Annotated in this window: 61 protein-coding genes and 1 pseudogene (2 of these 62 only partly in view); 29 read left to right on the top strand and 33 right to left on the bottom strand. The window is 54.6% G+C overall.

From position 1 onward, the window contains the following. The 6 genes from nqrF to DFT_RS23290 all read right to left on the bottom strand — a co-directional run. A protein-coding gene (nqrF, locus tag DFT_RS23315; RefSeq protein WP_054033839.1) for an NADH:ubiquinone reductase (Na(+)-transporting) subunit F crosses the window boundary here: on the bottom strand, positions 1–542 show its 5' end (the start). 685 nt of this gene lie to the left of the window's left edge; the window shows 542 of its 1227 coding nt (coding positions 1–542); it begins with the start codon at positions 540–542; the stop codon falls past the left edge of the window. A gap of 65 nt (positions 543–607) precedes the next feature. Beyond that, positions 608–1216: an NADH:ubiquinone reductase (Na(+)-transporting) subunit E gene (gene nqrE, locus DFT_RS23310; RefSeq protein WP_054033837.1), complete on the bottom strand. Its 609-nt coding sequence runs from the start codon at positions 1214–1216 to the stop codon at positions 608–610. Further along, the gene (locus DFT_RS23305) at positions 1216–1839 is read right to left on the bottom strand and encodes an NADH:ubiquinone reductase (Na(+)-transporting) subunit D (RefSeq protein WP_054033835.1); all 624 of its coding nucleotides are present in this window, start codon (positions 1837–1839) and stop codon (positions 1216–1218) included. The genes nqrE and DFT_RS23305 overlap by 1 nt, the downstream gene beginning before the upstream one ends. Before the next feature lie 20 nt (positions 1840–1859). Continuing rightward, positions 1860–2573 carry an FMN-binding protein gene (locus DFT_RS23300; RefSeq protein WP_054033833.1) on the bottom strand — a complete coding sequence of 238 codons (714 nt, stop codon included), beginning with the start codon at positions 2571–2573 and terminating at the stop codon, positions 1860–1862. 43 nt (positions 2574–2616) lie between these two features. Next, the gene (locus DFT_RS23295; protein ID WP_054033831.1) at positions 2617–3801 is read right to left on the bottom strand and encodes an NADH:ubiquinone reductase (Na(+)-transporting) subunit B; all 1185 of its coding nucleotides are present in this window, start codon (positions 3799–3801) and stop codon (positions 2617–2619) included. Positions 3802–3864: 63 nt separating this feature from the next. Further along, the gene (locus tag DFT_RS23290) at positions 3865–5223 is read right to left on the bottom strand and encodes a 4Fe-4S dicluster domain-containing protein (RefSeq protein ID WP_054033829.1); all 1359 of its coding nucleotides are present in this window, start codon (positions 5221–5223) and stop codon (positions 3865–3867) included. Positions 5224–5471: 248 nt separating this feature from the next. Here DFT_RS23290 and DFT_RS23285 point away from each other — a divergent pair, with 248 nt between their 5' ends. Beyond that, the gene (locus DFT_RS23285; protein WP_054033827.1) at positions 5472–6653 is read left to right on the top strand and encodes a citrate/2-methylcitrate synthase; all 1182 of its coding nucleotides are present in this window, start codon (positions 5472–5474) and stop codon (positions 6651–6653) included. 48 nt (positions 6654–6701) lie between these two features. Further along, a complete protein-coding gene (locus DFT_RS23280; protein WP_054034139.1) occupies positions 6702–7178 on the top strand; it encodes a Fur family transcriptional regulator in 477 nt (158 codons plus the stop codon). A 54-nt stretch (positions 7179–7232) separates the two neighbouring features. Here the strand turns inward: DFT_RS23280 and DFT_RS23275 are convergent, their stop codons facing one another. After that, positions 7233–7592, bottom strand: coding sequence for a DVU0772 family protein (locus DFT_RS23275; RefSeq protein WP_054033824.1), 360 nt, complete (start codon positions 7590–7592; stop codon positions 7233–7235). Between the two features lie 578 nt (positions 7593–8170). Here DFT_RS23275 and DFT_RS23270 point away from each other — a divergent pair. The 11 genes from DFT_RS23270 to DFT_RS23225 all read left to right on the top strand — a co-directional run bounded on the left by DFT_RS23270 (position 8171) and on the right by DFT_RS23225 (position 14396). Next, positions 8171–8455 carry a hypothetical protein gene (locus DFT_RS23270; RefSeq protein ID WP_054033823.1) on the top strand — a complete coding sequence of 95 codons (285 nt, stop codon included), beginning with the start codon at positions 8171–8173 and terminating at the stop codon, positions 8453–8455. Beyond that, entirely contained in the window at positions 8455–9030 is a 576-nt protein-coding gene (rbr, locus tag DFT_RS23265; protein WP_054033821.1) for a rubrerythrin, read from the top strand. Before DFT_RS23270 ends, rbr begins: the two co-directional genes overlap by 1 nt. A gap of 67 nt (positions 9031–9097) precedes the next feature. Next, positions 9098–9472, top strand: a complete 375-nt coding sequence (locus tag DFT_RS23260; RefSeq protein WP_054033819.1) for a desulfoferrodoxin — start codon at positions 9098–9100, stop codon at positions 9470–9472. Positions 9473–9552: 80 nt separating this feature from the next. Then, on the top strand, positions 9553–9789 hold the full coding sequence (locus tag DFT_RS27420; RefSeq protein ID WP_369688345.1) for a rubredoxin-like domain-containing protein: 237 nt from the start codon (positions 9553–9555) through the stop codon (positions 9787–9789). A 374-nt stretch (positions 9790–10163) separates the two neighbouring features. Next, entirely contained in the window at positions 10164–10565 is a 402-nt protein-coding gene (locus DFT_RS23250; protein ID WP_152972126.1) for a cytochrome c3 family protein, read from the top strand. Between the two features lie 6 nt (positions 10566–10571). Then, entirely contained in the window at positions 10572–11543 is a 972-nt protein-coding gene (locus DFT_RS23245) for an NAD(P)H-dependent oxidoreductase (protein WP_054033813.1), read from the top strand. A gap of 92 nt (positions 11544–11635) precedes the next feature. After that, on the top strand, positions 11636–11797 hold the full coding sequence (gene rd / locus DFT_RS25320; protein ID WP_076750840.1) for a rubredoxin: 162 nt from the start codon (positions 11636–11638) through the stop codon (positions 11795–11797). A 76-nt stretch (positions 11798–11873) separates the two neighbouring features. Then, positions 11874–13067 carry an FprA family A-type flavoprotein gene (locus DFT_RS23240; protein WP_054033811.1) on the top strand — a complete coding sequence of 398 codons (1194 nt, stop codon included), beginning with the start codon at positions 11874–11876 and terminating at the stop codon, positions 13065–13067. Beyond that, positions 13064–13255: a ferredoxin gene (locus DFT_RS23235; RefSeq protein ID WP_054033809.1), complete on the top strand. Its 192-nt coding sequence runs from the start codon at positions 13064–13066 to the stop codon at positions 13253–13255. Before DFT_RS23240 ends, DFT_RS23235 begins: the two co-directional genes overlap by 4 nt. A gap of 40 nt (positions 13256–13295) precedes the next feature. Further along, positions 13296–13643, top strand: a complete 348-nt coding sequence (locus DFT_RS23230) for a DsrE family protein (RefSeq protein ID WP_054033807.1) — start codon at positions 13296–13298, stop codon at positions 13641–13643. 72 nt (positions 13644–13715) lie between these two features. Continuing rightward, a complete protein-coding gene (locus DFT_RS23225; protein ID WP_054033805.1) occupies positions 13716–14396 on the top strand; it encodes a DVU0298 family protein in 681 nt (226 codons plus the stop codon). On the opposite strand, the gene DFT_RS23220 is transcribed toward DFT_RS23225, so the two are convergent. After that, positions 14373–15158 (bottom strand): TatD family hydrolase, encoded by a 786-nt coding sequence (locus tag DFT_RS23220; protein WP_054033802.1) that lies wholly within the window; start codon positions 15156–15158, stop codon positions 14373–14375. The genes DFT_RS23225 and DFT_RS23220 overlap by 24 nt on opposite strands. Before the next feature lie 322 nt (positions 15159–15480). Between DFT_RS23220 and DFT_RS23215 the strand changes: the two genes are divergently transcribed. The 3 genes from DFT_RS23215 to DFT_RS23205 all read left to right on the top strand — a co-directional run bounded on the left by DFT_RS23215 (position 15481) and on the right by DFT_RS23205 (position 18504). Further along, positions 15481–16311: a sulfide/dihydroorotate dehydrogenase-like FAD/NAD-binding protein gene (locus tag DFT_RS23215; RefSeq protein WP_054033801.1), complete on the top strand. Its 831-nt coding sequence runs from the start codon at positions 15481–15483 to the stop codon at positions 16309–16311. A 116-nt stretch (positions 16312–16427) separates the two neighbouring features. Then, a complete protein-coding gene (gene gltA / locus DFT_RS23210; RefSeq protein WP_054033799.1) occupies positions 16428–17831 on the top strand; it encodes an NADPH-dependent glutamate synthase in 1404 nt (467 codons plus the stop codon). Between the two features lie 229 nt (positions 17832–18060). After that, positions 18061–18504: an Hsp20/alpha crystallin family protein gene (locus DFT_RS23205; RefSeq protein ID WP_054033797.1), complete on the top strand. Its 444-nt coding sequence runs from the start codon at positions 18061–18063 to the stop codon at positions 18502–18504. Between the two features lie 89 nt (positions 18505–18593). On the opposite strand, the gene DFT_RS23200 is transcribed toward DFT_RS23205, so the two are convergent. Both DFT_RS23200 and DFT_RS23195 read right to left on the bottom strand, forming a co-directional pair. Beyond that, a complete protein-coding gene (locus DFT_RS23200) occupies positions 18594–19922 on the bottom strand; it encodes a nicotinate phosphoribosyltransferase (RefSeq protein ID WP_054033796.1) in 1329 nt (442 codons plus the stop codon). Between the two features lie 9 nt (positions 19923–19931). After that, complete coding sequence (locus tag DFT_RS23195; protein WP_054033795.1) at positions 19932–20453, bottom strand: cysteine hydrolase family protein; 522 nt, start codon at positions 20451–20453, stop codon at positions 19932–19934. 200 nt (positions 20454–20653) lie between these two features. On the opposite strand from DFT_RS23195, the gene DFT_RS23190 reads away from it, so the two are divergent. Together DFT_RS23190 and DFT_RS23185 are read left to right on the top strand one after the other, a co-directional pair. Then, complete coding sequence (locus DFT_RS23190; RefSeq protein WP_054033794.1) at positions 20654–21376, top strand: GAF domain-containing protein; 723 nt, start codon at positions 20654–20656, stop codon at positions 21374–21376. Between the two features lie 825 nt (positions 21377–22201). Further along, entirely contained in the window at positions 22202–23839 is a 1638-nt protein-coding gene (locus DFT_RS23185; protein WP_054033793.1) for a glutamate synthase-related protein, read from the top strand. A gap of 74 nt (positions 23840–23913) precedes the next feature. On the opposite strand, the gene flgM is transcribed toward DFT_RS23185, so the two are convergent. From flgM to DFT_RS26045, 5 genes are all read right to left on the bottom strand, one after another. Then, positions 23914–24213 (bottom strand): flagellar biosynthesis anti-sigma factor FlgM, encoded by a 300-nt coding sequence (gene flgM, locus DFT_RS23180; RefSeq protein ID WP_054033792.1) that lies wholly within the window; start codon positions 24211–24213, stop codon positions 23914–23916. 18 nt (positions 24214–24231) lie between these two features. Continuing rightward, positions 24232–24732, bottom strand: a complete 501-nt coding sequence (locus tag DFT_RS23175) for a Slp family lipoprotein (protein WP_054033790.1) — start codon at positions 24730–24732, stop codon at positions 24232–24234. A gap of 99 nt (positions 24733–24831) precedes the next feature. Then, a complete protein-coding gene (locus DFT_RS23170; protein ID WP_054033788.1) occupies positions 24832–25368 on the bottom strand; it encodes a Slp family lipoprotein in 537 nt (178 codons plus the stop codon). Between the two features lie 105 nt (positions 25369–25473). Next, positions 25474–26478 (bottom strand): autotransporter domain-containing protein, encoded by a 1005-nt coding sequence (locus DFT_RS23165; protein WP_161807239.1) that lies wholly within the window; start codon positions 26476–26478, stop codon positions 25474–25476. A gap of 174 nt (positions 26479–26652) precedes the next feature. Continuing rightward, positions 26653–27168, bottom strand: coding sequence for a hypothetical protein (locus DFT_RS26045; protein ID WP_152972125.1), 516 nt, complete (start codon positions 27166–27168; stop codon positions 26653–26655). A 59-nt stretch (positions 27169–27227) separates the two neighbouring features. Between DFT_RS26045 and DFT_RS23155 the strand changes: the two genes are divergently transcribed. Then, positions 27228–27629, top strand: a complete 402-nt coding sequence (locus DFT_RS23155; protein ID WP_054033782.1) for a response regulator — start codon at positions 27228–27230, stop codon at positions 27627–27629. Positions 27630–27741: 112 nt separating this feature from the next. Here the strand turns inward: DFT_RS23155 and ahcY are convergent, their stop codons facing one another. From ahcY to DFT_RS23110, 9 genes are all read right to left on the bottom strand, one after another. After that, a complete protein-coding gene (gene ahcY, locus DFT_RS23150) occupies positions 27742–29196 on the bottom strand; it encodes an adenosylhomocysteinase (RefSeq protein ID WP_054033780.1) in 1455 nt (484 codons plus the stop codon). A 109-nt stretch (positions 29197–29305) separates the two neighbouring features. Beyond that, positions 29306–30475 carry a methionine adenosyltransferase gene (gene metK / locus DFT_RS23145; RefSeq protein ID WP_054033778.1) on the bottom strand — a complete coding sequence of 390 codons (1170 nt, stop codon included), beginning with the start codon at positions 30473–30475 and terminating at the stop codon, positions 29306–29308. 339 nt (positions 30476–30814) lie between these two features. After that, complete coding sequence (locus DFT_RS23140) at positions 30815–31432, bottom strand: cytidylate kinase-like family protein (RefSeq protein ID WP_054033776.1); 618 nt, start codon at positions 31430–31432, stop codon at positions 30815–30817. A 45-nt stretch (positions 31433–31477) separates the two neighbouring features. Then, positions 31478–32359: a universal stress protein gene (locus DFT_RS23135; RefSeq protein WP_054033774.1), complete on the bottom strand. Its 882-nt coding sequence runs from the start codon at positions 32357–32359 to the stop codon at positions 31478–31480. 30 nt (positions 32360–32389) lie between these two features. Further along, the gene (locus tag DFT_RS23130; protein ID WP_054033773.1) at positions 32390–32782 is read right to left on the bottom strand and encodes a response regulator; all 393 of its coding nucleotides are present in this window, start codon (positions 32780–32782) and stop codon (positions 32390–32392) included. 132 nt (positions 32783–32914) lie between these two features. Then, positions 32915–34468: an ATP-binding response regulator gene (locus tag DFT_RS23125; RefSeq protein WP_054033771.1), complete on the bottom strand. Its 1554-nt coding sequence runs from the start codon at positions 34466–34468 to the stop codon at positions 32915–32917. Next, on the bottom strand, positions 34443–37025 hold the full coding sequence (locus DFT_RS23120) for a GAF domain-containing sensor histidine kinase (RefSeq protein ID WP_054033769.1): 2583 nt from the start codon (positions 37023–37025) through the stop codon (positions 34443–34445). Before DFT_RS23120 ends, DFT_RS23125 begins: the two co-directional genes overlap by 26 nt. Before the next feature lie 18 nt (positions 37026–37043). After that, the gene (locus DFT_RS23115; protein ID WP_083453726.1) at positions 37044–38633 is read right to left on the bottom strand and encodes a sodium:proton antiporter; all 1590 of its coding nucleotides are present in this window, start codon (positions 38631–38633) and stop codon (positions 37044–37046) included. A 16-nt stretch (positions 38634–38649) separates the two neighbouring features. After that, positions 38650–39288, bottom strand: a complete 639-nt coding sequence (locus DFT_RS23110; RefSeq protein ID WP_054033767.1) for a cytidylate kinase-like family protein — start codon at positions 39286–39288, stop codon at positions 38650–38652. A gap of 638 nt (positions 39289–39926) precedes the next feature. Here DFT_RS23110 and DFT_RS23105 point away from each other — a divergent pair. The 8 genes from DFT_RS23105 to DFT_RS23070 all read left to right on the top strand — a co-directional run bounded on the left by DFT_RS23105 (position 39927) and on the right by DFT_RS23070 (position 44452). Further along, a complete protein-coding gene (locus DFT_RS23105) occupies positions 39927–40172 on the top strand; it encodes an AtpZ/AtpI family protein (protein WP_054033765.1) in 246 nt (81 codons plus the stop codon). Between the two features lie 37 nt (positions 40173–40209). Beyond that, positions 40210–40542, top strand: coding sequence for an ATP synthase subunit I (locus tag DFT_RS23100; RefSeq protein ID WP_161807237.1), 333 nt, complete (start codon positions 40210–40212; stop codon positions 40540–40542). Between the two features lie 10 nt (positions 40543–40552). Beyond that, a complete protein-coding gene (gene atpB / locus DFT_RS23095; RefSeq protein ID WP_054033759.1) occupies positions 40553–41227 on the top strand; it encodes a F0F1 ATP synthase subunit A in 675 nt (224 codons plus the stop codon). Between the two features lie 12 nt (positions 41228–41239). Next, positions 41240–42214 (top strand): ATP synthase F0 subunit C, encoded by a 975-nt coding sequence (atpE, locus tag DFT_RS23090; RefSeq protein ID WP_054033756.1) that lies wholly within the window; start codon positions 41240–41242, stop codon positions 42212–42214. A gap of 49 nt (positions 42215–42263) precedes the next feature. Continuing rightward, the gene (gene atpE, locus DFT_RS23085) at positions 42264–42512 is read left to right on the top strand and encodes an ATP synthase F0 subunit C (RefSeq protein WP_054033754.1); all 249 of its coding nucleotides are present in this window, start codon (positions 42264–42266) and stop codon (positions 42510–42512) included. A gap of 24 nt (positions 42513–42536) precedes the next feature. Continuing rightward, the gene (locus tag DFT_RS23080) at positions 42537–42995 is read left to right on the top strand and encodes a F0F1 ATP synthase subunit B family protein (protein WP_054033752.1); all 459 of its coding nucleotides are present in this window, start codon (positions 42537–42539) and stop codon (positions 42993–42995) included. After that, on the top strand, positions 42995–43570 hold the full coding sequence (locus DFT_RS23075; RefSeq protein ID WP_054033751.1) for a F0F1 ATP synthase subunit B: 576 nt from the start codon (positions 42995–42997) through the stop codon (positions 43568–43570). The genes DFT_RS23080 and DFT_RS23075 overlap by 1 nt, the downstream gene beginning before the upstream one ends. A gap of 165 nt (positions 43571–43735) precedes the next feature. After that, positions 43736–44452, top strand: coding sequence for a cytidylate kinase-like family protein (locus DFT_RS23070; protein WP_054033749.1), 717 nt, complete (start codon positions 43736–43738; stop codon positions 44450–44452). A 55-nt stretch (positions 44453–44507) separates the two neighbouring features. Here the strand turns inward: DFT_RS23070 and DFT_RS23065 are convergent, their stop codons facing one another. From DFT_RS23065 to DFT_RS27415, 9 genes and pseudogenes are all read right to left on the bottom strand, one after another. Beyond that, complete coding sequence (locus DFT_RS23065) at positions 44508–46676, bottom strand: vitamin B12-dependent ribonucleotide reductase (protein ID WP_235506312.1); 2169 nt, start codon at positions 46674–46676, stop codon at positions 44508–44510. A 195-nt stretch (positions 46677–46871) separates the two neighbouring features. Then, entirely contained in the window at positions 46872–47771 is a 900-nt protein-coding gene (locus tag DFT_RS23060) for a selenium metabolism-associated LysR family transcriptional regulator (RefSeq protein WP_054033747.1), read from the bottom strand. Between the two features lie 17 nt (positions 47772–47788). Next, positions 47789–48277, bottom strand: a complete 489-nt coding sequence (coaD, locus tag DFT_RS23055; protein ID WP_054033745.1) for a pantetheine-phosphate adenylyltransferase — start codon at positions 48275–48277, stop codon at positions 47789–47791. A 91-nt stretch (positions 48278–48368) separates the two neighbouring features. Then, entirely contained in the window at positions 48369–48938 is a 570-nt protein-coding gene (rsmD, locus tag DFT_RS23050; protein WP_054033743.1) for a 16S rRNA (guanine(966)-N(2))-methyltransferase RsmD, read from the bottom strand. A gap of 4 nt (positions 48939–48942) precedes the next feature. Then, positions 48943–50310: a sigma-54-dependent transcriptional regulator gene (locus DFT_RS23045; protein WP_054033741.1), complete on the bottom strand. Its 1368-nt coding sequence runs from the start codon at positions 50308–50310 to the stop codon at positions 48943–48945. 47 nt (positions 50311–50357) lie between these two features. Continuing rightward, positions 50358–52568 carry a sensor histidine kinase gene (locus DFT_RS23040; protein WP_369688344.1) on the bottom strand — a complete coding sequence of 737 codons (2211 nt, stop codon included), beginning with the start codon at positions 52566–52568 and terminating at the stop codon, positions 50358–50360. 60 nt (positions 52569–52628) lie between these two features. Beyond that, positions 52629–53198, bottom strand: coding sequence for a DUF4390 domain-containing protein (locus DFT_RS23035; protein WP_076750839.1), 570 nt, complete (start codon positions 53196–53198; stop codon positions 52629–52631). A gap of 71 nt (positions 53199–53269) precedes the next feature. Next, positions 53270–53970: pseudogene (gene lpxC / locus DFT_RS23030) on the bottom strand (UDP-3-O-acyl-N-acetylglucosamine deacetylase). Positions 53971–54007: 37 nt separating this feature from the next. After that, positions 54008–54181, bottom strand: a complete 174-nt coding sequence (locus tag DFT_RS27415) for a UDP-3-O-acyl-N-acetylglucosamine deacetylase (protein WP_369688343.1) — start codon at positions 54179–54181, stop codon at positions 54008–54010. Positions 54182–54693: 512 nt separating this feature from the next. Here DFT_RS27415 and DFT_RS23020 point away from each other — a divergent pair. Then, positions 54694–56226, top strand: coding sequence for a YifB family Mg chelatase-like AAA ATPase (locus DFT_RS23020; RefSeq protein WP_054033732.1), 1533 nt, complete (start codon positions 54694–54696; stop codon positions 56224–56226). Positions 56227–56401: 175 nt separating this feature from the next. Then, positions 56402–56561, top strand: partial view of an HU family DNA-binding protein gene (locus DFT_RS23015; RefSeq protein WP_439950920.1) — the start only. It continues 230 nt past the right edge of the window; the window shows 160 of its 390 coding nt (coding positions 1–160); it begins with the start codon at positions 56402–56404; its stop codon lies beyond the right edge, outside the window.

Raw genomic sequence — 56561 nt, 5'->3', positions numbered from 1 at the left:
TTGAATTCGGCTTCGTATTCCGGAATGTCGATCTGCATGTAGGCCCCGGCCTTGAACTGGATCGTCTGTCCTTCGTCCAGTTTGAGCACCAGTTCCTTGATGAAGGTGGCCACATTGTCGTTGGAGACCACCGTGGCGGTGTATTTTTGAATGTTGAAGATTTCATCGGGAATCTGGATGGACATGTCCTGCTTGACCTTGACCTGGCAGGCCAGACGGACGTGCTCGATGCGCTCCTTGCGGCTGACCAGGGACAACTCGGTGGGCAGGATATCTCCGCCGCCTTCGAGCACCTTGCACTTACAGGTACCGCAGGTGCCCTTGCCGCCGCATGCGCTGGGCAGGTAGATCTTGTTTTCGATCAAGGCGCTGAGCAGGGTTTTGCCGCCGGGGGTGGTAACGCTCTTGCTTTCGTCACCGTTGATGACGATGCGCCGATCACCCTTGACCGTGAGTTGAGATTCCACCACCAGCAGGAGGCCAACCAGCAAGAGAATGACGCCTAGAAAGACCGCCAGGCTTATCAAATAGATTCCAGACATATTGAGGTCGTTTCCTTTTGACGATGAACGCGATCTACTTTGTATAGGGCGTTCTGCAGGGCGCTCTATAGGGTAATTCCCGAGAAAAGCATAAACGCCATGGCCATCAGACCGGTGACGATCATGCGAATCCCGAAGCCCTGCAGGCCTTCGGGTACGTCGGCATAACGCAACTTCTGCATGATCGTGGCCATGGCCACGATGGCCAGCAGCCAGCCCAGGCCGGAACCGAATCCGTAGACCATGGTTTCGGCGAACGTGTAACGCCGTTCGACCATGAAAAGCGCGGCCCCCAGAATAGCACAATTGACCGTAATCAAGGGCAAAAATACCCCCAAGGCATTGTAAAGCCCCTGGGAGTAGCGATCGATGACCATTTCGACGATTTGCACGATGCCGGCGATCGTTGCAATAAAGAGAACCAATTTTAAAAAACCCAGGTTGACATCGGGCAGGCCGGCCCAGGATAGGGCGCCAGGCGCCAACAGATAGTGGTAAAGCAACCAGTTGGCCGGCGTGGTGATGGTCATGACGAAGGTGACCGCCAGACCCAACCCCAGGCTGGTCTGAAGATTTTTCGAGACCGAGAGATAGGAGCACATCCCCAGAAAATAGGCCAACAGGATGTTTCCCACAAAGACGGAATTGACGAATATGCTGATCAGGTTTTCCATCATTTGTCCTTCAACAGGGTGTGCTCCAGCCAGACAAACAGGCCGATCATGATGAATGCGCCGGGCGCCAGGAGCATCAACCCCATATTGTGGTATCCGGCTGCGTAAAAGCTTTCCGGGACGATTTGAAATCCAAACAATTTGCCTGATCCGAGCAACTCCCGGAAAAAGGCCACGCCGACCAGGATCGAAGCATAACCGATCCCGTTGGCCAGGCCGTCCACGAAGCTGCGCCAGGGCGGATTGCCCATGGCAAAGGTCTCGGCCCGGCCCATGACGATGCAGTTGGTGATGATCAGTCCCACGAAAACCGACAGCTGCTTGCTGATGTCGTACATGAAGGCCTTTAGACATTCGTCGGCCAGGATCACCAGCGTGGCGATGACCGCCACCTCCACGATGATGCGAATGTTTCTGGGGATTTGACGGCGCAGCGATGAGATGACCAGGTTGGAGAAGGCGACCACGAAGGTGAGCGCCAGACCCATGACCAAGGCGGTTTTCAGCTGTACGGTGACGGCCAGCGCGGAGCAGATTCCCAGGATCTGTTTGGAAATGGGGTTGGACTGCCACAACGCCTCGGCGATGGCTTTATAGGTCGGGCTCTTGGATAGTTTGGGCATTTTTCCACAGCCTTTTGGAGTTAATCGGTTCTCAGGTAGCGCTTGTTCTTCTGCCGAAATTGAACGGCCACCGGTTCGTACTCTTTCAGAATCTCCTTCATGCCTTCGGTCAGAAACTTGCCGGTCATGGTCGCGCCGCTGATGCCGTCCACATAATTGATACGCTTTTCGGCGGCGATCTGATCCTCGGCGCTGCCCTTGGCAATTTTAATGGAAACGAACTCGCCGTTTTGGTTCACGATTTTTTTACCTTCGAAATTCTTCCGAAACCATCGGCTTTCGATCTCGCCGCCCAACCCCGGGGTTTCCTGGTGTTTGTAGACCGTGAATCCCCGAATGGTGGCGCCGTCGTTTTCGATGGCCAGATAACCGTGAATTTTTCCCCACAGCCCCTTGGAATCGATAGGCACGACATAGGCCTGTAGTTCATCATTCTTCATATAGGCATACAGCTGCAGATCATTGGTACCGCGGCTTTCCTTGTGCAGGATGCGGCCGCTGTCATCCACCACAAAGCTTTTGACATAGTTCCGATACATCTCCTGGATTCGATCGGCGCTGGTCGTTTCTCCTTCCGATAGGATGCCGAAGGCCAGCAGGATGTTTTTCTGGCGGTCCACTTCGGCGTTTTTCTGCTGAAACGACTGCAGCCCGGTGCTGGCCGCCGTGAGCAGCACGCTGCAGACCACACAGAGTATCGTTGCGAACAGCAGTGATTTTATGGCGTTTGGCATTTGATCACCCATCGGGTCGCTGCGGACCTGACCTTGCGTCCGACTAAATATTGGGTATTCGTTTGCGAATTCTCAACCGGATCACCAGGTGGTCCAGCAATGGTGCGAATACATTCATAAACAAAATAGCGAGCATGATGCCCTCGGGAAAGGCTGGGTTGAAGACCCGTATCAACACGGTCAGGGCGCCGATAAAAAAGCCATAGATCCAACGGGCGGCATGGGTGTCGGGTGCCGATACGGGGTCGGTGGTCATGAAAGCGATGCCGAAAGCGGTGCCGCCGATGATCAGGTGGTAGAAAGGGTTCATGCCCAGATAGGGCGCCGAGCCTTCGCCGGCAAACAGATTGAGCACATAACCGAGGGCGAGCACACCGATGATATCCCCCAGGATGATGCGGTAGCTGGCCACTCCGATGATCATGAGGACCACGGCGCCGATCAGACACAGCAGGGCCGAAGAGGCGCCGATGCTGTCTGGATAAAATCCGAGAAACAGGGTGCTGAAATCATACCCGGCGGCGGCCAGGGTCTGTTCGACCGTTTGCGAGGCCGGTGCCGTGGTGGCCAGCGCCAGGGGGGTTGCGGCCGTAACCGCATCCACGGCTTGGGCGCCATGGTTATAGACCGCCGTCCAGACGGCATCCCCGGACATCTGGATGGGATAGGCAAAATAGAGAAAGGCGCGTCCGGTCAGGGCCGGGTTGAGAAAGTTGCGGCCCGTGCCGCCGAACACCTCTTTTCCGAGTACGACCCCGAAAGAGATGCCCAAAGCCGCTTGCCACCAGGGCGTCGTGGGCGGCAGGGTGAGGGGAAAGAGCATGGCGGTGACAAAGACGCCTTCGCTGATCGGATGCTTTCGGATGGCGGAGAAGACGATTTCCCAACCAAAGCCGAACAGGTAGGAGATGATCACCAGCGGCAGAACGATTTTGGCCCCGAACACCATCATGGGCCAGAAGTCCAGGGGGTGGCCGGCGGCCTTGAACGACTGCAGTCCCACGTTATACATGCCGAAAAACAGGCATGGCAGGAGCATGACGATGACCAGCATCATGTAGCGTTGCACCGTGAGGCTGTCACGGGCGTGGGGCGCTTGACCGGTCACCTGTCCGGTGCCGAAAAAGACGCGTTCCATGGCTTCATAAAAGGGTTCGAGGGGCGCCAGCGGTCCGTTGCCTTCAAAATGCCGGCGTTGATTTTCGAAAAATTGGCGAATCGCTTTCATCGTCGCATGGCACCGTACGTTCGGGGTCGCTGAATTGTTCCCGACGCTCTGATGTTCTGGGCGTTAATCGGGTTTAACGGCTTGTTCTTTGGCATAGGCCGCCTTGGTGGCGATAAATGTTCTGCTGAGCTCGATTTTGGAGGGGCAGACATAGCTGCACAAGCCGCACTCGACGCAATCGAGCAGTCCCAACTCGAGATACTCCTCGACCTCTTCGGCGAGGATGGACTTGTAGATCATTTGCGGCAGCAGATCCACAGGGCACACATCCGCACAATGCATGCAGGCGATACAGGCGCGCAGATCGCCATGCATATTGCAGTTGTATACCAGGGCCTTGGGGTTGAGCCGGGATAAAAAGGTGCGTGAATAGCTCGGGCGGCTGACGCCTGGGTTGAACAATGCCAGGAATTCGGGTTCACCGCCCTCGGGCACCACGTTGACCGCGGTTTCGTAAAACCCCACGTATCCATCGGAATCACTGCTGTAGCCCCTGAAGAGGCCGCCGACGACGAAACGTTCGCCACCGTGCAACCGTGCGTCCTCTACCATTTGGGATAGAGGCGCGCCCAACCGGATGTGGCAGTGGCGCCGATCGGGCGCCGCGCTGCCGGCCACGGCCACCACCCGGCGGATCGGATAGCGCCCTTCGCGCAGCAGGTGGGCCAGTGCGAGCAGGTCCTGGCCGGCCACAAACCAGGCGCGGTTTTGAGAGGCGTCGGATTTGATGCGATAGAGCACGGTTGCCGGGTCGTCACACGGATAGTTTCCGCTGACGACGTGTGTGAGCCACTGCCCGGCTTTCTCAATCACACTGCTTTCGCTGGCATCGGCAAAGACCCGCACTTTGCCCGGGGCCAATACGTTCAGGGCCTTCAGGCCATAGGCCAGCAATTGTTCCTGATCTTTCAGGTAAACGGCCGGCGACGGCTGAAATGGCTCTTTGGCGTTGAGCGAGATCAGAATAAAAGGAGGTTCTCCATCCGGCGCGGGCAGGTCCCGAAAAGGCAGTTCGCGGAAGGCCCACCACATGCCGCCGTCCAGAATGCGGTCCACCAGCTCTTGCCGTTCGATTTGCGCCAGTTGGTTTTCGGTGACCGCCTGAAACCGGGTTTCGGGTTCAGGAGTCTCCTTCCGGTCGATGACAATCGCTTGAATCACGCGGCGCGGTCCGAACGAGATGTCGTGGATCGTCCCGCCTCCCGGAGATAGAAACTTGAACCGTGGATTGCGTTTGTCTTCAAACAGCGGTGATCCGATTTGGACCTGATCGCCCTTTTTGACGAGGAGGCGGGGTTTGATGTGGGGAACGCGCTCGGGCAGCACCGCTACGCGGGCCGGTGCCGGCAGGACGATCAGGTCATCGGCCGGTGCTCCGGCCATGCGGAACCGGTATCCCTTTTTAATGGTCAGCTTTTGCATAGCCTGTCAGCCCTGATGGTATTCTTCGGTCGGCCGGCTGTGAAGGTGCGCCATACGCGCTTGGACGCTTGGAACAACCGGTCGATGCGTTGGTGTCATTGGCAGTTTAAGGATAACCGGAATTTCGATGTGGATGCCTCTTGACCATTAGCATTTTAAGGTTTTATTTTCAATACACACATGATAACGATTCCTAATCCGGCCGAAAAGCCGGTTTCCCGTGACGTCGAAGATTAAAGGAGGCGATGATGGAAGAGGAATGCAAACCGACGATCAATACCGGTCTACGCGGTGTCACCGTCGCCAGCACCAAAATCAGCGACGTGATCGGCAAAGAGGGCAAACTGATCTACAGGGGCTACCTGGTGCAGGACCTGGCTGCCAGGGCAACCTTCGAAGAGATCGTCCATTTGCTGCTATACGAGCGTCTTCCCAATAAAGACGAACTCGCTGTTTTGAAAAAGAAACTGGCGGCCGAGCGTGAGATTCCCGACGCATTGATCCGGGCGTTGGAGACGCGGCCGGCCGATGCCCTGCCCATGGACATTCTCCAGGCCGCCGTATCGATGCTGGCCAATCACGATGCCGAAGCGGCCGATGCCAACAAGGAAGCCGCCCTGCGCAAGGCGATCCGACTGATCGCAAAGCTGCCCACCATATTGGCCGCTTGGGAGCGGATTCGTACTGGAAAAGCGCCGGTCTCGCCGGATGCGGGCATGGGGCACGCCGAAAACTTTCTCTACATGCTTTTCGGCCAAAAACCCAATGCCGATCTGGTCCATTTCTTCGACGTGGCTCTGGTCCTGCACGCCGAACACTCCTTTAATGCGTCAACCTTTGCCGCACGGGAGGTCGCCTCGACCCGGGCGCATATGTACGCAGCCGTGTCTGCTGCCATCGGGTCGTTATCCGGCGAGTTGCACGGCGGCGCAAACGTGCGCGTGATGCAGATGTTGATGGATATCGGCAGCCCGGACCGGGTGAGTGCCTATGTGAACAAGGTCCTTGACGAAGGCCGTCTGATCATGGGCTTGGGGCATGCGGTCTATCAGACCGACGATCCCCGCGCCCACATCCTGGCCCCCATGTCCAAGCGCGCCGGCGAACTGGCCGGCGACACCAGATGGTATGAGATATCCAGAATTTTAGAGGTCGAAGGCAAAAAGGCGTTCAAGGAACGCAAAGGAACCGATATTTACGTGAACGTGGATTTCTACAGCGCTTCGCTTTATTATTCGATGGGCATTCCGGTCGATCTTTATTCGCCCCTGTTCGCCATATCCAGGGTGGCCGGATGGACGGCCCATGTGATCGAAGAACAATACGCAGAGGCTGCCCCGAAACCCATGCTTTATAGGCCGGAATCCAAATATGTGGGGGAATACTGCGGTCCGGAAGAGTGCAGTTTCATTCCATTGGATCAACGCTGATCCGTCTCGTCGATGATTCCATGGATGGTCCCTGCCGAGTGAATGACGATGCATTGTCTGGACAAAAAAAACCACCTGGTAAGCAATGACAAACTGCGCATGACCCAACAGCGGCGTGTGATCCTTGAGGAGTTGCGCAAGGAGAACACGCATCCCACTGCGGATCAACTTTACGAGATGGTCCGCAAGCGGCTGCCCCATGTGAGTCTGGGGACGATCTACCGGAATCTAGAGCTTCTCACCACCATCGGTGAAATCCAAACCCTCGAAATTGCCGGCAGCCAAAAGCGTTACGATGGTATCGCGCAGCACCACTATCATGTCCGTTGCGTTTATTGCGGCCGCATAGACGATGCGCCCATTGCACCGCTCAATCGCCTTGAAGATAAGCTCTACGGTACAACGGTGTACACCATCATGGGGCATCGTCTCGAGTTTTTAGGCCTCTGCCCGGAATGCTCCCAAAACGAGGAGGCCGTCAGGTTTGCAGAGCACCTGCTCACCCATCCAAACGGCCCGAACTGATCCGGTATCGACGAATTTTAAAAGAGGCTGTTAAGGGCGGAGCCCCACAACACCTTACGCCGCTCCTAGTTCTTTCTGCAGCCACGTTTTGACGATGCCCTCGACCGCGTACACACCCTTGAGTTCCCCGTGCTCTTTAATGAAAGCCTTCCGGATCCGTTCCGGCATCTTGATGTGGGCCAACTCTTTGGCCCCGTCGGAGTTGCGCCGGATCAGATAGATGGTCGGTGGCTCTTTCCAGGTGCTCACGGAAAAATAGCACGTTTCATCGTTTTTTGAACGAATGACATAATTGCCGCGGGCCCAATTGTTGCCCCACTCCAGATAGAGCCTGACCGCTTCTTCGGGTGTCATCTCCCAATCAATGGTATTGAGCAATTCGGTGTTTCTTTTAAGGCTCTCTATATTTTCCATTTGTATTCCTTTCCGTGGGATATTTTTTTCGCTAAACTCAATTGCATTCAAAATTTAGCAATTGTTATGCCGTTTTCAATCTGCCGACCGGGAATATTGAGGCACAAGGCGGCACCTTGCTTAAAACGTATCTGTATGTTACGAGTGATGCACAATACACCTTGCAGGGTTGACGCTCACCTGCCTTTTGTAGTTCTTTTTATATCCGACCTGTTCATGAATGATCCCGTTTTCAAAAACCGCAGGTGCTACCGACCCATGTGATGTTGCTCCCGGCGATTGTTTTGAGACACTTATGTATCATCTGCATCGAGAAGTGGTTTAGGTTTTTTTAAGTGATTTAAATAAGATAGCTGGTGTGCACGTGCAGACTTTGGCTGTCGCGATCATCGGGTGTATCAATTGAAAGGGGTGGCGAGGCAGTCGAGGGACCGGGTCGCGGTGTTTCTTGGTCCTTTAGACGCTTGCTAATCATGTGATTGCTTCATTTCTACGGACTTGATCTTTCATTGGCATAAGTTTTGATATTCTCTGGACGTCGTGTAGATCCTATTTTTTCAGTCAACGAAAGCTGTCCGGTGAAACCCTGCGATCACAACATTAAGCTGACCATTGCACTGACCCAGGAAATGATGCGTCTGGCCGATCGTGGTGATGCCGACCGTGAGGATACGGGCTGTGGCATTCTCTATGGGATGCTACGCGATTCGGCCTACAAGATATGGCGCATGGCGGAAGAAGAGAAAAAGCGCCACCAGGCCAAAGGGTGGTGGGACGAGCACTGCCCGGTGTCGAGCGACCATGGCGAACTATCCATCACACCCATTCAATCTGAACAGGACAACAAAAAGGAGGACAAGTAGTGGCAATTTTAAAAGGATCCCAAACCGAAAAAAACCTGCTGATCTCATTCGCGGGGGAGTCCCAGGCGAGGACTCGTTACACCTACTTTGCCAGCAAAGCCCGTAAGGATGGCTTTGTTCAGATTTCGGATATTTTCGAAGAGACGGCCAATCAGGAGAAAGAACACGCCAAGCGGTTTTTCAAGTTTCTGGAGGGCGGAGAGATTGAGATCGCAGGTGCGTTTCCCGCCGGAATCATCGGTTCTACCCTGGAGAACCTGAATGCAGCAGCCGACGGCGAGCGTCATGAGCATATCGAGATGTATCCCGGTTTTGCAAAAATCGCCCGTCAGGAAGGTTTCGATGCCATCGCCATGGTTTGGGAGGCGATCAGCGTGGCCGAAAAACAGCATGAAAAGCGTTATCGCGATCTGGCCGCCAACATTCAGGCCGGCAAGGTTTTCAAGCGCAGCCAGGCCGTGGTGTGGCGCTGTCGCAATTGCGGGTACCTGCATGAGGGTTACGAGGCTCCCCAAATGTGCCCGGCATGCGCCCATCCTCAAGCCCATTTTGAATTGTTGGGCGAAAACTGGTAAGCTTTTTTTATCGAGCCATTCAGCAATCGTCCATTCACCCATCAACAAAGGAGAGGAGAAAAGGGAAATGACCGAAAGGTTGGAAGTTTACAAATGTAATGTTTGTGGCAATATTGTAGAAGTGTTGCATGCTGGTCCCGGCCAACTCGTGTGCTGTGGTCAGCCCATGGTCTGCATGAAGGAAAACACCGTGGACGCGGCCAAGGAAAAACATGTTCCCGTTATCGAGAAGATCGATGGCGGCGTCAAGGTAAAGGTGGGCAGTGTGGCTCATCCCATGGAAGAGAAGCATTACATCGAATGGATCGAAATTATCGCCGATGGAAAGGCATACCGGCAGTTCCTCAAGCCGGGGCAGACCCCCGAAGCCATCTTCATGGTCACGGCATCTGACATTAAAGCCCGTGAATATTGCAATATTCATGGGCTCTGGAAGGCTTAGGCGGGCTGATAAGGTCCAGGCTATCCGGCCAGACTACTCAAGTCGGACATCGGCCAGTGTCTCCCGGACGGCGGAATCAAATGCGGGTTTTGAGTTGTCCACCCGCAAATGGCCAGATGGCCATTTGCGGGTGGGTACGAATTAATGGAGGGGGTGATTGCATGGCCAAGTGGAAATGCGGCAATTGCGGGTATGAGTTGGAAGCCGAACGGCCACCGGAAAGATGCCCGTCTTGCAAACAATCTTGTGAGTTTTTAGACAACACCTGCTATACCCCGGATTGTGCGGTGAGCGGTAAGGACCCTCGTATCAAATAGGGGATTTCATATCTTCACACAACGAAGGAGGAAGTCATGTCCACACCTCAACATTGTCCAGGATTTGAAAGTTTCCGGAACCTCAAGTCGTTTGTGTGCAAATGTCCGAAGTGCGGGACACCAAAAGAAATTTTTTCTGATGAGTTTCACAAGCCGCACAAATGCGACAGCTGCGGTGAACCCATCGATTTCACGCAGTGCAAACTGGAAGGCGCCAGCTGATCTTTGGAGGCTTCGGTAGCACCGGGGTTCTCTGTGGCATTCTGAGGTAACCTGGGCTTATATTTCTATGAAGTTGCACGGCAGCACACGACCGTTGTTGGGCCGGATGCGGCGCAGCGTGCAGTACTGCCTGGTGCAGGGAGGGGTGTTGATTGCAAAAATCACCGCAGAAGGACCCACCGGAATCCGTTCAAAAAGAGACATCCATGATGCGTGTCGCTTTAATCCTGTTGGTTTTGTGGGGGGCAGTAGTGATGTTGCCCGCTGCAAAGGCGGAGATCAACAAGGGTGCCGCCCAGATTATGCTGGAAGGGGGTAGCAGCGGACCGGTGCCGTTTCCACATCAGGACCATCAAACGCGATTGGCGGATTGTTTGATCTGCCACCAGGCGTTTCCCCAGGAAAAGGGCGGCATCGAGAAGCTTAAAAGCGAGGGCGTGCTGCAAAAAAAACAGGTGATGAACAAGCAGTGCATCAAGTGTCACAGGGCGGAGAAGACGGCCGGCAAACCGACCGGTCCGCTCACGTGCAACAAGTGTCATGTGAAGGAGTAGAACCGGATGCTGGCCCTCGGTCTTCAAGGCAGCCCAAGAAAAAAGGGTAACAGCGACATTCTGTTGGCCGCTTTCATGCAGGAACTGGCGCAGCTGGGCATCGAGATCCAGACCATCGATGTGTGCAGGCGGCACATCGATCCGTGCAAGGAGTTTACGGTTTGCGAGAAAAAGGGTATTTGCCCCATCGACGATGATATGAGCCGTGAAATTTACGCATTGCTGCGCAAGGCCGATATCATCGTGGCGGCATCGCCAATTTTTTTCTACAACGTCACGGCCCAGCTCAAGGCATTGATCGATCGCTGCCAGACCCTCTGGTCGCGAAAATATATGCTCAAGCTCAAGGACCCCGGGCACGCCATACGGCGTGGCTACATGCTTTCCGTTGGGGCTACTTCTGGAAAACAGCTTTTCGACGGTTTGAACCTAACGGCCAAATACTTCTTCGACGGCATCAGCGCACGATTCGCCGGCAGCCTCACTTACCGGCGGATCGAAGCCCGTGGGCAGATCAAGGACCAGCCAGACCTGCATTCGGACGTGGCTCGGGCGGTCCGCGAGTTGACCCAGGACCTGATCGGGCGCCGGCGGGTGCTCTTCGCCTGTCGGGAAAATGCATGCCGCAGCCAGATGGCGGCGGCTTTCGCTCGCCTTTACGGTGGTCATCGATTGGACGTGGCTTGCGCCGGAAGCGAACCGGCCGCTCAGGTCAACCCGCTCATGGTCGAGGTGATGCAGGAAAAGGGCGTGGATATGGGTTTTTGTACCACCCAATTGCTGAGAACCGCCATTGCGGGCCAACGTCCAGAGATCATCATCACCATGGGATGCGGTGAACAGTGCCCGTTCGTACCGGGCGCCGAGCGCCGCGATTGGGATCTGGCCGACCCGGCCGGGCAATCCATCGAGGTGATGCGGCAGACGAGAGACGACATCGAAATGATGGTGAAGAGGTTTATAGATACCCTTCCATAGTCGCGTAAAATCGGCCGGGGGTGGCGGCTGTTTCGTGCAGGGGATGGGCATTGACATCGACAAGGATGACTAAAACAAGGAGGTTGAGCACGATGGACCGTTATGTATGCACGATTTGCGGGTATGTTTATGATCCAGAACAGGGTGATCCGGACAACGGCGTGGAGCCCGGTACCCCATTCAAGGACGTGCCTGGTGATTGGGTCTGCCCGGTTTGCGGTGCGTCCAAAGATGAGTTTGAAAAAGAGGAGTAGAATCGAAACGATTGTCTTGGGGATGCCCTTTTTGCCAGCGTAAAAAGGGCATCGCCTTTTTTTGAGGGAAAGCAGCATGAAACCCATTGAAATTGCAAGTGGTATTTACGACGTCGGCGTCAACGACTGGAATATCGATGACTTCCACGGGTACTCCACACCTTTGGGAACCAGCTACAATTCATTTTTGGTCCTGGACGAGAAGGTGACGCTGATCGATACGGTCAAGAAAGAATTTGCCGACCAGCTGATCGCCAACATCGCTCAGATCGTGGACCCGCATAAGATCGACTATGTGATCAGCAACCACACCGAAATGGATCATTCGGGGAGTCTCACCCGCGTGATGCATCGCATCGGAGAAGATAAACCGGTTTACTGCTCCAGGATGGGCGCCAAGAATCTGGCCCTGCACTTTGCGCCCAAACTCAATTACCAACCCGTCACGGACGGTCAGGAGCTGAGTCTGGGGCGCAGGACCCTCTCTTTTCTGGAAACCCGCATGGTGCACTGGCCCGACAGCATGTTCACCTACTTGAAAGAGGATAAGATCCTCTTCTCGAGTGATGGTTTTGGTCAACACTACGCCGGATTCGAAAAGTTCGACGACGTGGTGGGCCATACGATCATGCCGCATGCCAAGAAGTACTTTGCCAACATTTTGCTCCTCTATGCCCCATTGATTCTCAAACTCATCGAAAAAGTGGTCCAGATGGGTTTGGAGATCAAGATGATCTGTCCCGACCATGGCGTGATCTGGCGCACGGCGCCGGAGAAGATCATCGACGCGTATGGGGAGTGGAGCAAGCAGACGCCCAAACGCAAGGCCGTGCTGGTATACGATACCATGTGGCACAGCACCGAAAGAATGGCCGACGCCATCGCCGCCGGGCTCAGCGCGGAAGGCATACAGGTGCGTCCCATGTATCTTCGCAAGTGGCATCGCAGCGACATCATGACCGAAGTGTTGGATGCCAAGGCCGTGGTCGTCGGCTCTCCCACGCTGAACAACGGGCTTTTTCCCACGGTCAGCGATTTTCTGACCTACATGAAGGGACTCAAACCGGTGGGAAAAATCGGCGCTGCCTTTGGTTCATACGGATGGAGTGGTGAAGCCGCCAAACTCATCACCCAGGAACTCGAAACCATGAAGTTCGACATCATCGAGCCGGTCCGCCAGCAGTATGTGCCCTCAGATGCCGCTCTGGAAGAGAGCTACGCCTTCGGCCAGGCCATCGGACGCAGTATCAACGCGCAGGTTCCCGCATGAAACGACCGGTCGTGGATATGGCCGCCTGCACCCTTTGCATGGGGTGTGTGGCGGTCTGCCCGGAAGTGTTCAGCCTGAACGACGCGGGTTATATCGCCGTGGCCGATCTGACTGTGTATCCCCAGGCCTGCGTGGACGAGGGCGCCAAGTACTGCCCGGAAGATGCCATCTCCTGGGAAGAAGAGTAGGGCAAAATTTCAACCCATTATCCCGGTCTTGGAGTGAACGATGAAAAAAATGGTGCTGTTCGTCTTCAATGGCGATCCCATGTGTTTCATTCATGTGCTGCTCAACGCGCTGGACATGCAAACGCGCGGTGATGAGGGTCGCATCGTCGTGGAGGGAGCGGCCACGCGCCTGATCGGTGAATTGGCCAAGCCTGATCACGCCTTGTATGCCCTTTGGGAAAAGGTCAAGCAGGCGGGTCTGGTGGAAGGGGTCTGCAAGGCCTGCTCTCTGAAGATGGGAACTCTGCAGGCCGCTCAGGATCAGGGGTTGACCCTGCTGGACGAGATGAACGGCCATCCGAGCATGGCCCGCTATCGCCAGGAGGGGTATGAGTTGATCACATTTTAGGGTCGGTCCGGAATCCGTGTCCCCAGATATGGGCATTCAGCTTCAATTCTTTATGTCCCGATTTTTTTTGCAATGGCCCTGCGCCAATTAAAACAAGAGGTTCTTCGGCTGTTCCAGGCCAAAGATCTGGCCACGGCGATGAAGGCGGTCGCGGCGATGCCGGCGCGCCAGGTGGTCAATCCGCTTTTCGGACTCCTTTACCATGGCGATCCAAGGGTGCGCTGGTATGCGGTGGCGGCCATGGGCGAGGTGGTGTCGGCGCTGGCCGATCGCGACATGGAATCGGCCCGTGTGATCATGCGACGCCTGATGTGGAATCTCAACGATGAATCGGGCGGCATCGGCTGGGGATCGCCGGAAGCCATGGGAGAAATCATGGCGCGCCACGGCGGGCTGGCCCGGGAGTATGCTTCGATTCTCGTATCCTACCTGGATCCAAACGGCAATCATCTCGAGCACGAAGGTCTACAGGCGGGATTGCTCTGGGCCGTGGGGCGTCTGGCCCGCATTCGTCCCGACCTGGTGGAGGACGCCCGAGAGTTGCTCGTCATCCATTTCACTTCGAACAATCCCCGCCTGCGCGGCATGGCGTTGTGGGCGTCACTCGCCCTGAGGCCGAGGCCCGACGTGGGGCGTCTTTTGCATCCCTTGTGTGCCGACCCGGCCGAGATAGCGATATTTCAAGATGGCGAATTGATATTCATGCGCCTCGGCGATCTTGCCGCCGAATTACTCCCCGGGGATATGGAATAGGCGACAGGTATTGGTCCAGGTCGCCGATGCCATCTCTTCGGCGGACACCTGGCGGATTTCAGCCAGCTTGAACAGCACCGTGCGAACAAATGCGGGTTCGTTACGGCGAAACTTGTTTCGTTCCGGGGTGGGAGTCAGATAGGGGGCATCGGTTTCCACCAGCAGCTGTTCTACCGGTATTCGCCGCACCATGCGGCGCAGGGTTTCACCGCGGGTCTTGACGGTCAATATGCCCGTGATGCCGATGCAAAGCCCCATTGAGAGATAGGCATCGAGTTCGTCATCCGTGCCGGAGAAGCAATGGACCACCCCCTGGCGATGGGGTCCCCAATGGGGTTTGAGCAGCTGCAGGAACCGCCCCTCGCTGTCTCGTTCGTGAAATATCATGGGCAGGCCGGCGGCCTCGGACGCCTCGATCTGGCGCACAAACCAGTACTCCTGGTCACTTTGAGGGGAATACATGCGATTGAAGTCCAGTCCGATTTCCCCCCAAGCCTTGACCCGTTTGTCTTCAGCGAGCGCACCGAACGCCGCGATCTTCTCTTCATTGCCGCTTTTCGCATCATGGGGGTGCAGACCAACCGAAGCGTACACGTTGTCGAACCGGTGGGCGATTGAGACCCCTTTTTGAGACGTGTCCAGGTCGATACCGACCTGCATCATGGCACACACCTCGGCCGCATGGGCCCGGCGGATCACCTCGTCCAGATCATTGTCGTAACTCTTGTCGTCCAAATGGCAGTGGCTGTCGAATATCTTCATCGTTTCTCTACGGATATTAAAATTGTGAGCCTCTTCTCTGCAAACCCGCCATCGGATACCATTGAACACGATTTGAATCAACCTGCTCCGTCAAGCCTCAGCGATTCGAACTGAATGCTATTCATTAAACCCGGCGTGGAAGGAGCAGGTGGCCGACGCCACAAGTCAAGCGGTCAAGTGCCGGTGGTTGGCGGGCGCGCTCTTCAACTCCGCCCAAATTGGTAGTACCGGTTATTCTTTAAAAACCCTTATCTATGCTTTTCTTTTTGATTAAAAGGCGCTATGGAATTTTTGAATCGATGGTAATACCAAAGGAGGGATTATGTTTAAGATCCTGCGTCGCCAAGAGATGGCTAAAGGAACGGTAGTTCTCAATGAAATTGAAGCACCTTTGATTGCAAACAAGGCAAAGCCGGGACAGTTTGTGATCCTCAAGGCCAATGAAACCGGAGAGCGGATTCCATTGACCATGGCCGATAGCGATCCCAAAAAGGGTACTATAACGGTGATTTACATGGTAGTCGGGAAATCCACGGCGCTTTTCCGTGATCTCAAAGAGGGCGAGGGGTATCAAGACGTCATCGGCCCCCTGGGACGCCCAACCCATATCGAAAAGGTGGGCAACGTGCTGTGCGTGGGCGGCGGGACCGGGGTGGCCGTTCTCCATCCCATCACGCGGGCTCTGAAGCAGGCTGGGAATCACGTCACCTGCGTGATCGGTGCCCGAAACAAAGACTTGTTGATCCTCGAAGACGAGATGCGCGCCGCATCCACCACCCTGCACGTCTGCACCGATGACGGTTCATATGGACATCACGGATTTGTCACCCAAGTGGTCGAGGAGATACTCAAGAAAGAGACCGTTCAGCAGGCCGTCGCCATCGGTCCCGTGCCCATGATGAAGGCGGTTTGCAACATCACCAAGGCTTTTAATGTTCCCACCCTGGTCAGCCTCAATCCGATCATGATCGACGGCACCGGGATGTGCGGCGGATGCCGGGTCACGGTGGGCCAAAAGACCAAGTTTGCCTGTGTGGATGGGCCTGAGTTTGACGGCCATCAGGTCAACTTCGATGAGTTGATGCTGCGCCTGAAGGCGTACTGCGAAGAAGAGAAGCACTGCTACGAAGATTACTGCCGACTCACGGATTGAACAGGCGAGCGATGATGTTGCTGCGGTGCCGATATTTATAAAGCCGGCATCCCAGCGGCTCTTGCGACGATTTATAACTGCAGCTGCAGGCTGATGTTTCCCGAACAGGAGGTGTCATGGCGGAAAAAACTGAGCAAACCGGCCGCGTACCCATGCCCGAACAGGCCCCTGAAATTCGCAAACGCAATTTTGATGAAGTCCCCACCGGCTACACCGTGAAGATGGCCCAGGAAGAGGCGGCCCGATGTATTCAATGTAAAAAGCCGGGATGTGTGACCGGCTGCCCCGTAGGGGTGGACATCCCCGGTTTCATCCATTTGATCACCGAGGGTGACCTGACCGGTGCGATTCGGCATATTTGGACCCGCAACGCCCTTCCGGCGGTCTGTGGACGAGTATGTCCCCAGGAGATCCAATGTGAAGGCAATTGCGTCATGGCCAAGAAGGGAAAGCCGATCGCCATCGGCAACCTGGAACGCTTCTGCGCCGATTACGAACGGGAGCACGGGACGGGCGCATTACCGCCAAAAGCGGCTTCCACCGGCAAGCGAGTCGCCGTGGTGGGCTCCGGCCCGTCAGGATTGACCGTGGCCGGTGATTTGATTCTCAAGGGGCACGATGTCACCGTCATGGAAGCATTTCATAAACCCGGCGGTGTGCTGGTTTACGGCATTCCCGAATTCAGGCTCCCCAAGGCCATCGTAGCCCAGGAGGTCAATTTTCTCGAACGATTGGGTGTCAAGGTGCAATGCGACACCGTCGTCGGTCGCACCGTTTCCCTGGACGAATTGTTCGAGCAGGGCTACGATGCCATTTATCTGGGGGTCGGTGCGGGCCTGCCGCGTTTCATGAATATTCCCGGTGAAAACCTGATCGGCATCCTTTCGGCCAACGAATACCTAACCCGGGCCAACCTCATGAAGGCCTATAAATTCCCAGACGTGGACACACCGATTCCCCTGGGAAAAAACGTGGTCGTGCTGGGTGCCGGCAATGTGGCCATGGACTCGGCCCGCACGGCCATGCGCCTGGGCGCTGATACGGTTCGCATCGTCTATCGCCGTTCCCGGGAAGAGATGCCGGCCCGTAAAGCGGAAATCCACCATGCCGAAGAAGAGGGCATCGAATTTTTCCTGCTCACCAACCCTGTCGAATATCTGGGCGATGCCAGCGGGCGTCTTACGGGAATGCGCTGCCTGAAGATGGAGCTGGGTGAACCCGATGACTCGGGGCGCCGTCGGCCCATACCGATCAAGGGATCGGAATTTGAAATGGAGACCGATTTGGTGATCGTGGCGGTCGGTTCCGGGGCCAACCCGTTGCTGACCCAATCCACACCCGATCTGGCCCTTAATAAATGGGGCTATATCGTCACCGAACAGGAGACTGGCAAGACCTCGAAAAGAGGCGTTTGGGCCGGTGGGGATATCGTCACCGGCGCAGCCACCGTCATCCTGGCCATGGGGGCGGGGCGTGCGTCCGCCAATTCGATGCACAGCTATTTGACCTTGGGGTGGTAGTCCTAAGAGATTTCTGGCGTTCGACGGCCATCCGGTTTCCGGATGGCCGTTTTGTGTTCTTGGTGGAGTGGCCGGTAAACTGGCGGCAATGGTTCATTACTAATATTTTTACACTAAAAAAGTAATGCAATTTTATTGACATGACACTACTCTTGTTTATTTTTTAGGTAAAACGGGTGACAAAAAAGACCCTGTGAGTTTCTAATTAAGGTGAACAGGAGGTGTGCTTATGGAACTGATGAAATGGACCCCCACAATAGATTTGTTCAACGCTTACAGCCGCTTCAATTCATTGTGGGATCAATTTTTCGCGTCTGGCCCGACTTCGGCCAGCCGAGAAAGCCTGTGGAACTGGAATCCAGCGGTGGATGTATATGAAAACGATGATGCCATCGTCGTGAAAGCCGAATTGCCCGGCGTGGACAAAGATAAGATCGCAGTCGATATTCAGGGGCGCACATTGACGCTGAAGGGCGAACGTTCCTCGGAAAACGAGGTGAAAGAGGAAAATTACTATCGAAAGGAGCGCGTGCACGGGCGGTTTGAACGTTCGTTTGCACTGCCTGCGGATGTGGATCCTGAATCCGTCAAAGCGCAATTCAAGGATGGCGTGCTGACCATTGAGGTACCCAAGCCTGAAGACCGTAAGCCCAAACAGATAACGGTTCATTGATCTGTTGATGGCCTGACAGGGGGGCGATAAGCGGCATAACATGCCTCGGCCGGCGGGTTGAAAAAGCCCCCGGCCGATTTTTTTATTCGCTAGTGATGGATCTGCTGTTGCAAAGCGGCCAGCTGCTTGCTGACCCGCACGGGAAATCTCGCCGGTGCCTCGAGAGCCTTGAAGGCATCGGGAATTGCCTTGAATTGGCGCTGGAAGCGGTCACGGATCTGGGACAGGCTCGGTTGGGCCGCAAGACGGCGACCCGATCGCATCATGGGCGCCAGCAAGGGTTCGGCGTCCTCAATGGTTTCGCCGCGTTTCGCGATAATGTCCTCGACCATTTGGCCCGTCTCGCTCGAAAAACGACGATAGACCTGTTTTTGACCAGCCAGGGTCACTTTTCCTGTGGACAGTTTGCGTACCGGCCGCTCATCGATTTGAACCAGCTTGTAGACCAGATCCATGTAGGGGGAATCGGCCGACACGCCGACCTTGGTTCCCACGCCGAAAGCGTCTATGGGGGCACCCTGGGCCAGGGCCTCGGCCAGACCGAATTCGTCGAACCCACCGCTGGCAAAAATCTGAACCTCCCGGCAGCCGCCGTCATCGAGAATGCGGCGCACCTGGCGGCTCAAATCGATCATATCGCCGCTATCCAGACGGACTCCCTTGAGTTGGCTCCCTTTCGCTCTCATCTCATGGGCTACCTCGACGGCGAGATGGGCCCCCTGAACGGTGTCATACGTGTCGATCAGCAGGATGGTTTTTTCGGGAAACAGCCGCGCATATGTGCGAAAGGCATCGATTTCGTTAGGAAACGCCTGGACAAACGAGTGGGCCATGGTGCCGGACACCGGAATCCCATATCGCTGACCAGCGAGTACATTGCTGGTCGCATCGAATCCGGAAAGATAAGTGCTGCGTGCGACGGTCATGCCGGCATCCGTGCCCTGGGTGCGGCGCAGGGAAAAATCGATGAGACCTCTCCCCTGGGCCACATGGACGCAGCGGGCCCCCTTGGTGGCGATCATGGTGGCCAACCCGACGGCGTTGATCAGATAGGTCTCGACCAGTTGGCTCTCTATGATCGGCGCCGTTACCTCCATGATCGGTTCATCGGCAAAGAAAGGTGTGCCTTCCGCCAGCGCCCACACTTCACCGTTGAAGCGCATGCCGGCCAGGAAATTTAAAAAGTCGTCTGAAAAGAGTTTCAGGTCGGACAGATAGGCGATATCCTGATCTTCGAAATGAAGACTCTCAAGAAAATCCAAGGCGTTTTGTATACCCGCAGCCACATAGAAACCCCGGTGAGGATCCTTGCGCGTGAACAGGGAAAAGGTTCCCTTTCCCTTGACGCCGCTTTGAAAATAGGCGGCCGACATGGTCAGTTCATACAAATCGGTGAGCATCGGGCTCGATGGTGTCATGGGGGTCTCTTATGAAATGTCGGCTCCGTAGAGCTGTTTCATGCGATTGAGCGCGAAATCATGGAAGTTTGCATCGAAATCGGCCACACCCGCCTCCGGAACCCGCACGGCATAGTCTCGATTGGCGAGTCCACCGACGGTATCCATGACACAGATGGACGTGCACACGCCCACCACCTCGACCTTTTCGGGCTGGATCGCCGACAAGATGCGGTCCAGATCGGTACCATAGAAGCCGCTGTAACGGGTTTTGGAAATGATCGTCTCACCCTCCCGGGGGGCCAGTTCATCGATAATGCGGCTGCCCCAGGTGCCGGCCACACAGTGTTGTGGAAAGCGCTCGAATTCCTTGTCGTCCGGGGCATGGGCATCTTGAAGGTAAATCACCGGATCGTCGGAGCGGCGATAATCGGCCAGCCGTTCCCTGATGAAGGGAACGATGTCCCGGGCCGATGCACCACAATAGAGGGCACCTTCGCTCTGAATGAAATCATTGAGCATGTCGATGATGATCAAAACCCGTTTGGCCATGGTCGTTTCCTCTTGCTGACGATCTATTTTAGGGAGCACTTTCGAGGGAGCAAGGCGAACGATGGCAAGACGACGGCTTGCCCCTTGAATTTTATATTTGTTTCCGAATATAGTGCATTTCTAAAACAAATTTGAACGATACTATTATTTTAACCCTTTTTGACATAACCGCAACGGACATGGAAGCGATTTTCACATAAATGGATAAAATCCTCAGCCAAACCTACGATGATTATATACAGGCATTGAGCGACATCAGCCATGCCATCACCTCGGATCTATATCTCGAGGACTTGCTCAAGCTTATCGTCATGGTGACCGCCAAGGTGACCGGGGTGGATATCTGTTCCCTGTGGCTGATCGATGAAACGGTGGCGCCACCCAAAATCCGCCTGAAAGCCACCCAGGCCATCGCGCCCGAATATGTCAAGGATCGCAGTCTCAATCTGGACGAGGGGGTCGTTGGCCATGTGGCCACCCATCGCAAGCCGCTGATCATCAAAAACGTTCTGCGAAACCGCCGGTTTAAGGAAAAGGAGATGGCGCGGCAAATGGGTTTGGTCTCCATGGTGGGAGTCCCCTTGATGCTCAAAAACGACAAGGTCATCGGCGTGCTCAACTGTTTTACCATGGAGGCCTACGATTTTTCCAAGACCGAAGTCAATCTTCTGACCGCGGTGGCCAACCAGGCTGCGGTGGCCATTTTAAATACCGAACTGATGGTCAAGACCCAGGTGATCCAGGAGGAGCTCGAAACCCGCAAACTGGTGGAACGCGCCAAAGAGATTCTCATGCAGCGTATGAATATACAGGGGGACGAGGCCTATCGCTGGTTGCGCAAGAAAAGTATGGATTCGCGAAAATCCATGCGTCGGGTGGCCGAAGCGGTGATGCTGTCAGAGGAGCTGAACACCGATACCTAACCAGTGTCCATCCACAAATGTCCAATTTGCCCGATATCGGCGTTGCACGAAAGATTTAATCCTCGGAAAATAAACTATATGCCTGCGGTTAAATTTTTCGTGCGCCTTGATCTCGACCAAATTTGCCTATTTGTGGACGGACACTGACTATTGCCCAGCAGTTCTAACTGAATGCGATTCACCTTGAAGGGCGCGTCTTCCAAAGTTTTTTGATACAAAAATTCGCATGGCAATGGAGATGGCAGGCGTGGGTGGGGCAGGTGGCCAGGGCCACGTGAGCCTGCGGTCTTAGCGCCAGTTAAATGCAAACGGCGGACAAGCGGCCCAGACTGTTTGTGCACAGCGAGTTTCTGGGCCGCCCGCCGTGCATTTTGCCGGCACTTGACCGCTTGGCGTGTGGCATCGGCCACCTGTCCCACACACGCCGGGTCTACTGAATCGAGTTCAGTTAGAATCCCTGACTAGTGCCCATCCACAACGGATAGATTTTGAAGCCCTTTTATTATTTCGATCCATCGAGGCCCGCGTGGGTCTTTTTTCTTGACTAACGAATTAAGTGAAACTAAATATGGCTGACATTGTTTAGTGGCCGGTCAATGGAGACCGGTCGGCAGTTTCATTAGATCGATGCCGCACATCGGCGTGCGCTAAAAATTACCAATAAAAGACAAAGGCGTCTGCGTGCTCTCGTATCGAGAGGCAGATGCCTTTTTTTGTCTGTTGGGCGGCTGAATCCAACCGGCATCCTCCAGTCCACTTGTTATTCGAGCCGGAAGGCTTTGAGGTATCAACAATTTATTATTGCAGAGAGAAGGAGAATAAACCATGCGATTTGACAAAAGAAATGATGTGCTCGGGACCGTGAACCGGGGCAATGTGGCCGAATCCGGCTTGTGCACCCTGTGCCGTGCCGATTGCGAAGGCAAATGCGAAACCTGGCTCTCCAGCCTGGTGGGCCGCAAGCTGCTCTACCCCCGGGATTTCGGTTTGGTCACGGCGGGTGCCAACAACACAACCCATGTGGGCGTCTCTTATAACGCTCTGCGCATCCAGGGATATGCCTACGGTGCGCATGGGATCAAAGACACCCTGTCCAAGGATCCCGATGATTGCATTTTTCCCAATGTCGATCTGACCGCCGAATTCGGCAACGAAATCAAGACGAAGGCGCGAATTCCCTTGATGACCGGCGCCCTGGGCTCCACCTTCATCGCGGCCAAGTATTGGGATTCCTTTGCCGTGGGTGGTGCCCTGGTGGGAATGCCCATTGTCATCGGAGAGAACGTGGTCGGTGTGGACCGCGCTTCTGAAATCAAGAAAGGAAAGATCTCCAAGGCTCCTGAGCTGGATCGGCGCATCGATATCTACTTGCGCTATTTCGACGGTTTTGGGGGCATTTTTGTCCAGATGAACGTGGAGGACACCCGCAACGGCGTGGCCGAGTATGTGGCCGAAAAGTATGGTGACAAGTGCATCATCGAACTCAAATGGGGGCAGGGCGCAAAGGATATCGGCGGTGAGATCCAGGTCACCAGCATCGACTACGCCCTTTTCCTGAAAAAGCGCGGTTACGTGGTCGATCCGAACCCCGAATTGCCCGAAGTGCAAGAGGCCTTTGAAAAGGGAGCCATCCGCTCGTTCGCACGCCACAGCCGCCTGGGCGGCACCAACCTGGACAGCGTGGATCTGGTGCGCGAAGATTTCATGAAAACGGTGGAATACCTGCGCAGCCTGGGTTTTAAACGGATCTCCTTGAAGACCGGATCTTACGGCATGGAGGAGTTGGCCATGGCCATCAAATTCGCCTCCGACGCCAAACTGGATCTTCTGACCATCGACGGATCGGGCGGTGGCACGGGAATGAGTCCCTGGAACATGATGCAGAGCTGGGGCGTGCCCTCCATCCTCCTGCATGCAAAGGCCCATGAATACGCCAGCATCCTGGCGGCCAAGGGTCAGCGGGTGGTGGATCTCTCCTTTGCCGGCGGATTTGCCCTGGAAGACAGCATCTTCAAGGCCCTGGCCCTGGGAGCACCCTATACCAAGATGGTCTGCATGGGCCGGGCCGTGATGATTCCCGGGTATCTGGGGGCCAATATCGAGGGGGCGCTTCATCCGGAACGCAAGGCCGCGGTGAGCGGCAACTGGGATCGCCTGCCAAAGAGCGTGACCGACATCGGCGCAACGCCAGACGAGATTTTTGCCAGCTACTTCGATATCCAGAAGAAGATCGGCAAGGACGAAATGAAAAAGATTCCGTACGGTGCCATGGCCTTTTGGACTCTGGCCGACAAGCTCTCCTGCGGATTGCAGCAGTTGATGGCCGGCGCACGCAAATTCTCATTGAACCAGATTCGTCGCACCGATATTTTTGCGGCCAACCGCGAAACGGCTCGCGAGACCGGAATTGCGCATTGTTCGGATGTCAACGACGAATTCGCCAGGAAGATCCTCGCAAGATAACCTGGCTCGGCTGGATGGATATACACCGCGCGTTGCCCGGCCGGGCAACGCGCGGTGTTTTTTTGACTCTCGGCTCAGTCGGCCTGTTTAAGAAGAGATTCTGTCAGGAGGTTGGCGGCCGCATGCTTGGCGTCCACCTGGTAGGTGCCTTCCTTGATTTGGGATTTGATTCGGTTCACTTTATCGATATCGACGTCGGGCAGCTGGCGTACCAATTGCTGTGCGGCCTGCAACTCCCTTGCCCTTTCAGACAACTGCACGCGGTCCGTTCCCGTCGCAGCGGCCGGCGGTGGGTTACCGGTTTTCTGGGGGCCAGAACCCGCCGTGATCCCCTGTTTGGCATAAACCGCCGGCATTTCATTTGATATTTTCATGTAGAACTCCTTGATGGGCTAAAAGGTGGTGCCGACCCCAATGCCGAAATGAAAACGGGGCCCACTGTCCGTCTGCGGCGGCCACTTTTTGATCTCCTCAGGAACGATTACCGGATAGCGATACGGCATTTTACCGATGGTTCGCTCTTCTCCACCCTGAACTTGACCGACCACCGTGATCAAGGTGCCGGCCGGGTAAATGGCCGGATCGAGAAAATCTTCCGACCGGACGATGTATCGCCCCTCAGATTGATCGCTGTCGGTCGGCCGGTCCGAGGCGTTGAGGGGCAACTGCAAAACGGTCAGTTCGGTTTGATCGCCCATGGGTTGAACTTCGATGATTTTTCCGCCCAGCAGCACGATTTCACCCGCCGCCTTGTCCGGTGCTTGTTGAAGCGCCTGAAACGCTCCCGAGTAGGTCACCTTCGATCGGGCCTGCTCGGAGATGCCTCCGGCACAACCGACAATCCACCCCATCAGGAGCACCATGGGCAGTTTCCACATCACGCTTTTTCGCATCGCTTTATCCTGCTCGTTGGGGCCGGTCTGACGACATGCCCATTTTGTATCCATCCCTCAAGGTACTTCTAACCAATGGATGCTACCGGGGTGCTACCGCTACCACCAATAGGGCCTGTAAGGATAGCCCCACCCCCATGGTCGGTAATAGTAGGGAGGACCCCAATAATCCCAGTAGGGATCATACGGCACCACCTTTTGCTCTGGCCACAGGTGAATGTGGGTCATGTCTATGTGAAGGTAGGGAAACGGGAATTTGCCCGGTTCCGTTCGTGAGCTGGCGACGATTTTGCCTGCAGCCGTAATTTTTCGGTCTTTCTGGTACACCTCCGGGTCGATGAATCCCCTGTAGGTGATGATCAAGCGCCCCTGGGACAAATCCCGTGCTTTGGGTTCCTGGCCGCTGCCCAATTCGGTTTGGACCGCTACGATCCGGCTTTGATCCGCTTCATTGGACACCTCGACGATGTACCCGCCCACGATGACCGTTTGCCCGCGATATTGATCGGCTTCCTGAATCAATGTGCGAAAGGGCAGGTCGGTGATGGCGTCGTCGGTCACCTCCGGCGGCATGACGGCGCAGGCATATACGCTGATGATCACGGCAAAACATATGACGGTATGTCGAAGCTTCATCGTTGCAGTCCATTGGTTAACTATATTAATTTTAAAACATCGCCGATAAAAAGCAAGAACTGGTTTGACGCTTTGAAAGGTCTCGATTGGCGAGGGGTGTGGAGATCAAAAGAAGCGGCAATCGAATCCCATCATGATACTGCGGGATTCCCAGGTCACTTTGTTGAGCCGGGAGGTCCGGGGAGGAAGGTTGACTTTGTACATGGTGGCGTCCCCTTGATCGGTGGTCCAACGGGTATAGGTGGCGGACAGGTTGATTCTCACCAGCGGATGGATGGGGATGTGACAGGTGGCCGTTACGCTGCCCCCGCGGGCATCGGCCTCGTGCTTGAAACTCTTCGGATGCGCCAAATCCTGCCTCAGGTTCCAATCGGCATCGGCCTCATAGTCCCCCCAAAAGTGATAAACCAGGTTCAGCTCCCATTCGATGGGTGGCACCTGGGTGGGCCGTTCGGCCATCGTATAGCGCAGGTCGCATCCAATCCACAATCCCATCCAGCGGGTGCAATAGGTGCTGTCCAGTCGACTGTCCAGGGGACCGATGTCCGGCGTCAAGCCCGGTTTTTCACTGATCACCTGGTATCCGTCGGTAATCCGGAAGTTCTGATAATGCAGGGACATGCCGATCATGGGTGCGAAAAAAAGCCGATTTTCCAGGAAGTGAAAGGCATAACCGCCGCCTGCGCTCAAGTCGTAGAGTTCGTCGTCATCGGTATCGCTGATGGAACGGGAATACTCCTGGGTACGGTTATCACCGTCATAATCCGAGTCCCGCACCTCGCCGTTTCGAATCCAGGCCATGCCGGCGCGGCCGCGTAAATATAAATGTCGATGGACGAGAAGCCGGCCGCTCAGGGTGAGTTGGTGACTCAGCACGTCTTTCCATTTCAGCTCGGAACGGACGTTTGGATCGGTTCCGTCGGCGTTTCCTGCAATGGACCAATCCAGTTCATCAAATCGAAGACCCGCGTTGAGTTGGATGCTGGCATCGAGGTGTTCAGACATGCTGCGGTAAAGGGTCGGCCGTTCACTAGAGGGAAGTTCACTGTTTTTACCTCTGGCGGTGGGTTCGGTCGGAGAGAGGGGCGCTGCGACTGCCTGTACGACCATCACGATCCAGATGGTGAATGGAAAAACCCACTGAAGGGCTTTCACAGACCGAAGGTGGTGCATCCGCTATTCGTTCCTTTGCCGGCTCATCATCCGATTCGGGTCGTACGAAACATTTTCATCTGAAGGCGTCGTGGGCGTCGATGGAAACAGCGCCCGCCTTTAATGACATATTTATTTGAGGGAATCCATCTCTTTCCTGGGAAAGGAGCCTAATTTGGCTTTTCCTTGACTAAACGCAGCCGAATCGCTTAAAAGGAATCCAGCCTTGTCGGCGGTGCTTTCAGAGCTGCGTTGCGCGAATGAACAGGAGTGATATCGATGAGTCGCTGTGGGATTCGATGTGGGGCACCAGCGCAAGATATGCGTTCCATGACCGATGAAGACATTTTCATCTTGCAGTTGAAATTGCTGATCGTTATGGCCAAAGCTTATCTGAATGGATATCCTCTTGGCGAACGACGCAAAGCGGCTGTGAATGAAACCGCCCGAATGGTTTTCTATCAAGCCCTCCACCATGCCAACCGATGTGAAACCATCCCCGCCGATAAAGCAAAACGCACCAACGATGTTTACACCCATCTGTTTTATCAGCGCATTCAGTTGCTGGCCGTCATGGCGCTCTCGTTTGCGGCCGGCAATCGGCTGGAGGGGTACCGGCGGCGGGCTTTGGAAGACAATATCGGCCATATCTGTGGTCGTCTGGCCGGGAATCCAGAGCTGGCGGATATGCCTATTCTCAAAGTTGCGTGAGGATCGCCATCATAGACAATGTCCAAATCGCAGTTGTTGATCACGAGCGCTTGACACGGGAATTCATCGTCAACGTGATGATGTACAGTGTCAACCGGGATATTCTCGTCTTTGAGAGCGCATCGGCCATGGATGCCTATCTGAAATCGGGACACCGGGCTCATCTGATTTTCGTCCAGCTCCATCTGCCCGGCAAGAGCGGCTTTGAGTTGTTGCGCCACTTGAAGCGAACGCATCCAGATATCTATCTTATAGCCCTTTCCGCCAATCCGGCCGATGAAGTCGCGGCCATCGATCTGGGGGCGGATGTTTTTTTGGGGCTTCCGTTTGCGCTTCAGGATCTGTTTGACATCGTTCAGCGATTTGTCGTCGAAAACCCCAAGGCCCAAGTGGCCTGAGCCAAGCGGTCAATGCGATAGGGATCATTGGGCGGCTTCATTGTTCCTGAAAGAAAATATAAAGGCGGTACCCATGCGGGAACCGCCTTTTTTAATTTAAATCAAGTCGTTGCTAATACCGATAGTGATCCGGCTTGAACGGTCCCTCCTGTGGCACACCCAGGTAGTCGGCCTGTTTTTTGGTCAATTGGGTCAGTTTCACGCCCAGTCGCTCCAGGTGCAGTCGGGCCACCTCTTCATCAAGCTTTTTAGAAAGGGTGTACACCTTTTTATCGTGGGGTTCCTTGGCCAGTGCGATTTGTGCCAGGCACTGGTTGGTGAAGCTGTTGCTCATGACAAAGCTGGGGTGACCGGTGGCGCAACCGAGGTTGACCAGGCGACCTTCGGCCAGCACGATAATCGATCGTCCCGACTTGAGGCGCCAGCGGTCGACCTGGGGTTTGATCCTTTCCCGGGTGCAGTGGTCCGATTTTTCCAGATAACGCATCTCGATTTCACTATCGAAGTGTCCGATGTTGCAAATGATCGCTTCGTCTTTCATCTGCTCCATGTGACTGCCGCGAATGACGTCGCAGCAACCGGTAGCCGTGACGAAGATATCACCCTGTGTGACGGCCTCTTCCAGGGTGGTCACTTCATACCCCTCCATGGCCGCCTGCAGCGCACAGATGGGGTCGACCTCGGTGATCAGGACGCGGGCACCATAACCGCGCATGGAGTGGGCGCAGCCCTTGCCCACATCCCCGTAGCCGCAAACCACAACCACTTTGCCGGCCATCATCACGTCCGTGGCACGCTTGATGCCGTCCGCCAAGGATTCCCGACATCCGTATAGATTGTCGAATTTGGACTTGGTCACCGAATCATTCACATTGAACGCAGGAAAAAGCAGTTCCCCTTCGCGTTGCAGCTGATAGAGGCGGTGCACGCCCGTGGTGGTCTCCTCAGATACCCCGCGCACCTTGGCCGCGATGCGTGTCCAGAATTGAGGGTCGCGGGCATGGCTCACCTTCAATCGCTCCATGAGCAGCCGCATGTCTTCACTGTCATAGGCTTTTTCCAAAAGGCTTGCGTCTTTTTCCACCGCGACCCCCTGATGGATATAGAGGGTGGCGTCACCCCCGTCGTCGACGAGAAGGTCCGGTCCACTGCCATCGGGCCAGATCAGGGCCTGTTCAGTGCACCACCAGTATTCCTGGAGGGTTTCGCCCTTCCAGGCGAACACGGCGGCCGAACCTTTTTCGGCGATGGCGGCCGCGGCATGATCCTGGGTGCTGAAAATATTGCACGACGCCCAACGGATGTCCGCTCCCAGAATTTTCAAGGTGTCGATCAGCATGGCGGTTTGAATGGTCATGTGCAGGCTGCCCATGACCTTCATGCCTTTGAGGGGCTTGGCCTGGCCATATTTTTCGCGCACGGCCATCAGGCCGGGCATCTCTCTTTCAGATAACGCCATCTCCTTGTGGCCCAGTTGGGCCAATCCGATATCGGCCACCTTGTATGGCAGCGAAGGGTCCACTTCGAGGGGCCTTTCCGGGCAGTTTGCTTTCGAAGCTAAAGGCATCCAAACTCCTCCTGTAATCCCGAATCGACCCATCGTGATGCGGTCGATCAGGTTGATATGATCGCAAAAATATACCTGATGTTAAGGTCTAATAAAAGAATGTCATCTCTTAAAGTCCCGCTTTTTCCTTCAGGATATCGACCTTGTCCGTCTTTTCCCATGAAAACTCGGGTTCACTGCGGCCGAAGTGACCGTAGGCAGAGGTCTTTCCATAGATGGGTCTCAATAAATCCAGCTGTTGGATAATGGCCGCCGGCCTTAAGTCAAACACCTCCGTAACGATTTGCCGGGCGCGACTTTCGGCGATGTTACCGGTGCCCATGAAATCGATCATGACCGACACGGGTTGGGCCACGCCGATGGCATAGGCCACCTGAACTTCGCATTTTTTTGCCAGCCCTGCGGCGACCAGGTTCTTGGCCACGTAGCGGCCCATATAACTGGCGCTTCGGTCGACCTTCGATGGATCCTTGCCGGAAAAACAACCGCCGCCGTGACTGCCTTGTCCGCCATAGGTGTCGACGATGATTTTACGTCCGGTCAAGCCGCAGTCGCCCATGGGCCCACCGATCACAAAACGGCCGGTCGGATTGATGAAATAGCGGGTATCACCATCGATCATGTCGCTCGGGATTACCTTTTTGATGACCTCTTCCACGATCGCCTCTTTGAGCCGGTCATAGCCCACCTCGGGGATGTGCTGGGAAGAAACCACGATGGTGTCGACCCGCAGCGGGGTACCGTTTTCATATTCTATGGTCACCTGGGATTTGCCGTCCGGCCTGAGAAAGTCCAGGATGCCGATTTTGCGAACCTGCGCCAGCCGCTGGGTCAGTTTATGGGCATACATGATCGGCATGGGCATCAGTTCCGGGGTATCATCGGTGGCAAATCCGAACATCAGCCCCTGGTCGCCGGCGCCTTGCTCCTTGTAGAGCCCTTCGCCCACATTGACACCCTGGGCAATGTCCGACGACTGGCGATCGAGGCTGGTGATCACCGAGCAGGTCTGCCAGTCGAAGCCCATTTGGGAAGAGTCGTATCCGATATTGCGAATGGTATGTCTTACGATATCGGGGATATTGACGTAGCAGGACGTGGTGATTTCGCCGGCGATAAATGCCAGTCCGGTGGTGACCAGGGTTTCGCATGCCACCCGGCAGGCGGTGTCCTGGGCCATGATGGCATCCAGGACCGCATCGGATATGGCGTCGGCGACCTTGTCCGGGTGTCCCTCGGTGACCGATTCTGATGTAAAGAAGTAGTGTTCTTTGTTCATTTATGACCCGCTCCTTGATAATAATGAGGCATTTTATGCAGGGGGAGTGATCCGCATCGATTGTTTACAAGCCATTTCAAAAGAGCTTTTGGGTTCAAGTTTGACATGGCTTGTGGTGAGCCGTACTATCGGCAAATAGACGACGGAAAGATGACGGCGCGTTGCATCGCCCTCATCCTGTCCGGAAGGTTGTTTGCCTGCAATCGACCGGCGGCAGACTATATCAAGGTGTGATGGCCTGTCAACGGAGATTCGGCGTTGGCGGTGGGGTTGCGCCAAGACGTCCGGTCCGCCGTTGCTTTTCCCCCAAGAGAAAGGTGGGGGGCTTTTCGTAGGGGCTCAGGCTTCTGGATTGACCATCTGGACCACAAGGCGCTCGGCATCCTCCAGCGGCACGCGGGCGGTGTTGATGACCAGGTGGTACAACTCCGGCTGGTCATAGTCTTGTTTGCTCAACTTGTGATAAAGGTTGGCCCTTCGTTTGTCATTGACCCTTACCAATTGGGCGGCACGCTGTTCGGTCATGTTGTAATGCGCCATGATAAAACGGACCCGATTTTCAAAGCTGTTGATCAACAGCACATGATAGGCTTCGGGCATGTCGCTCAGGATATACTGGCTCCCCCGTCCCAGAATCACCACGTTACCCTCTTCGGCCATATGGGAGATCAACACCACCAGGTAATCCAGGTAAATCTGTTCATCAATATAACCCCGCTCGTCTTTAAGGATCCGATCCACGAGCGGTTTGGATACCATTTTGTTGATAATGCGGGACAACCGACCGCCGGCCTCCTTTTCCACGGATTCCACCCATCCGGAAGATACCCGGGCCAGTTCGGCGATCTTTTGAACGATGTCTTCGTCCGCGAAGGTGTATCCCAATCGTTTTGCCACACGCTCACCCAGGGTTTTCCCCCCGGCACCAAATTTGCGTGATATGGTGATAACGGCCATGTTCTTCTTCCTCCTATGCCCCGATGGCAGCTGTTATGATCTCGTTCAGCTGGGTTTGGGCGGTGGAACGATCAATGTCGGGTAATCGGATTTTTCGGCGATATTCTGAGGCACACTGCCTAAAAAGCGTTCGACCCACTCCTGTTTCGCGGACGACCCCAGCACAATCAATGTGGCCTGGCAGTCCTTGGCGGCCCGTTCGATCTCTTTGATCGGATCGCCCACGTAGACGTGGGCGCGCGCATCGATGCCGACGCCCGCAAACCGGTCACAAATCTCTTCGAGCTTTTCACGTGCCGCTTTACGAACTTTTTGAACCGTCATAGAATTATCACCCTTGAGATCTTTTTCCTGGGCCACGTGTACCACATGGACCTGGTCCACGATGCCATTCAACGGTCTCAAATAGGCTTCCGCCCGGACACTGGCCGGCGACCAATCCGTAGCCAGCAGGATCCGTTCAAAGGGTCGGTCAAGTACCTCAATTTTGTCGGGCATGGGTTTGTAGACCAATACGGGTATGGAGGCCTGGCGTAGTACCTCGGTGACGTCGGAGCCGGAATAGAGCTGGTCGATGAAACGCTTTCGCGAGCGGCCCACCACGATGAGGTCGGCCTCCTCTTTGCGAGCGGCATCGAAGACCTGGCGAACCATGTTTCCGACCACGATATAGACGCCCACCTCCATCCCCTGTTCGAAAAGGGATTCGGCCCAATCGATGAATCGGATATTGGCGGTCTCGCGCAGACGTATCTCTTCTATTTTCTGGTATCCAAGGCCGCGATGCATGGAAACCTTTTCCCGTTCGATGACATTGACGAAGACAACATGATTCAATGACGCTTTGCGCAGCACGAGCAGGCTTTGCAACGCATCAAAGCTCAAGTCGTCAAACTTAGTGACAAATAGAAGTTTTTTGATATTCATGCGCAGGCCGATCTCCTGTTTTGCGGTCCGCTAGTGCAATATGTTCCGGATGGCCGTGGCGAGCTCCTCGGGCTCAACCGGCTTTTCCAGATAGGCTTCTGGTTCCGGCACCGCTGCCCCGCCGAATTCGGTCAGGGCTTTCTGGGAACGCAAAAAAGATTTCTGGGTGATACCAGACAAGATGATCACCGGGATTTTTTGGAGTTTCGGGTCCGTCTTGATGTGGCGAAACAACCTCACACCGCTCTCCTTGGGCATCAACACGTCCAGAATGACCAGATCGGGTTGCTCGCTTTTGACGATGGCCAAACCCTGTTCTCCGTCGGTTGCTTCCAGCGGTGTATACCCATGTTCTTCCAGGACGGTGACGCTGAAGAGTCTGACATCCGGATCGTCGTCCACCACGAGAACTTTTTTACCCATATGATTTTCCTCCTTGGCGCCGATTGAAGGTATTATTTCGATTTTGCCACTGGTCTCAATCCAATAGCCCGTTTTTGAATGCAAAGACAAATCGCGGGTAACATTCGCGATGGGCTTTCGTCACCGCGCGGTTCAGGTGCTCGATCCGGCGGCCGCTGCGCAGTGTCGCATGAACGGCAGGCAAAAGGCAAACGTAGTGCCGGCCCCTGGTTTCGATTGAACCGTGATGGTGCCGTGATGTTCCTTAACCAATTTACGGGTGACCAACAACCCCAATCCCGTGCCCCGGTGTCCCTTGGTGCTGAAGAACCGGGAAAACAATTTTTTTTGAACTTCCGGGCTCATCCCGCTTCCGTTATCGATTATTTCGAAGCAGATCTGATCGTTTTCCATGCGGTGAGTTCGAATCGTGACTCGCCATTGTTTGTCGGATTCCACCTCGAAGAGGCAGGCATCCAACGCATTGGATATCAGATTGGATAAGCATTGGTGCAAAATATGAGGATCCATGCAGACCGTGCCGACGGTGGGATCCAGATCGGTTTCGATGCGAATGTTGTACTGATCGGCGGTCGTTTGAACCATCTGGCGCACTTCCTGAACGATGGCATTGGGTTCACAAGGCACATATTCCGGATCGCGTTCTTTGGAGAAGGAGAGCAGGCCCATGACCAGGTCCGAAGTACGCGTGATGTTGCGCTGAATGATGTCCCATCCCTTCAACAATTTTTCATTGTCGTTTTTGGCAATTCCCAGATTGACCAGATAGGAGCCGCCTTTAAATCCATGTAGCAGGTTTTTGACGCCATGTGCCACACCGGCCACCGTCTGGCCGATGGCGGCCAGTCGCTCGGCGTGCAGCAGCTCCGCCTCTAGCCGTTTGATTTCGCGCAGGTCCTGATAAAAAGAGACCGACCCCATCAATTTACCTTTTTCCTTCAAGGGAGCGGCATAAAAACGAACCGGAATTCGCTCCCCGTCATTTGCCGTGACGATCGTCTCCACCCATTCGGTTGGCTTGGCTGTGCCGTTAGATGTGGGCAGAAGAGAAAAAAAACGGGCCAACTCGTCCGGAAGGAGTTCCGTGATGTACCTATCTTTCATATCTTCATCGGCATGACCGAAAATACGCTCGGCACCCGGATTGTAAATCACGATGCGCAGGTGGTCGTCGGTGGCGATGATCGCATCGTTGGAGCTTTCGATGAGCCGTGACAGAAAGTTGGATTGGCGGCGCAGTTCCTGGGTGGCGTGGGCCACTTTCTCTTCCAGCTCCTCGGTGTGGGCCTTGAGTTGACTGCGGATGGCCAGCTTCTCTTCGGCGCGACCTATGGCCACGGCCAGCACTTCATCGCGCACCGGTTTGTTGATAAAATCCGACGCCCCCAGTTTAAGGGCTTCGATGGCGTTGTCGATGTCGCCATGGCCGGTGATGATGATCACCTCTGCATCGGCTTCCAGGGATTTGATGTTGCGAAGTACTTCGATGCCGTCCATGCCCGGCATTTTAACGTCGGTCAGGACCAGATCGGGCGATTGAGTTTTGAACAGGCGCAGCCCCTCTTCTCCGCTCTTGGCGGTTATCACTTCGTAGCCATCGATGCGCAGGCTCATGGATAACACACGCAGAATATCCTGTTCATCATCGATGAGCAGAATCTTATGGATTTGACGATTCGTTGGCATCGCTGCATATCGGAAAAGTTAAAGTAAAGGTCGTTCCCACGCCCGTTTGGCTTCGAACATCGATGGTGCCATCATAGTCCTTGACAATGCCATAGCTGATGCTCACCCCCAATCCGGTGCCTTTTCCCACCTTTTTTGTGGTGAAAAAGGGCTCGAACAGCTTGCTTTTCGCTTCCTGGCTCATGCCGATGCCATTGTCCTCCACCGTCACAATGACTCTATCTCTTTCAGCGCGGCTTTTGATGACAAGGCGTTTGGCCATGCCTTGGTGTTCCGGCTGCTCGGCCTTCTCGTCCATTGCGTCGATGGCATTGGTGACCAGGTTGATGAAGACTTGTTCCAGGCGATTGTGGTCGGCCATGATGAAGGGTATATCGTCGTTCAAATTCAGGTCAAGGGCTATCTCATGCACTTTTATCTGGTGCCCTAAAACTTTGAAGACATCCCGTATGGGGTCGTTGATCTTGATCCTGTTTTTTACGACTTCCGACTGCCGCGCAAATTCCCGCACGTGCCGAATGATGCCCGTAGCCCGCGATACATTGGCGGTGATATCGTTGGCCATGTTGCTCAGGTCTTCGGACGGGATCGGCTGCTGCTTGTTGATCATTTTGAGCAGATAGTCGGCACAAATCTGGATTACGTTGAGAGGTTGATTGATCTCGTGGGCCATTCCGGCGGCCATCAATCCCAGGGTGGTCATTTTACTGGCCTGGATCAACTGGGTCTCTTTGTCGACGGTTTCCGAGATATCGGTGGTCGTGGCGATCAGGACGTCGCTTTCATCGTTCTGGGCGTGACTGACGTTGATGTTGACATAAAACGGCCGCCGGCCCTTGCGAAAATGGCGCCGTTTGGAAAAGAGAACGGATTGGCCGACGGCCAAATGCGTCAGCCCCGCTCGCACTTCGGTATCCTCCGGTTCTCCCAACTGCATGAACGGCATGCCATTGAACTCTTCGCGCGAATAACCGTAGCACTCTTTAGCCCGCTCGTTGATGTCCAGAATGTTCAGCGACTGCCGGTCGATGATGAAAATCGGATTGGGATCATTGTTGAAGAGGGAGCGATATTTGGCTTCAGACTTGATGTACTGCTCCTGGAGTACGGCGTTTTCAAGCGCTACGCCGATGCGGTTGCCAATCAACTCCAGAATGTGGCGCTCCCCCTCGTCATACGTTTTGGGTGTGCGGCTGGCGATCTGCATGACCCCCAACGTCTTTTTGTGCTTGGCGCTGATAGGGACATAGGCCAGTGATTGAAACCCCTTGTTGGCAAGGTCGGCCAGCAACGGCTGTTGTCTGGGATCAATTTTGTCGATCAAGGTCAGCGTGTCGTTTTGAGCCACCTCTCTAATGAGACGGTCATGCGGCTGAATCACGGGTTGGTCGGATCTGGTAAGACCATAGTGGTACTTGAGATGAAAACCATCGCCGTTATTACGCAAAAAAATAGAGATGTCATCGACTATTAGAAAATGCTGGATCTCTTTTAATGCTGCTTCGATGCGAAAATCGACGATCCAGGGTGCGCTCAGGGCCGTATAAATGGCGCACAGCGCGCTCAATTCTGAGGCATGCCGTTCTCTTTCCTGCTCGGCGCGCCTGTCTTCGGTTTTATCCCACAACGTTTCGATGGCGCCGGCGATGGTGCCATCCGGCGCCTTTATGGGTGCCGCCGTGAACCAGAGCCATTTGCCGCCGTCACCCACCTGTGGAAAGAAAACCTCTGCTTCGTAGGCGCCATCGATCATGCCGGACTTACGCCACTGGCTGCCATAGAGCTTTTCAATTTCGCCTTCATCGATTTGATCGATGATGACGTCGGCCATGGTCGGACGCTCACGTCGCCAAAACGGTGCCCACTGCCGATTGGTGCCGACGACCTGGTCGGCCGGAACGCCTGACATTTTTTCCAGCGCACGATTCCAGTGTGTGACGATATGGTCCCGGTTTATGACAAAGGTGGGGATCGTACTTCCCTGGATGATTTGGGACTGTGTCTTTTGAATCTCCAGTAGCGCCAGTTCCTTATCGCGGTAGCGTTCGTTGCGGCGCTTGATGATTTCGTTGAAGCAGTTGAAGGCCTGTTGAAACAATTCTTCCAGTTCATCCGGATCGTTGCGATGGGTTTCAAGCTCATCGAGGATCTGAAGTTGCAGGTTTTCCACCTGGATCGTATCCCACAGATAGCGGGCTACAGAATGATCGATGAGTTCCACATGGGCAGGTTTCGTTTTCTGGATGGCGGGGGCAAGATCGGCGTCGTTGGTGATTTCCAAGATCACCTGTAAATCAGGGAGGGTGTACAACGTTTCATAATCAGAGTTGGTGGCAATGCCGCACTGCCGGGCATACCGGGACCCCTCGGCTTCACGATCGATGTCCACTACGCACAGGATACGGGGCTTGATCGGATGGCGATCCTCTTCCTGAAAAAAATGCAGCAATATGTTGCAGAACTGGCCACCGCCGACAATGCCGACATTGGCCCCCCGCAGGCGCTTGATCACGCTGCTGGCGTTGCTGCAATTTTTTAACGTGCCCGGAGCATTCATGCCGTTATCCCTTGCCGGTTAAAAATAGATCCATGTCACCACAATAAGACAGGGGACTAGAAATACCAAGGTATAGCCCAAGATGTAACCGAAAAAGCTGGGCATCGGCGTACCGGCCTCTTCGGAAATGGCACGCACCATGAAATTGGGTGCATTTCCGATGTAACTGCATGCGCCGAAAAAGACGGCACCGGTGGAAATCGCTTCCAGAAAAATACTCTTTTCGGTCATGAGTAGAGGAACCGCCTGGGGTTCGCTCAAGCCTGCAAAGAAACTTCCCAAGGCGGTATTGAAAAACGTCAGGTAGGTTGGGGCATTATCCAGGAACGCCGACAGCATGCCGCTGACCCAGAAGTAATGCACAGGTTCAGAGACCCGGTTGATGATAAAGCCCAGGGCACCCTGGGCGCCGGCTTTGAGGATCAGCAGGCATGGGATCATGGTGATGAAAATGCCGATGAACAGATAGGCCACCTCTATTATGGGAAACCAGGTAAATTCATTGTCCTGACGGATTGTAGTCGAGGTGGTCACCAGAGAAAGCAGCCCAAGGGCAACGAGCAGCAGGTCGCGTAGCCAGCTTTGGATCTCGCGATGGACGCCAAAGGTGTTGATGGTGCCCAAATCGGCGATACCGCTGAACAACACCGCACCGATGATGCCCAGCAGGAAGAGAAAATTGAGTTTGCCTTCCAAAGACAAGGGGACACGATCCTCGGGATTTGCGGCGATGGACGCGCGAAGGGGCTCTTTGATATCCGTCTGGCCTAGTTCTTTCCTGTAAAAGTAAACATCCATGGCCAGGTAAAGTCCGAGAAGTAAAACGGTCATGGTCAGCATGTGCGGCAGGATTTTAAAGGTCCAGAAAAAACTCACGCCGTGCAAAAAGCCTAAAAACAGCGGCGGGTCGCCGAGGGGCGTAAGAGAGCCGCCGATATTGGCCACCAGGAAGATAAAAAAGACCACCATGAAGGTGCGGTTTTTGCGATGTTTGTTGGCGCGCAGAAAGGGACGAATCATCAGCATGGCGGCACCGGTGGTGCCCATCCAGGAGGCCAGCAGGACGCCGATGGCCAAAAGGGCTACATTGAGCAGCGGTGTGCCGCGCAGAGTGCCACGCAGCAGGATGCCCCCCGAAACCGTATACAGCGACCAGATGAGAATGATAAAGGGCACGTAGTCGGCCAGCATGATGTGAAGGATTTCATAAATGGCCGTACCTTTATACATCACAACGAACGGCAGGGCCAGACTCAGGGCCCAGAAGCCGGCGATTTTGCCGAAGTGATGGTGCCAGAAATTCGGCGCGGCCAAGGGCCAGAAGGCAATGGAGAGCAGCATGCCGGCGAACGGCAGGCAACTCCACAAGGGGAGATGCCGCCCGAGATCCTCGTGGCCATGGGCAGAATGGGTCTCTGCAGCCGAGTCCTGTCCCTCATGGTGCGGTGCGGCTGGGGCCGTCGCGGTTGGTCCGACGTCGGTGGCAGCAGGTTGCGTCGTTTCTGTCTGGGCCTTGCCGTATGCGGCCTCTGACCATAGGCAGCAGACGACGATGACCAAAATGACCAGTCCGGCACATCGGCGGACAAGTTGGCGGATTAGATGCATAGCGTCCGTCATAATCTTAGGGGTTGGCTTTGGCGAGTGAGCTGTTGCCAAGGATCAGGCTTTGAACGATCCCCGTGGCAGTATCCAGATTCACCCGGCTCATGTTGAGGGTGAGGTGATAGTGTTCGGGCCGATCATAGTCCGCTCGGCCGATTTTGCGATATAAACTGGTGCGTCTTTTGTCTTCGGCCGCAATGGCGCGGATCGCCTCGTTATGGGACAGGTTGTATTGTTTTTCCATAAATTGGACACGATACGCTTCGCTGGCAATGAGCAGCACGTGATACGTGTCCTTGCGGTCTTTGAGGATGTATTGTCCGCCCCGACCGAGGATGACGCAATTGCCTTCGTCTGCGATTTTATTGATGATCTCGGAAAGTAGATCGACATAGATTTCTTCGTCGATATAGCCCTGGCGATCGTCCAGAATGCGATCCACCAATCTCCTTGGGACAATCGCGCCGATGAATTTTTGCAGTTTGCCGCCGGCCTCCCTTTCCACCGACTTGACCCAATCGGGAGAGACCTTGGCCTTTTGAGCCACCTTGGAGATGATCTCGTCGTTGACAAAGATATATCCGAGTAGCTCGGCCAATTTTTTCCCCAATGTCGCACCACCCGCTCCAAATTGTCTGGAAATGGTTAACACTGCCATGGGTGCCTCCTATGCGTTCGCAACCGGCTGTATGGGTGTCACCGCCCGAATCCGAAAATACTCATCAGGCCCGATAGTTGGGTTGTCGAATGAACGATGAAACAGGTGTTGCCGTTTTGAACCACAATTGCCCGTTTGCAGCGGTCGGGGTCGCTGGGCGAGTGCAACGTCGGGTCCGGCGGACATGCGCCGAAGGTGTCTTATCAACGCTTTCCGTTTGGGACGCCATTTTGAACGTAGTGAAAAATTGATCAGGCGTCAATATTAATTCCGGATTCATCGGATGTATAAAATTCATTTGTTATGATCACCCCAACGGCTTGACAGCCATCAAATATTTTTGATAGTGGTTGAGTGCTCGTGTGGAATGAAAAAACTCATATTCCATCACTCGGTTCCAACCTTTAAGCCGGAAATGGTGTGCCTTGCTTCATGTCCTGCTCCTATTCTTCAACTTGCAGATTGAGATGGCTTTGTTTTAACAATTGTTTTTTTGGGATGACCGATGGTTGTCCTGCTGATACGTGCGGTTTTTTACAGAATAAAGCGAACCGGCCGGCAACGGTGGCCGACAAGATGCCTTAAACGGGTGCCCGACCCACTACTGTAACCTGGAGATACGGTTGGACACTGGATCCATGAAGCACAGCGAATGGATGGGGCAGGTATACATTGTCATGCAGCTGGGCCTTACCCTTGCCGGCTGTGTTGTGTTCTGCTTCTTTGTGGGCCGTTACATCGACCGTTGGTTGGGCACCCGTGGGGTTTTTCTGACGATTTTCACGCTCCTGGGCGTGATCGGCGGCGCAAATGTCGCCTACCGCCAGATCCAAGAGGTGCTGAAAGAGGAAAAGGATAAAAAAGACAGATCCAATGACCAGTGACATACAAGACCTTCAAAAAAGATATTGCTCGCTCGCCATGGCACTGGCCATCGTTGGCGCCTTGCTTTTCCTGGCGCTGGATGCCAAGCCAATGGCCAAGGGTCTGGTCTTGGGAACCCTGTTCAGCATACTAAATTTTATCATGATGGCCACCCTGTTGCCGATGCGCCTCGATAAAGGTCGGCGGCAGACTTTCCTGGTCGGCCTGGGCGGCATCGGGTTTAGATACGTGGTGTTGGCGGTGCCGTTGCTGATTTCGGCAAAACTTGACACCATCAATTTCTACAGCACCGCGGCAGGCCTTTTCATGGTTCAGGGCGTGCTTATGGGGGATCATTTCACCAGGATAATTTTCAATAAAGAGTCATAGGACGGGGGCCATGCAAGAGCTCGGCAAAATTCACCAGCTGATTCTTACGATCGCTGGGTACAAGCTGACATTGAATTTAGAGGTCATGTTGATGACGTGGATCGTCATCGGCCTGCTGATCGTTTTTGGTTGGCTCTGCGCATCACGCCGCGCCATTGTGCCCAATCGTTTTCAAATCGTGGGAGAGTTACTGGTGTCCAAGCTCTACGAACTGACCGAGGATGCCATGGGAAAAACATTGGCCAGAACCTATGCCCCCATGATCGTCGCGCTGTTCATGTTCCTTGTGCTCTGCAACTGGATCGGCATCATTCCCCACCTGGAGGAGCCGACCAAAGACTTGAACACCCCCCTGAGCCTGGGCATCATGGGGTTTGTCATCGCGCACTACGTCGGCATCAAAACCAAAGGGTTCAAGGCTTACATCAAAGAGTATTTCGAACCCATGTTTTTCATGATGCCGCTGAATCTGATCGGCGAGCTTGCCAAGATCGTATCCATTTCCTTTCGTCTCTTCGGAAACATCATGGGCGGCTCGATCATCATCCTGGTCGTCTCCTATTTGACTTACAACATTATTTTACCGCCGTTCCTCAATGCATTTTTCGGTTTGTTTGTCGGGGCGATTCAAGCGTTCGTGTTTACGATGCTGACCGTGGTTTATATTTCAACCCAAGCGAAGTAGTAGCCGATAGCCATGATAGACGACATTGCAGTTTGGGTAAAAGTGGGCGCCTATGCCGGCGGCGGATTGGCCATGGGTTTGGGTGCGATCGGGGCCGCCATCGGCGAGGGGCACACCGCGGCCCAGGCCAATGCGGCGATCTCAAGAAATCCAGCCATTTCGGGTGATATTCTCAAGTCCATGCTGGTGGGCCAGGCCATCGCCGAGTCGGCCTCGATTTTTGCCCTCGTGATCGCCATGATTCTGCTGTTTTCTTCCTTCCCCGCCACCTCTTTTGTGATGGTCTGGGCCGTATTTTCGGCCGGGTTGGCCATGGGGCTGGGCGCCATCGGGTCGGGGATCGGGGCCGGGTACCCGGCCGGGGCGGCCTGCCTCGGCATGGGGCGCCAGCCGGCCATGAGCGGCCGTTTGACCACCAACATGCTGGTGGGATCGGCCGTGTGCCAGACCCCCTCCATCTTCGCCCTGGTTATCGGGTTTATCCTGATTTTCACCGACTATGCCACCAAGCCGTTGTCCCCGACCTGGGCGGCGGTCATGGGGGCCGGGTTGTCAACCGGACTGAGTGCCATCGGTTCGGGTATTGGCGGCGGATTTGTGGCCCAGGCCAGTTGCGAGGGAATCGCCCGCAATCCCAAGGCCGCCGGTCCGGTGACCAATATCATGCTGCTGGGACAGGCCATCAGCCAGACTCCGGCGATTCTCGGCTTGCTGATCGGCTTTATCCTTATCTTCAAGGGTGGCGCAGACAGCGATGCGCTGGCGCCGGCCATGGCCCTGTTGGCGGCAGGCATATGCATGGGAACCGGCGGGATCGGCCCCGGTATTGGCGAAGGGATTGCCTCGAGCGGCGGCGTCACCTGGATCGCCCGCAACCCGGAAGAGATGGGAATTATCGTTCGCACGATGCTGGTGGGCATGGCCGTGGCCGAATCCACGGCCATTTATGCGATGGTCATTTCTTTGGTGCTGATATTCGTGGTTTAATCAAGATAAACATCCGCAAGGATCAACGTAACAACGTGGGAGGATCTCAATGGCAATCGAAGGCGTGGATATTGTCAAAGCGGCGGCGTTTTTGGGCGCGGGTTTGTCCATGGGGCTGGGCGCCATCGGGCCCGGCGTGGGCGAAGGGATGGCGGCGGCCAAAGCGTGTGAAGCCATAGGCAAAAACCCCAAGGAGGCCGGCTTGTTGACGCGTACGATGTTGGTGGGCCAGGCGGTTTCCGAGTCGACGGGCATTTACTCGCTGGTCATCGCGCTGTTGCTCCTGTTTGTCGTCTAACCAACCTCATACGGGTCCCTGCTTATGGAAGTCATTGAAACCACCGCTTTGATCACGATCAACGCGACACTGGTCTTTCAGCTGTTGTCGTTTTTGCTTTTTCTGTTCATCATCCACCGGATCATGATCCGTCCGCTCGATCGAGTCATCCAGGAGAGAAACTTTTTCCTGGATCAATTGAACGAAGAGATCACGGAAGCGGGAGATGAATACAAACAGCTGTTAAAACAGATCCAGCGCCAGGAAGACCAGGTGCGGGATAGCGCGCTGAAAATCAAGGATGATATCGAGGCGTCCGGACAGAAGACCGCCGCCGAATTGATCGCCCGCACCAGAGACGAGATCAACGCCATGAAATCAAAAGCCCAGCAGGAGACGGCGGCCAAGTTGAAGACAGCCATGGCCGCGACGCAAGATGAGGCGATGTCGGTTGCGGAAATGATGATCGCCCGTTTGCTGGAACCCAACGGAGAGCTGCGATAATGGGGCGCAACATGCATTACATCGGCATCGTGTCGACAATCGTCATTGGGTGGTGCGCCGTCGCCGGCAACGCCTGGGCATCCGATTCCTTTGAGTTTACACGGCACACCTACGATCTGATCATGCGGTATGTCAATTTCGCAATCCTGGCCGGCTTTTTCATCAAGTATGCGCGCAGACCGATTATCAGTTTTCTCAAGGATAAACGAGCCGAGGTCCGGCGGGCGATCGATGATCTGGAAGAAAAAAAGCGCGGCATGGAAATTCAGATCGAGGAGACCCGAAAAGAGTTAACGATGGGCCAGGAGCGCCTGGAGCTGGTCAAGGACAGAATCATCGCAGAGGGTCAGCGACGAAAAGACGAGCTGATCGCCGACGCCAGAAACGAGAGCGAGGTTTTAATAGAAAGCACCCAGCATAAAATCGAAGCCATGTTCAGAGACACCAGCGCTCGCATTCGCGGCGAGCTTATCGACATGGCCGCCCAAATCGCCCTCGAAAAGCTGCCTCGGCGGGTCACCCTTCAGGATCACGATCGATGGGTCCAAAGATGGATGGAGGCTGCCCAGCGTTGAGCGACCCCCGTCCGGCCCTGTGAAAATCCGATCTGTTCACCCGATATAATGGATTGACTTGTCCACCGACTCCGGCTAAATGAACCCTTTTGGTTTTATTTTGTTTTTTGGCCTGCTAACCGATTTGGGCTTAAGAAAAAGATTAAACAGCAAAGAGGTTCGATTATGGCAACGGTGGAACAACAGGACGAACAATCCGTTGAGCAGTTCGTCAATCAGCAGATCAAGAAGTGGCAGAAACTCTATACGGCGGACGAGAAGAAAAAGACCGCGAAGATCCCGGTCATCACGGTGTGCATGGAGCCGGGCGCCGGTGGCTGTCTCATCGGTGAACAAATTGCCAATCGGCTGGGATTTGACTTTTTTCATCGCGATATGGTGCACAGGATCGCCGAAAGCGCCCGCATCAGCACCACTGTGGTGGATTCCCTTGAAAAAGAGCGCCTGTCGGGCGTCCAGGATTTCATCGCCTCGGTGATCAAGGAACAATACATTCATCCCAGCATCTATTTGGAGCATTTGATGAAAGTGGTCGGCACCATTGGAAAGCACGGGCACGCCGTGATTGTGGGCCGGGGCGCCAACTTCATCATTCCGCCCAAAGATCGTTTTGCGGTGCGGGTCGTGGCGCCTCTCGAGATTCGTATCGAAAATGTGTCCAAACGGTTTCGGGTTCCCACCGATGTCGCCAAACAGCGTGTGTTGATCCGTGAGAACAGACGCCGCGCCTTCATTCGCCAATCTTTCAATGCGGACATCGTGGATCCCGTGCACTACGACATGATCCTCAACACCGGCAACATGAATGTGGATGCCGCCGTGGAGGCCGTGATCGGGGCGGTGATGGGACGCTTGAAAAGCGGCAAGAAGAAATCGCGGTAGGTTCGCCGATCCTTTTAAACCCATGTCCATGCGGAAAGTGGGCGGACACGGACCATCAGGCGCACTTGGAATAGCCGCAAACCGGGCAGTTCAGGCACCCCTCGCCATGAACCAGAGGTGAACCGCAATCCGGGCACATACCGGCCGGCTGGTGAGATTCTGCCGGTTCACTGGCGGTCACGTGTTGGAGCACCTGCGCCATGGCATCGGGGCAGGAGAGTACCATTTTCCCGTTTTGCCAGATGGGTGAGGGGCACCGGATCCCGCTGAGCTGTTTGATAATGGCCTCCGGCTTGACTCCCGAACGCAACGCCAGGGAAATCAGCCGACCGGCCGCTTCGATCTGAGAAGATGCGCATCCCCCGGTTTTGCCCATCTGGGCAAACACTTCACACATCCCCAAGTCATCGGAATTAATCGTCACATACAGTTTGCCACAACCCGTGCTGATTCTCTCGGTGAGTCCGAAGGTGCGTTGGGGTCTGGGACGCGGGGCGATGCGATCGTTTTCCGCGCGGGAGTGACCGGCGCTGAGTACCTGATGCTGGCGGCTGCCGTCGCGATAGATGGTGATGCCTTTACAACCCATTTTGGCGGCATTGAGAAAGACCTGGGCCACCTCTTCCGGTGTGGCATGGGCCGGGAAATTGACAGTTTTGGAAACCGCATTGTCGGTGTGCTTTTGAAAGGCGGCCTGAATATTGACATGCGATTGGGGGGCGATATCGTAGGCCGTACGAAAGATGCGCTGGACCTTTTCGGGCACGGACGGATTGCCCTGCACGGAACCGCTGGCCGCTACCGATTGAACCAGGGCTTCGGAGAAAAACCCCTCTTTTTTTGCGATCTGAACGAACATGGGATGCATCTCCGACAAGACTTGGTCATCGAGCACATGGCGCGAATGGGCCACGGCAAACAGCGGTTCGATGCCGCTCGAAGCGGCAGCGATCAGGCTGATGGTCCCAGTGGGTGCGATGGTGGTTACCGTCGCATTTCTCATGGAAGCATAGCGTCCCTCTAAAACACTTCCTTTGAAGGCCGGAAAATTGCCCCGGCGTCGCCCCAGATCTTCGGAGGCACGGCGTGCCTCCCGATGGATAAAGGCCATGATGGTTTCGGCCTGGTCCACGGCTTCATCTGAATCATAGGGAATGGAGAGTTTGATCAGCAGGTCGGCGAATCCCATGACGCCGAGTCCGATTTTCCGCGTCAACTGGGTGGCCTTTTCGATTTCAGGCAGGGGGTATTGGTTGACTTCGACCACATTGTCCAAAAAGTGCACGGCCAACTGCACGCTCCGTTTCAGCCGGTTGAACATCACCCCTTTGGATGACACCATTTTGGAAAGATTGATGGCGCCCAGGGTGCACGATTCATAGGGCAGCAAAGGCTGCTCGCCACACGGATTGGTCGCGTCGATGGCACCGAGGTGGGGGGTGACATTGTCCTGGTTGATGCGGTCGATGAAGATGACCCCGGGTTCACCGCTGCCCCACGCCGATTGCACGATGCGATCGAATATTTTCTGGGCCGAAACGCTGCGCACGGTTTTGCCGGTGCGCGGACTGAGCAGTTGGTACTCCTGACCGCTGGCCAGCGCATCCAGAAAGGTTTGGGTGATGGCCACCGACAAGTTGAAATTGGTCAGTTGACCGGGATGGTCCTTAGCGGCGATAAAAGATTCGATATCCGGATGATCCACGCGCAGGACCCCCATGTTGGCACCGCGTCGCGTACCACCTTGTTTCACCGCTTCGGTGGCGGTATCGAAAATGTTGATAAACGATAGCGGTCCGCTGGAAACCCCTGCGGTGCTCGACACGGTATCGTTGGCCGGCCGGATATGTGAAAAGGAAAATCCCGTTCCACCACCCGATTTGTGGATGATGGCCGTGTGTTTCACCGCATCGAAAATACTCTCGATGCTGTCGCCCACCGGCAATACGAAACAGGCTGCCAATTGTCCCAATCGGCGGCCGGCATTCATCAAGGTGGGCGAGTTGGGCACGAACCATAATTTGGAAAGCAGGTCGAAAAAGGACGCTTCGGACTGGGTTACCACCTCGGAAGATTCGAAGGCCCGGTCTCCCTCGGCCACATGGCGGGCAACACGCCGCATCATTTCTTCCGGTGTTTCGATGATTTTTCCCGAAGGGTCTTTGTCCAGATAGCGCTTTTCCAAAACGAGTCTGGCATTGGGTGAAAAGGTAATCTTCATCATGTGTACCTGCTCGTTCTTGTGTGTTTCTTCGACGTTTAAAAAGCCGGATTTTACTTACGCCCACCTGTGCGCGGCAGAATAAAATTCATTACAGTTCTTTTTATATTGAAATCATAACCATTTTCCGGCCTTAAGTAAACAGATGTGCCTTGGCCCGAATGATCAATCGAATGAACGAGGAAACCAATCGCCGTTTCACGGTTGAGTGTGGAGATTTTCGATAAACGCCATGAAGGCGCTGCACAGGGGAGATGGGGTGCGGTGCTTGTGACGGGTGAGGTAGAAATGGCGTTTGAAGTCGAGTCCTTCAACCGTGAGGGTTTTCAACGTGCCGGCGGTCACATCGGCCGCAACGGCAATGGCCGAAAGAATCGAGATGCCGATATGGCTCTTGATACTTTGGCGGACGGCCTCGGTGCTGCCCATTTCCGCCACGACATGGAATCCATCCAAATGGTGGCTGGCTTTTTGGAGATGCTGTTCGATAGCTCGCAGGGTCCCGGATCCGCTTTCGCGGATGATAAACGGCTCTTGGATCAGTTCGGCCATGATCACGCTGGTACGACCGGCCCATTTGTGGTCGCTGGGCACCACCACGCACAATACATCTTCCATCAGCGGTGTTTGCTCCAGCTGGCTGTCGTCACAACGGGCGCCGACCACGCCAAGTTCGATGTTTCCGGAGCTGATTTTGTCCAGAATCTCCGATGTATCGCCCACGACAAGGGCGATGTGGACGTCAGGGTAGGTGCGGGAAAACTCGCCGATCAGCTGGGGCAGGAGATAGCCGCCGGGTATGGTACTGCCCCCGATGGTCAGTCGCCCTTTAATTTTTCCTAAAAATTCGGCCAGGGCGGTTTCGGTTTCCTGTTGAAGGGCGATCAGCCGTTGCGCATAATCGTAGAGCAGTTCGCCGGCTTTGGTCGGAGAAGCATTGCGGGCCAACCGATCGATGAGCTGGGTGCCGAAATGGGTCTCCAGGTCCTTGATGTGGCTGCTGACCGTCGGCTGCGACAGGTGAACCGCTTCTCCGGCTTTGGAGAAGCTTTTCAGCTCGAGTACTTTGCAGAATATCTTAAGCTGCCATAGATCCATTGGGTTGCAAACGTCGGCTATCGGGTCTTGGTGTATTTCGCTTTGACACGCTCGTTGACCAGCGGTGGAACCATGTCGGTGATGTCTCCGCCGAAAATGGCGGCCTCTTTGATGATCGAGGAACTGGTAAAGAACCATCGCATGCCGGTCATTAAAAAAACGGTTTCGATTTCCCGGTTGAGTTTGCGGTTCATCAAGGCGAGCTGAAACTCTTTTTCAAAGTCGGATACTGCGCGCATGCCTCTTAGTATTGCACAGGCACCGTGGGTTTTCGCATAATCGACCAGCAGACCGTCAAAACTGTCAAACGACAGGCCAGGGATATCTTTCATGCATTCCCGCAGCATTTCCAACCGTTCGTCAATCGAAAAAAGGGCTTTTTTTTGGGGATTGTTAAGGATGGCGACGATGATGTGGTCAAAGATTTTTCTTCCTCTTTGAACGATATCCATATGGCCGAAGGTCACGGGGTCGAACGAGCCGGGGTAGATCGCGATTTTTTTCATATTATCCTTCCATCATGTCGGATACAATAACCAGGGCGATAGATCACCGCAGATGTCGGCTGTGGATGGGCACCTTCTAGCATGGAAAGTTTCAAGATGCAATAATCTCAGCGGCAACCGTCCAAAAGGTGAGCAGGGTCTCGCCATAGCGTCGCTGATCGTCGCACGTCAATTCCGGAACAACGGGCAGGTCGTCCCCTTTGGCAGCCTGCTCGACAACGATTCGGGCATCAGCGGCCAGCGTCTTTTCACGCATCAGATGCAAGAGTGCCGGCTGGACCATGTTTTGATGATATGGCGGATCCAAAAAGACCAGATCAAAGGCCTGGCGATAGGGGCGCAGGCAAGACAGGTTCTTCACAATGTCCCATTGAATGATCCGGCTGCGGGTTTCAAAACCGCAAAGGGCGATATTTTTGCGCAAGACTTGAATCGTTGCGGATGCCTTGTCGATGAAGACGGCCTGCCTCGCGCCGCGACTCAAGGCTTCGATCCCCAGGGCGCCGGTACCGGCAAACAGATCCAGTACGGTGGCGCCCACGGGATTGGACCCCAGGATATTGAACAGCGCTTCCCGGACACGGTCGGAGGTGGGGCGGATGGATCTGCCGCTCAAAGATACCAGTTTTCGTCCTCGCAATGTGCCGCCGATGATGCGCATGCAGTTAGTCGTTTTCTTCGGACAGCTTTTTGATTCTGCGATGCAAATAGCTGCGTTCCACGCCGATGGATTTGGCCGTATGGGTGATGTTGTTTTCGTTTTCCACCAGTTTGCGCTGGATGAAATGTTGTTCGAATTGCTGCTTGGCCGCTTTTAACTCCTGGATGTTGAAGAGGGATTCGATTTTTTCGGAACCCGGAGACACGGTCCCGGGATTGTAGGGCTTGGGCAGATCCTTCACGCCAATGTGTTGATCCGTACTCATGATCACCAGGCGTTCGATGAGGTTTTTCAACTCCCTCACATTACCCGGCCAACTGTATTGCTTCAACAGGTCTACCGCTTCCACTGACATGCTTTTTTTAGGCTCCCGGCTTTGTTGCGCCGCCTCGGCCAGAAAGACATCGACCAAAGTGGAGATGTCCTCGGCCCGATCCCGAAGGCACGGCACCTCGATGGGCACGACATTGAGCCGATAGTAGAGATCTTCGCGAAAAGTGCCATGCCGGATTTCCTCTTCCAGGTTTTTGTTGGTGGCGGCGATGACGCGTACGTCCACATTCAGCGTCCTGCTGCCGCCTACACGTTGAAACTGCTTTTCCTGAAGCACGCGCAAAATTTTGGCCTGGGTTTTCAGGCTCATGTCGGCGATTTCGTCCAGAAAGAGCGTGCCTTTGTCCGCAAGTTGAAATTTTCCGATTTTCTTGCTGTTAGCGCCTGTGAAGGCTCCCTTTTCATGCCCGAACAATTCGCTCTCGATCAGCTCTTCGGGTATGGCGGCGCAGTTGACCGCGATGAGGGGTTGGGTGGCGCGCTGGCTCATATGATGAATGTTTCTGGCCACGAGCTCCTTCCCCGTCCCGTTCTCACCCTTGATGAGGACCCAGCTGTCGCTGGGCGCGACCCTGGCGATGGCGGCCTTCAGCGCTTGAATCGGACCGCTGTTTCCGGTGATGGCATGCTTGTCGATGGTCTTTTTGCGCAGGTATCGATTTTCTTCTTCCAGGCGCCGGAAGTTCAGGGCGTTGTTGATGGCCACGATCACTTTTTCGATGGACAGCGGTTTTTCGATGAAATCAAAGGCACCCAGCTTGGTGGCCTGAACCGCCGTCTCGATGGTGCCATGCCCAGTGATCATGATCGCTTGAATATAGGGATGATTCTTTTTGATCTCTTTAAGCGTCTCGAGGCCGTCGATGCCGGGCATCCATATGTCGAGCAACACCAAGTCCGGCGCGTCCGCTTCGATCTGCTGCAGCGCTTCGTATCCGTTGGAAGCGGTGGTTACCTCAAAACCCTCGTCCGCCAAGATCCCCTGCAGAGACTGGAGGATGGAGGGCTCGTCATCAACAACGAGTATGGTTGGGTACATGATACACTTTCCTTTTACGCTTTTTGCATCCGAGCTGTTTTTTACCATCAGACAGGCATTTCAACGACGAATTTGGCTCCCTTGGGGAAATTATCCTGAACGCTGATTCTGCCGCCATGGTCGGTGATGATACTGTTAACGATGGTCAGGCCTAATCCCATACCGGTCTTTTTGGTCGAAAAATTGGGTTCGAAGAGCCGGATTTTATCATCGTCCGATATACCCATGCCGTCATCGGTAACCTCCATACGCACCATGTTGAGTATGGGGTCGTGGGTCACCATGATGCGCACGACCCCCTTGATGCGAATGGCCGAAACGGCATTGTCGACCAGATTGATCATGGCCTGTTTGATTTGCTGCCGGTCGAGATTCATCGGCGGCAAGGTATCTTGTATCTCGATTTGAAAATCGATGTTGGTATGTCCCTCCCTGTAAAGCGCGACCGTCTCTTCGATGAGGGGGGCCAAGTCACACGGTTTGGGGTCAGCGGTCGGAAAACGGGCGAAGGCTGAAAATTCATTGACCAGATTGCGGATCAGCTCCACGTGGTTGATGATCATCTGGGTGCACTCATCGAACACCGGTTCATTAATCCGTTCGGAGTATTTTCGTTTCAGCCGCTGCGCCGACAGGCTGATCGGTGTGAGCGGGTTTTTAACTTCGTGGGCAATTCGCCTGGCCACCTCCCGCCAAGCGGCCATCCGTTGCGCCTTTTCCAATTCGGTGAGATCGTCGATCACCATGACGATGCCGACGTGCTGGTTGCTTTCATCCTTCAGTGCATTGATGTAGACCAAAAAACTCCTCGGGCGTCCGCCGATGGCTACGCGGAGTGGAATCTCCATGGTCTCTTTCTGGCTTTGGGGCAGGTTCTCCATAATTTCTTCGGCCAGTTTGAGATGCGGCCCTTTGAGGAGCGTCTTGAAATTTTTATTGAGTATTTCGCCGGCTTTCAAGTCGAGCATGCGTTCGGCCGAGGTGTTGAAGGTGATGATCGCTCCCTTGGCGTCCAGAGTGATGACACCGGCGGAAACATTCTTCAGCACGATTTCCATGTAGCGTCGACGGGCTTCGATCTCGATATTTTGCTCGCGAAGCATTTGAGCGGAAAGCTCGAGCTGCTCCCGTCCGGTACGCAGATCGCGGGTCATCTTATTGAAGGCCGTCACCAGACTGCCGATTTCATCATCGGCTTGAACTTCGAGAGTAAAACTCAAGTCCCCTTCGGCCACCCGGCGGGTGCCGTCGGCAAGGCGCAAAATGGGGATGGTGATGGTTTTGGCCATATAAAATCCCAGCCACACCGCGCAAAACACGACGAGCAGCGCCACCACGGACAGCGTGATGTAGTAGAAGGTCTGGATCGGGCGTTTCAAGAGGCTGATCTGCTGATATTCTTCAAATCCGCGCTGAATGGATGCCATGCTCTCGGAAATGTCGCTCGAGACATAGACGGAGATCACCACGAAACCTGAGATTTTTTCGGCCGACGCGCCGAAGGGAACGGTGCCGATCGTTCGCAGCAATTCCCCTTGCGTGATTTGGGTTGAAATGGTTTGAACGCCGTCGTTTGAGGCGGGCTTAAGCAGATCGCTGGCCCCGATATGCCCGAAGGGTTCTTGCTCTATCGCAGGGGCCACCGCATAGGCCAACCGTTCGGCTTTCATGTCGTATGACTCGATGGCGTCCAAGTTAAACTCGCGCTGCACGATCTGGATGTAGTTGGCCAACGCTTCCTGTTTGTCGGCCGCGAACAGGTTCTTCTTTTCGATTTGATAGGCGACACGTTCAAGCAGAAATCGGCTCTCCTGCTCGGCCCGCTCATATATCATGTGCCCGACGCGCAGTGAGTTTGCCAGGGCCTGTTCAACCGGCACATTAAACCAAAACTCGATACTGCTGGTGATGAAGGTGATTGAAAAAAGAAACAACACCGTGGACGGCAGCAATGTCAGGGTCATAAAGGCCATGACCAGGCGGGTACGCAATTTTGCACCCATGACTTTGCGTTTGCGATCATAAAGCAGTTTGACCAGATTTCGGAACACGAGAAATATGAGGAGCAACAACAACAGCAGGTTGATGTTGATCAGGATGAACATCAAAATCTGGTTGGATACCGGAAAATCGGTTCGAAAGTAAATGTTGCGATTGAGAATAAACGCCAGCAGTCCAACAATGGGTATAATCGCGAAGATCAGGATGAGTTCGCGTTTACGGCGCCGTTTTTCTTCGTCCGGGAGCTTGGTTTTCAATATTTGCTCGGAACGGTTCATGGCGGCCAATGGGTGCGATTGGATGGGTCTCGAGATGGATTAATAAATAAAGTCGATCGTATACCAATCGGTTTCAAAATCCCACAGGGACATAAAAAACAAAATATAATGTAAATAAAACGGAAGGGTCAGCTTGCTCAGCTTAGCCTTGGCCCGAATCTGGTACTGCCGGCCCTTTTCAAGTTCGCTCAGAGAAACGATGGAAAGGCTGTCGATTTCTGACATCAATTTTTTGGCCTCATCAAAAGATTTCACCACGTGCGGTCGATCACCGTCCCATGATCGAGTGACCATGTACTCTTTCTTGAGGCTGTCATATTTGATGGTGTGTGTTACGGTGATTTCGTTGAGTTCTTTGTCCACCCAAAACTCACGCACGAGTTGCAGATTGATCAGAAAGCTGAAGGTGGCCGGCACGCCGCTGTGGATCGTCTCCTCGATTTCCGGTGGAAAAGCGTTTCTGACCGTCAGATAGAACAGCAAATCATCACGGGTGTTGGTCACGATGATGTTGGTCAGGCTGGCATCCTGGGCATGGCTCATGGGCGGCAGCATGCATATCATACCGCTCAAAAACCATATCAGTAAAGCGCAGGCTTTTGTTTTCATTGTGTTTATTCGTTTACCTGTTAGGGGCATCGTTGGCGCTGTGCCGAATCGGCATCATAGAGGAACCCCAGCTAATTGGCAAGCTGTTTAACAGGTTTTGCGATGCAGGTCGGGGCAGTATCGAAGGTGCGTGTTTGCCAAGCCCCTTTTTGCTGGAAGAATCGTTCGAGGAAGGCATGGTTGAAAGCATGCCCGGATCTTTGGGTGACGATGTGCGCCATGATGGGCAGGCCCAGCAGTGAAAAGTCGCCGATACAATCCAGGAGCTTGTGGCGTACGAATTCATCCGGATAGCGCAGCCCGCCGGGGTTCAGGATCTTGTCATGGTCGACGACAATGGCGGTGTCGAGGGAGCCGCCCTGGCCCAGGCCGTATTTTTTCATGTATTCTACTTCATGCCGAAAGCCGAAAGTTCGCGCATCGGCAATTTCTTCTGCAAAACAGCCGTCTTGGATGATCGCATCATAGGTTTGAGTTTGTATGAGCGGGTGATCGAATGCAATGGTGCACGTCAAGCGAAAATGGGGCGCCGGGTAGGCGCCCACGAATTTCCCTTTTTCTTCCAACTCGATGGGCTCCTGGACCCTAAAAAAATACGCGGGGCGGATTGAACCTGGCGCCCGGCGGATTGAAGCATGCGTGCAAACGGTCCCGCACTGCCGTCCATGATGGGCAGCTCGTAGTTGTCCACCAGTACGAGCGCATTGTCGATGCTCAACCCGGCCAGGGCGGCCATCATATGCTCGATGGTGGAGACGATAAAGCCATCCATGCCGATCACGGTCGCCAGGCTGGTGTCCACCACTTTGTTAAAGCGCGCCGGGACGGCTGGGGCAGTTGGGCAGATCCAGTCGGGCGAACTTGATGCCGTGGTTGACGGGCGCCGGTCGGACATGCAGGTTGACCTGCTTGCCCGAATGTACACCGATGCCCGAGCAGTGCACCTCTTTGGCAATGGTGGTTTGCAAATATCGAGGATCCATGATGGTCTATTTCCTTGCCGCCTTGTGCGGATACTGGTATGTACGCCGGTATCTCAAAGCGGCTTATGGGTTTTACGCTTTTTCCCCATCTATGGGGCTCGGCCCAGCCGAATCGCTTTTTCGTTTCAGCATTTTTTGGCCGCTGCTTGCGCGATTGTCAATTCCCGTCGGCGGTCCATAGGCATAGCGGTATCATTTCCAGCTGTTTCCGCATCCGGTCGCTTTTGCGATCGGGGTGATTCAAGCAAGGTTAGTGCCTACTTATCATATATGCGCCAAGCCTTGAATTTTTTCCTTATTTCAAGGGGTTCTTTTGCTTGCGGGGAAGGGCTTGCGGCCCATCCCCCGGCGGCAATGTGCTCAAAACGACACACTTATTATCCCAAGATGGGTCATTTATACAACAAAATAATGGCGGCATGTCCAGCTGCGGGCAAGACGCCGGGTTCTTGTAACATCTGCGATTTGCGCTCGTCAGCAGATATGAGCCGCCATTTCAACAAGGAGATGCTGTGCTGGCAAAAGTGATGAGCAGTGCCATACATGGTGTGGATGCATACCCGGTGGAAGTGGAAATCGACATATCCAATGGGCTGCCTTCGTTTATCACCGTGGGACTGCCGGAAACCGCCGTGAAAGAGAGCAAGGAAAGGGTAAAGGCCGCCATTAAGAATTCGGGTTACGGCTTTCCAGATGATCGCATCACCGTCAATCTGGCTCCGGCCCACCGAAAAAAGGAGGGAACCGGTTTTGATCTGCCAATCGCCGTCGGCATTTTGACAGCCACCGGCGTCATTTCCCAGGACGCGACAAATGCATTCCTTGTGCTTGGAGAGCTGAGTCTGGATGGCCGCATCAAAGCTGTTTTTGGATCTCTATCCATGGCATTGACAGCCAGGCAAAAAGACTTCAAGGGTATCGTGGTGCCATTTGAAAACCGCAAGGAAGCAGCTGTTGTAAAAGGTATCGATGTCTATCCCGCGAGGCACCTATCCCAGGTCATAGAATTCTTAAAGGGGCAAGGGACAATTGAAATCGAGCCCCCCGATCCTATGGCCTGGATGGTCAGCGACAGCACGCCCAGCGAGGATTTTGGAGAGGTGAGAGGGCAGGAACACGCCAAACGTGCCCTGGAAATCGCAGCGGCTGGCGGGCACAACATCCTGATGGTCGGTCCGCCCGGAGCAGGCAAGACCATGTTGGCCCGGAGAATTCCTTCCATACTGCCGCCCCCGACCTTTGAGGAAGCCATCGAGACCACCAAAATATACAGTGTGGCCGGCTTGCTCGGACGTGACCAGGCCTTGATCAGCCGGCGTTGCTTTCGATCGCCGCACCACACCATTTCCGATGCCGGTCTGATTGGCGGGGGGGTGATCCCCAGGCCAGGAGAAGTCAGCCTGGCACATCACGGGGTTCTTTTCCTGGATGAGTTGCCTGAATACAAAAAGCATGTGCTCGAAGTACTGCGGCAACCGCTCGAAGATGGGGAGGTGACCTTGTCCCGCGCCAGTTCGACGATTACATATCCCGCTCGGGTCATGCTTGTGGCGGCTCTGAATCCCTGCCCTTGCGGGTATTATTCGGATCCGCAACACACCTGCCGGTGCACCTCCCAGCAGATACATCGGTATCGCTCCAAACTGTCCGGCCCGTTGCTTGATCGCATCGACATTCATATTGAGGTCCCGGCCGTCTCATATAAGGACCTGATGGGAGAAACGGGCGCGGAACCTTCCGAAGACATCCGCAAACGCGTCGTGGCGGCACGCACGATTCAGCAGCACAGATTCAGACGCTCACGGATCTTCTGCAATGCTCAAATGCAGAATCGCCACCTGAAAAAGTGGTGCGCCATCGACCCAGACAGCTCCGCGCTACTGGAGAGGGCCATTGACAAGATGGGGTTGTCGGCGCGGGCCTTGAACCGGATTCTAAAAATCGGCCGCACCATTGCCGACCTGGCAGGGCGGGAAGAAATTGCCTGCGAGCATATTGCAGAGGCGATCCAGTATCGCGCTCTGGATCGATCCGTCGCTGATTGATGATCGTCTTATGCGTGTAAAGCCCCTAATACTGCGGCTGTAGCCGGCCGGGGTTGGATGCATCTGGCACCGTTTTGACCGCCCTTTTGAGAGCGTGACGTGCCGTGGGTATATGGCGTTGTGCCGGATCAATTTTAGGAGATCCTTGCCCCGCTTTGATTGCCAAGGGGGGTAGATGAAAAAATCCACTAATGATCGGCACTTAGGTGTTGACAAAGGCGGTATCAGGCTGTACATGCCTTATAATAGTAGCGTTGGCGGGTTATTTCATTCTTTAAAAGGAGGAATTCAGATGACTAAAGCGGAAATCGTTGAGAAAATGGCCAAGGATGCCG

Source organism: Desulfatitalea tepidiphila (assembly GCF_001293685.1).
GTDB lineage: Bacteria > Desulfobacterota > Desulfobacteria > Desulfobacterales > Desulfosarcinaceae > Desulfatitalea > Desulfatitalea tepidiphila.
This window is presented reverse-complemented; position numbering and strand designations above follow the sequence as displayed.

Excerpts from the sequence above, each read along its gene's own strand:
- nqrE (WP_054033837.1), bottom strand. The coding sequence starts at position 1,216 with ATGGAAAACCTGATCAGCATATTCGTCAATTCCGTCTTTGTGGGAAAC.
- DFT_RS23305 (WP_054033835.1), bottom strand. The coding sequence starts at position 1,839 with ATGCCCAAACTATCCAAGAGCCCGACCTATAAAGCCATCGCCGAGGCG.
- DFT_RS23300 (WP_054033833.1), bottom strand. The coding sequence starts at position 2,573 with ATGCCAAACGCCATAAAATCACTGCTGTTCGCAACGATACTCTGTGTG.
- DFT_RS23295 (WP_054033831.1), bottom strand. The coding sequence starts at position 3,801 with ATGAAAGCGATTCGCCAATTTTTCGAAAATCAACGCCGGCATTTTGAA.
- DFT_RS23290 (WP_054033829.1), bottom strand. The coding sequence starts at position 5,223 with ATGCAAAAGCTGACCATTAAAAAGGGATACCGGTTCCGCATGGCCGGA.
- DFT_RS23285 (WP_054033827.1), top strand. The coding sequence starts at position 5,472 with ATGGAAGAGGAATGCAAACCGACGATCAATACCGGTCTACGCGGTGTC.
- DFT_RS23280 (WP_054034139.1), top strand. The coding sequence starts at position 6,702 with ATGCATTGTCTGGACAAAAAAAACCACCTGGTAAGCAATGACAAACTG.
- DFT_RS23275 (WP_054033824.1), bottom strand. The coding sequence starts at position 7,592 with ATGGAAAATATAGAGAGCCTTAAAAGAAACACCGAATTGCTCAATACC.
- DFT_RS23260 (WP_054033819.1), top strand. The coding sequence starts at position 9,098 with ATGACCGAAAGGTTGGAAGTTTACAAATGTAATGTTTGTGGCAATATT.
- DFT_RS27420 (WP_369688345.1), top strand. The coding sequence starts at position 9,553 with ATGCGGGTTTTGAGTTGTCCACCCGCAAATGGCCAGATGGCCATTTGC.
- DFT_RS23245 (WP_054033813.1), top strand. The coding sequence starts at position 10,572 with ATGCTGGCCCTCGGTCTTCAAGGCAGCCCAAGAAAAAAGGGTAACAGC.
- rd (WP_076750840.1), top strand. The coding sequence starts at position 11,636 with ATGGACCGTTATGTATGCACGATTTGCGGGTATGTTTATGATCCAGAA.
- DFT_RS23240 (WP_054033811.1), top strand. The coding sequence starts at position 11,874 with ATGAAACCCATTGAAATTGCAAGTGGTATTTACGACGTCGGCGTCAAC.
- DFT_RS23235 (WP_054033809.1), top strand. The coding sequence starts at position 13,064 with ATGAAACGACCGGTCGTGGATATGGCCGCCTGCACCCTTTGCATGGGG.
- DFT_RS23230 (WP_054033807.1), top strand. The coding sequence starts at position 13,296 with ATGAAAAAAATGGTGCTGTTCGTCTTCAATGGCGATCCCATGTGTTTC.
- DFT_RS23225 (WP_054033805.1), top strand. The coding sequence starts at position 13,716 with ATGGCCCTGCGCCAATTAAAACAAGAGGTTCTTCGGCTGTTCCAGGCC.
- DFT_RS23220 (WP_054033802.1), bottom strand. The coding sequence starts at position 15,158 with ATGAAGATATTCGACAGCCACTGCCATTTGGACGACAAGAGTTACGAC.
- DFT_RS23215 (WP_054033801.1), top strand. The coding sequence starts at position 15,481 with ATGTTTAAGATCCTGCGTCGCCAAGAGATGGCTAAAGGAACGGTAGTT.
- gltA (WP_054033799.1), top strand. The coding sequence starts at position 16,428 with ATGGCGGAAAAAACTGAGCAAACCGGCCGCGTACCCATGCCCGAACAG.
- DFT_RS23205 (WP_054033797.1), top strand. The coding sequence starts at position 18,061 with ATGGAACTGATGAAATGGACCCCCACAATAGATTTGTTCAACGCTTAC.
- DFT_RS23200 (WP_054033796.1), bottom strand. The coding sequence starts at position 19,922 with ATGACACCATCGAGCCCGATGCTCACCGATTTGTATGAACTGACCATG.
- DFT_RS23195 (WP_054033795.1), bottom strand. The coding sequence starts at position 20,453 with ATGGCCAAACGGGTTTTGATCATCATCGACATGCTCAATGATTTCATT.
- DFT_RS23190 (WP_054033794.1), top strand. The coding sequence starts at position 20,654 with ATGGATAAAATCCTCAGCCAAACCTACGATGATTATATACAGGCATTG.
- DFT_RS23185 (WP_054033793.1), top strand. The coding sequence starts at position 22,202 with ATGCGATTTGACAAAAGAAATGATGTGCTCGGGACCGTGAACCGGGGC.
- flgM (WP_054033792.1), bottom strand. The coding sequence starts at position 24,213 with ATGAAAATATCAAATGAAATGCCGGCGGTTTATGCCAAACAGGGGATC.
- DFT_RS23175 (WP_054033790.1), bottom strand. The coding sequence starts at position 24,732 with ATGCGAAAAAGCGTGATGTGGAAACTGCCCATGGTGCTCCTGATGGGG.
- DFT_RS23170 (WP_054033788.1), bottom strand. The coding sequence starts at position 25,368 with ATGAAGCTTCGACATACCGTCATATGTTTTGCCGTGATCATCAGCGTA.
- DFT_RS23165 (WP_161807239.1), bottom strand. The coding sequence starts at position 26,478 with ATGGTCGTACAGGCAGTCGCAGCGCCCCTCTCTCCGACCGAACCCACC.
- DFT_RS26045 (WP_152972125.1), bottom strand. The coding sequence starts at position 27,168 with ATGGCCGATATTGTCTTCCAAAGCCCGCCGCCGGTACCCCTCCAGCCG.
- ahcY (WP_054033780.1), bottom strand. The coding sequence starts at position 29,196 with ATGCCTTTAGCTTCGAAAGCAAACTGCCCGGAAAGGCCCCTCGAAGTG.
- metK (WP_054033778.1), bottom strand. The coding sequence starts at position 30,475 with ATGAACAAAGAACACTACTTCTTTACATCAGAATCGGTCACCGAGGGA.
- DFT_RS23140 (WP_054033776.1), bottom strand. The coding sequence starts at position 31,432 with ATGGCCGTTATCACCATATCACGCAAATTTGGTGCCGGGGGGAAAACC.
- DFT_RS23135 (WP_054033774.1), bottom strand. The coding sequence starts at position 32,359 with ATGAATATCAAAAAACTTCTATTTGTCACTAAGTTTGACGACTTGAGC.
- DFT_RS23130 (WP_054033773.1), bottom strand. The coding sequence starts at position 32,782 with ATGGGTAAAAAAGTTCTCGTGGTGGACGACGATCCGGATGTCAGACTC.
- DFT_RS23125 (WP_054033771.1), bottom strand. The coding sequence starts at position 34,468 with ATGCCAACGAATCGTCAAATCCATAAGATTCTGCTCATCGATGATGAA.
- DFT_RS23120 (WP_054033769.1), bottom strand. The coding sequence starts at position 37,025 with ATGAATGCTCCGGGCACGTTAAAAAATTGCAGCAACGCCAGCAGCGTG.
- DFT_RS23115 (WP_083453726.1), bottom strand. The coding sequence starts at position 38,633 with ATGCATCTAATCCGCCAACTTGTCCGCCGATGTGCCGGACTGGTCATT.
- DFT_RS23110 (WP_054033767.1), bottom strand. The coding sequence starts at position 39,288 with ATGGCAGTGTTAACCATTTCCAGACAATTTGGAGCGGGTGGTGCGACA.
- DFT_RS23105 (WP_054033765.1), top strand. The coding sequence starts at position 39,927 with ATGAAGCACAGCGAATGGATGGGGCAGGTATACATTGTCATGCAGCTG.
- DFT_RS23100 (WP_161807237.1), top strand. The coding sequence starts at position 40,210 with ATGGCACTGGCCATCGTTGGCGCCTTGCTTTTCCTGGCGCTGGATGCC.
- atpB (WP_054033759.1), top strand. The coding sequence starts at position 40,553 with ATGCAAGAGCTCGGCAAAATTCACCAGCTGATTCTTACGATCGCTGGG.
- atpE (WP_054033756.1), top strand. The coding sequence starts at position 41,240 with ATGATAGACGACATTGCAGTTTGGGTAAAAGTGGGCGCCTATGCCGGC.
- atpE (WP_054033754.1), top strand. The coding sequence starts at position 42,264 with ATGGCAATCGAAGGCGTGGATATTGTCAAAGCGGCGGCGTTTTTGGGC.
- DFT_RS23080 (WP_054033752.1), top strand. The coding sequence starts at position 42,537 with ATGGAAGTCATTGAAACCACCGCTTTGATCACGATCAACGCGACACTG.
- DFT_RS23075 (WP_054033751.1), top strand. The coding sequence starts at position 42,995 with ATGGGGCGCAACATGCATTACATCGGCATCGTGTCGACAATCGTCATT.
- DFT_RS23070 (WP_054033749.1), top strand. The coding sequence starts at position 43,736 with ATGGCAACGGTGGAACAACAGGACGAACAATCCGTTGAGCAGTTCGTC.
- DFT_RS23065 (WP_235506312.1), bottom strand. The coding sequence starts at position 46,676 with ATGATGAAGATTACCTTTTCACCCAATGCCAGACTCGTTTTGGAAAAG.
- DFT_RS23060 (WP_054033747.1), bottom strand. The coding sequence starts at position 47,771 with ATGGATCTATGGCAGCTTAAGATATTCTGCAAAGTACTCGAGCTGAAA.
- coaD (WP_054033745.1), bottom strand. The coding sequence starts at position 48,277 with ATGAAAAAAATCGCGATCTACCCCGGCTCGTTCGACCCCGTGACCTTC.
- rsmD (WP_054033743.1), bottom strand. The coding sequence starts at position 48,938 with ATGCGCATCATCGGCGGCACATTGCGAGGACGAAAACTGGTATCTTTG.
- DFT_RS23045 (WP_054033741.1), bottom strand. The coding sequence starts at position 50,310 with ATGTACCCAACCATACTCGTTGTTGATGACGAGCCCTCCATCCTCCAG.
- DFT_RS23035 (WP_076750839.1), bottom strand. The coding sequence starts at position 53,198 with ATGAAAACAAAAGCCTGCGCTTTACTGATATGGTTTTTGAGCGGTATG.
- DFT_RS27415 (WP_369688343.1), bottom strand. The coding sequence starts at position 54,181 with ATGGATCCTCGATATTTGCAAACCACCATTGCCAAAGAGGTGCACTGC.